The organism is Streptomyces calvus, assembly GCF_006782915.1.
Taxonomy (GTDB): Bacteria; Actinomycetota; Actinomycetes; order Streptomycetales; family Streptomycetaceae; genus Streptomyces; species Streptomyces calvus.
Genome location: NZ_VCNP01000057.1, coordinates 1 through 51,533, shown reverse-complemented (window position 1 = coordinate 51,533; position 51,533 = coordinate 1). Strand labels below are relative to the sequence as shown.

General features: G+C 73.2%; 37 protein-coding genes and 1 pseudogene. 16 read left to right on the top strand and 22 right to left on the bottom strand.

The window, feature by feature from the left end; all coding sequences use genetic code 11:
* The first annotated feature begins 97 nt into the window (after positions 1-97).
* Both FGW31_RS33420 and FGW31_RS33415 read left to right on the top strand, forming a co-directional pair.
* Positions 98-2,137 (top strand): RICIN domain-containing protein, encoded by a 2,040-nt coding sequence (locus FGW31_RS33420; protein ID WP_142197356.1) that lies wholly within the window; start codon positions 98-100, stop codon positions 2,135-2,137.
* A 78-nt stretch (positions 2,138-2,215) separates the two neighbouring features.
* Positions 2,216-2,851, top strand: a complete 636-nt coding sequence (locus FGW31_RS33415; RefSeq protein ID WP_373303417.1) for a sugar O-acetyltransferase — start codon at positions 2,216-2,218, stop codon at positions 2,849-2,851.
* A gap of 17 nt (positions 2,852-2,868) precedes the next feature.
* Here the strand turns inward: FGW31_RS33415 and FGW31_RS33410 are convergent, their stop codons facing one another.
* The 6 genes from FGW31_RS33410 to FGW31_RS33385 all read right to left on the bottom strand — a co-directional run bounded on the left by FGW31_RS33410 (position 2,869) and on the right by FGW31_RS33385 (position 12,761).
* The gene (locus FGW31_RS33410; RefSeq protein WP_142197355.1) at positions 2,869-4,146 is read right to left on the bottom strand and encodes a vWA domain-containing protein; all 1,278 of its coding nucleotides are present in this window, start codon (positions 4,144-4,146) and stop codon (positions 2,869-2,871) included.
* Positions 4,143-5,363: an AAA family ATPase gene (locus FGW31_RS33405; protein ID WP_142197354.1), complete on the bottom strand. Its 1,221-nt coding sequence runs from the start codon at positions 5,361-5,363 to the stop codon at positions 4,143-4,145. Before FGW31_RS33405 ends, FGW31_RS33410 begins: the two co-directional genes overlap by 4 nt.
* A gap of 70 nt (positions 5,364-5,433) precedes the next feature.
* Positions 5,434-6,819, bottom strand: a complete 1,386-nt coding sequence (locus tag FGW31_RS33400) for a hypothetical protein (RefSeq protein WP_142197353.1) — start codon at positions 6,817-6,819, stop codon at positions 5,434-5,436.
* Between the two features lie 198 nt (positions 6,820-7,017).
* Entirely contained in the window at positions 7,018-8,703 is a 1,686-nt protein-coding gene (locus FGW31_RS33395) for a DUF4185 domain-containing protein (protein ID WP_142197352.1), read from the bottom strand.
* 266 nt (positions 8,704-8,969) lie between these two features.
* Positions 8,970-10,604 (bottom strand): fucose isomerase, encoded by a 1,635-nt coding sequence (locus tag FGW31_RS33390; protein WP_142197351.1) that lies wholly within the window; start codon positions 10,602-10,604, stop codon positions 8,970-8,972.
* A 678-nt stretch (positions 10,605-11,282) separates the two neighbouring features.
* Positions 11,283-12,761: an FGGY-family carbohydrate kinase gene (locus FGW31_RS33385; protein ID WP_142197350.1), complete on the bottom strand. Its 1,479-nt coding sequence runs from the start codon at positions 12,759-12,761 to the stop codon at positions 11,283-11,285.
* Between the two features lie 272 nt (positions 12,762-13,033).
* On the opposite strand from FGW31_RS33385, the gene FGW31_RS33380 reads away from it, so the two are divergent.
* The 4 genes from FGW31_RS33380 (at position 13,034) to FGW31_RS33365 (ending at position 17,481) form a co-directional block, all read left to right on the top strand.
* Positions 13,034-14,125, top strand: a complete 1,092-nt coding sequence (locus FGW31_RS33380) for a glycoside hydrolase family 172 protein (RefSeq protein ID WP_142197349.1) — start codon at positions 13,034-13,036, stop codon at positions 14,123-14,125.
* Between the two features lie 167 nt (positions 14,126-14,292).
* Entirely contained in the window at positions 14,293-15,669 is a 1,377-nt protein-coding gene (locus FGW31_RS33375; protein WP_142197348.1) for an ABC transporter substrate-binding protein, read from the top strand.
* The gene (locus FGW31_RS33370) at positions 15,666-16,631 is read left to right on the top strand and encodes a carbohydrate ABC transporter permease (RefSeq protein ID WP_142197347.1); all 966 of its coding nucleotides are present in this window, start codon (positions 15,666-15,668) and stop codon (positions 16,629-16,631) included. The genes FGW31_RS33375 and FGW31_RS33370 overlap by 4 nt, the downstream gene beginning before the upstream one ends.
* The gene (locus FGW31_RS33365; RefSeq protein ID WP_233452621.1) at positions 16,621-17,481 is read left to right on the top strand and encodes a carbohydrate ABC transporter permease; all 861 of its coding nucleotides are present in this window, start codon (positions 16,621-16,623) and stop codon (positions 17,479-17,481) included. Before FGW31_RS33370 ends, FGW31_RS33365 begins: the two co-directional genes overlap by 11 nt.
* Before the next feature lie 336 nt (positions 17,482-17,817).
* On the opposite strand, the gene FGW31_RS33360 is transcribed toward FGW31_RS33365, so the two are convergent.
* Positions 17,818-18,840, bottom strand: coding sequence for a LacI family DNA-binding transcriptional regulator (locus tag FGW31_RS33360; protein WP_220511133.1), 1,023 nt, complete (start codon positions 18,838-18,840; stop codon positions 17,818-17,820).
* Positions 18,841-19,069: 229 nt separating this feature from the next.
* On the opposite strand from FGW31_RS33360, the gene FGW31_RS33355 reads away from it, so the two are divergent.
* The gene (locus FGW31_RS33355; RefSeq protein ID WP_142197346.1) at positions 19,070-19,522 is read left to right on the top strand and encodes a phospholipase; all 453 of its coding nucleotides are present in this window, start codon (positions 19,070-19,072) and stop codon (positions 19,520-19,522) included.
* 9 nt (positions 19,523-19,531) lie between these two features.
* Here FGW31_RS33355 and FGW31_RS33350 read toward each other — a convergent pair whose 3' ends face one another.
* Both FGW31_RS33350 and FGW31_RS35200 read right to left on the bottom strand, forming a co-directional pair.
* Positions 19,532-20,896 (bottom strand): MFS transporter, encoded by a 1,365-nt coding sequence (locus FGW31_RS33350; protein ID WP_182674983.1) that lies wholly within the window; start codon positions 20,894-20,896, stop codon positions 19,532-19,534.
* The gene (locus FGW31_RS35200; protein ID WP_182674985.1) at positions 20,893-22,272 is read right to left on the bottom strand and encodes a hypothetical protein; all 1,380 of its coding nucleotides are present in this window, start codon (positions 22,270-22,272) and stop codon (positions 20,893-20,895) included. The genes FGW31_RS33350 and FGW31_RS35200 overlap by 4 nt, the downstream gene beginning before the upstream one ends.
* A 190-nt stretch (positions 22,273-22,462) precedes the next feature.
* On the opposite strand from FGW31_RS35200, the gene FGW31_RS33345 reads away from it, so the two are divergent.
* A complete protein-coding gene (locus tag FGW31_RS33345; protein WP_182674987.1) occupies positions 22,463-22,855 on the top strand; it encodes an SsgA family sporulation/cell division regulator in 393 nt (130 codons plus the stop codon).
* Positions 22,856-23,094: 239 nt separating this feature from the next.
* Here the strand turns inward: FGW31_RS33345 and FGW31_RS33340 are convergent, their stop codons facing one another.
* Both FGW31_RS33340 and FGW31_RS33335 read right to left on the bottom strand, forming a co-directional pair.
* On the bottom strand, positions 23,095-24,276 hold the full coding sequence (locus tag FGW31_RS33340; RefSeq protein WP_142197343.1) for a spore photoproduct lyase family protein: 1,182 nt from the start codon (positions 24,274-24,276) through the stop codon (positions 23,095-23,097).
* A gap of 640 nt (positions 24,277-24,916) precedes the next feature.
* Positions 24,917-27,196 (bottom strand): catalase, encoded by a 2,280-nt coding sequence (locus FGW31_RS33335; protein WP_142197342.1) that lies wholly within the window; start codon positions 27,194-27,196, stop codon positions 24,917-24,919.
* Between the two features lie 515 nt (positions 27,197-27,711).
* Between FGW31_RS33335 and FGW31_RS33330 the strand changes: the two genes are divergently transcribed.
* The gene (locus tag FGW31_RS33330) at positions 27,712-30,285 is read left to right on the top strand and encodes a discoidin domain-containing protein (RefSeq protein ID WP_142197341.1); all 2,574 of its coding nucleotides are present in this window, start codon (positions 27,712-27,714) and stop codon (positions 30,283-30,285) included.
* A gap of 21 nt (positions 30,286-30,306) precedes the next feature.
* Here FGW31_RS33330 and FGW31_RS33325 read toward each other — a convergent pair whose 3' ends face one another.
* Positions 30,307-30,531 carry a hypothetical protein gene (locus FGW31_RS33325; RefSeq protein ID WP_142197340.1) on the bottom strand — a complete coding sequence of 75 codons (225 nt, stop codon included), beginning with the start codon at positions 30,529-30,531 and terminating at the stop codon, positions 30,307-30,309.
* A 175-nt stretch (positions 30,532-30,706) separates the two neighbouring features.
* Here FGW31_RS33325 and FGW31_RS33320 point away from each other — a divergent pair, with 175 nt between their 5' ends.
* Positions 30,707-31,180 carry a carboxymuconolactone decarboxylase family protein gene (locus FGW31_RS33320; RefSeq protein WP_142197339.1) on the top strand — a complete coding sequence of 158 codons (474 nt, stop codon included), beginning with the start codon at positions 30,707-30,709 and terminating at the stop codon, positions 31,178-31,180.
* Between the two features lie 72 nt (positions 31,181-31,252).
* Here the strand turns inward: FGW31_RS33320 and msrA are convergent, their stop codons facing one another.
* Complete coding sequence (gene msrA, locus FGW31_RS33315) at positions 31,253-31,765, bottom strand: peptide-methionine (S)-S-oxide reductase MsrA (protein ID WP_142197338.1); 513 nt, start codon at positions 31,763-31,765, stop codon at positions 31,253-31,255.
* A gap of 349 nt (positions 31,766-32,114) precedes the next feature.
* Between msrA and FGW31_RS33310 the strand changes: the two genes are divergently transcribed.
* Entirely contained in the window at positions 32,115-34,793 is a 2,679-nt protein-coding gene (locus FGW31_RS33310) for a SpoIIE family protein phosphatase (RefSeq protein ID WP_142197337.1), read from the top strand.
* A gap of 23 nt (positions 34,794-34,816) precedes the next feature.
* On the opposite strand, the gene FGW31_RS33305 is transcribed toward FGW31_RS33310, so the two are convergent.
* From FGW31_RS33305 to FGW31_RS33280, 6 genes and pseudogenes are all read right to left on the bottom strand, one after another.
* Positions 34,817-35,263, bottom strand: a complete 447-nt coding sequence (locus FGW31_RS33305) for an ATP-binding protein (RefSeq protein ID WP_142197336.1) — start codon at positions 35,261-35,263, stop codon at positions 34,817-34,819.
* A gap of 114 nt (positions 35,264-35,377) precedes the next feature.
* Positions 35,378-36,565 (bottom strand): carboxylate-amine ligase, encoded by a 1,188-nt coding sequence (locus tag FGW31_RS33300; RefSeq protein WP_142197335.1) that lies wholly within the window; start codon positions 36,563-36,565, stop codon positions 35,378-35,380.
* 164 nt (positions 36,566-36,729) lie between these two features.
* Positions 36,730-37,303: pseudogene (locus FGW31_RS33295) on the bottom strand (MFS transporter); the annotation flags it as partial.
* 42 nt (positions 37,304-37,345) lie between these two features.
* Positions 37,346-37,684 (bottom strand): STAS domain-containing protein, encoded by a 339-nt coding sequence (locus FGW31_RS33290; protein ID WP_142197334.1) that lies wholly within the window; start codon positions 37,682-37,684, stop codon positions 37,346-37,348.
* The gene (locus tag FGW31_RS33285) at positions 37,681-38,925 is read right to left on the bottom strand and encodes a PP2C family protein-serine/threonine phosphatase (protein ID WP_233288756.1); all 1,245 of its coding nucleotides are present in this window, start codon (positions 38,923-38,925) and stop codon (positions 37,681-37,683) included. Before FGW31_RS33285 ends, FGW31_RS33290 begins: the two co-directional genes overlap by 4 nt.
* A 32-nt stretch (positions 38,926-38,957) precedes the next feature.
* Positions 38,958-39,764 carry an alpha/beta fold hydrolase gene (locus tag FGW31_RS33280; RefSeq protein ID WP_142197332.1) on the bottom strand — a complete coding sequence of 269 codons (807 nt, stop codon included), beginning with the start codon at positions 39,762-39,764 and terminating at the stop codon, positions 38,958-38,960.
* Between the two features lie 380 nt (positions 39,765-40,144).
* Between FGW31_RS33280 and htpG the strand changes: the two genes are divergently transcribed.
* Positions 40,145-42,061, top strand: a complete 1,917-nt coding sequence (gene htpG, locus FGW31_RS33275; RefSeq protein ID WP_142197331.1) for a molecular chaperone HtpG — start codon at positions 40,145-40,147, stop codon at positions 42,059-42,061.
* 23 nt (positions 42,062-42,084) lie between these two features.
* Here htpG and FGW31_RS33270 read toward each other — a convergent pair whose 3' ends face one another.
* Complete coding sequence (locus FGW31_RS33270; protein WP_182674989.1) at positions 42,085-42,654, bottom strand: DUF2269 domain-containing protein; 570 nt, start codon at positions 42,652-42,654, stop codon at positions 42,085-42,087.
* Between the two features lie 50 nt (positions 42,655-42,704).
* The gene (locus FGW31_RS33265) at positions 42,705-43,790 is read right to left on the bottom strand and encodes a GNAT family N-acetyltransferase (RefSeq protein WP_142197359.1); all 1,086 of its coding nucleotides are present in this window, start codon (positions 43,788-43,790) and stop codon (positions 42,705-42,707) included.
* A gap of 1,011 nt (positions 43,791-44,801) precedes the next feature.
* Here FGW31_RS33265 and FGW31_RS33255 point away from each other — a divergent pair.
* Positions 44,802-46,112 carry a cation:proton antiporter gene (locus FGW31_RS33255; protein ID WP_142197329.1) on the top strand — a complete coding sequence of 437 codons (1,311 nt, stop codon included), beginning with the start codon at positions 44,802-44,804 and terminating at the stop codon, positions 46,110-46,112.
* Positions 46,113-46,133: 21 nt separating this feature from the next.
* Here FGW31_RS33255 and FGW31_RS33250 read toward each other — a convergent pair whose 3' ends face one another.
* Positions 46,134-47,960 (bottom strand): RICIN domain-containing protein, encoded by a 1,827-nt coding sequence (locus FGW31_RS33250; protein ID WP_185907440.1) that lies wholly within the window; start codon positions 47,958-47,960, stop codon positions 46,134-46,136.
* A gap of 355 nt (positions 47,961-48,315) precedes the next feature.
* Here FGW31_RS33250 and FGW31_RS33245 point away from each other — a divergent pair, with 355 nt between their 5' ends.
* The 3 genes from FGW31_RS33245 to FGW31_RS33235 all read left to right on the top strand — a co-directional run bounded on the left by FGW31_RS33245 (position 48,316) and on the right by FGW31_RS33235 (position 51,339).
* Entirely contained in the window at positions 48,316-48,978 is a 663-nt protein-coding gene (locus FGW31_RS33245; RefSeq protein ID WP_182674993.1) for a TetR/AcrR family transcriptional regulator, read from the top strand.
* 71 nt (positions 48,979-49,049) lie between these two features.
* Entirely contained in the window at positions 49,050-49,964 is a 915-nt protein-coding gene (locus FGW31_RS33240; RefSeq protein WP_142197328.1) for a hypothetical protein, read from the top strand.
* 199 nt (positions 49,965-50,163) lie between these two features.
* Positions 50,164-51,339: a S1 family peptidase gene (locus tag FGW31_RS33235; protein ID WP_142197327.1), complete on the top strand. Its 1,176-nt coding sequence runs from the start codon at positions 50,164-50,166 to the stop codon at positions 51,337-51,339.
* The last annotated feature ends 194 nt before the right edge of the window (positions 51,340-51,533 follow it).

Below are 51,533 nucleotides of genomic sequence, written 5' to 3'. Positions count from 1 at the left end.
CCCGCCCCCGCCCGGGGCCCCCCCCCCCCCGCCGGCGGCGACGCCGGCGGGAGGCCCCGCCCGAGCGCGACCACACCTCACCGCCTGGAGCACACCGATGGCACGCCGCACCCGCAACAGACGGCTGCTCACCGCCGCCGCCCTGACCGCCGCCCTGGCCACCGGGGCAGCCCTGGTCCCCGGTCCGACGTCCGCCGCACAGGCCGCGGACCTCCCCTCCGTCACCGTGCGCCCCGACCCCTCCTACCAGCAGGAGCGGTTCGAGGGCTGGGGCACCAGCCTCGTCTGGTTCGCCAACGCCACCGGCGACTACCCGCCGGAGATCCGCGAGAAGCTCGCACAGCTCCTCTTCGGCGACGACGGACTCGCCCTGAACATCGCCCGCTACAACATCGGCGGCGGCAACGCCCCCGACGTGAAGGACTACCTGCGCGCCGGCGGCGCCGTCGAGGGCTGGTGGAAGGCACCCGCGGGCACCACCCGCGAGGACACCGACTGGTGGGACCCCGAGGATCCCGCAGACTGGAACGAGCACGCCGACGCCACCCAGCGCTGGTGGGTGGACCGCATCAAGAAGGACATCACCCACTGGGAGACCTTCAGCAACTCCCCGCCCTGGTTCATGACGGTCAGCGGCTACGTCTCCGGCGGGTTCGACGCCGGAGCCGACCAGCTGAAGTCCGAGTCGGTCGAGGACTTCGCCGCCTACGTGGCGGGCGCCACCAAGCGGCTGGAGCAGGCGCACGGCATCGAGGTCGACACCGTCGACCCGTTCAATGAGCCGAACACCACCTACTGGAGCACCCGCCTGGGCCCGGACGGCGAACCCGTCGGCGGCCGCCAGGAGGGCGCCCACATGGGCCCCGAACTCCAGGAGAAGGTGCTGCACGCCCTCGCTCCCGCGCTGAAGGAGGCGAGGACCGGGGCGGACATCTCCGCGATGGACGAGACCAACCCGTCCACCTTCGCGCGGAACTGGAACGGCTACTCCCCCGAGGCCCGTGACCTCGTCGACCAGATGAACGTCCACACCTACGGCACCGGTCAGCGCACCACCGTGCGCGACCTGTCCAAGGCCGCGGACAAGCGGCTGTGGATGAGCGAGGTCGAGGGCGACTGGGGTGACGGGCAGAGCTTCACCGACATGCGTCCCGGTCTCGGCCTGGCCCAGCGCATCGTGGACGACCTGCGGGAACTGGAGCCCCGCGCCTGGGTGTTCTGGCAGCCCGTCGAGGACCTCGACAACATGAAGCCGGGCGGCGAGTCGGCCAAGGGCGGCAACTGGGGCGAGATCCAGCTGCCGTTCAGCTGCACCGCGCAGGACACCCTGGAAACCTGCCCGGTCCGCACCAACACCAAGTTCGACACGGCCCGCAACTTCACCCACTTCATCAAGCCCGGCGACCGGCTCATCAAGGTGGACGACACCTCCAGCGCGGCGGCCGTGACGGACAACGGCCGGGGTGCCTCCCTGGTCCACGTCAACAGCACCGCCTCGGCGCGCACCGTCACCCTCGACCTGTCCGGGTTCCGCCACATCGGCCGGGACGCCACCGTCACACCGGTCGTGACCAGCGCCGACGGCAAGCTGGAGCGGCACGGCGCGGTCAAGGTCAGCGACCGCGCGGCCACCTTCACCGTGCCCGCCCAGTCGGTGACGTCCTTCGTGATCAAGGGCGTCTCGGGTGTCGCGCAGGACGCGCCGCTGCTGCGCAAGGGCCGCACCTACACCCTGACCGGTGTGCAGAGCGGCAAGGCGGTCACCGTCGCGGACGACGGCACCGGCCTCGTCATCGGCGCGGGTGACGGCTCCGCCGCCCAGCGGTGGCGGCTGAGCGCGGTGCGCCCCGACGACGGGGTGCGCCAGCGCTACGAGTTCACCAACCCGGTGGACGGCAGGCGGCTGACCGTGCGGGACGACGTCCCGGTGGCCGAACCGCACACCGGCGAGCGGGACCCGGCCGCCGAATGGATCATGTCGACCACGGGTGACGGCACCTGGACGCTGGTCAACGCGGCCACCGGTCGCCTGCTGGAGGTCGGCGGACAGGCCACGCACGACGGCGCCGCGGTCACCACCTGGCAGCCCAACTCCGGTGCCAACCAGCGCTGGACGGTCACGGACGTGACGGACTGACCGGTCCGGCCCTCTCCGCCCGGCCGCACCGCCACCGGTGGTGCGGCCGGGCCGCTCCCACGACATCCTGGAGAACCAGTGCCCCACGACGACGCCGCGGAGCGCGAGGTGCGCCGCCGCATGGCCCACCACGAGCTGTACACCGACTCGGCGCCCGGCCTCGGACGGCTGGAGGAGGAACGGTTCCGCGGCAAGGAACTCGCCGCGCGGTACAACGCGACCGGCCCGCGCGACCAGGAGACCCGCAGCGCCCTCCTCGGCGAACTGCTCGGCTCGGTGGGCCGGGGTGTGTGGATCGAGCCCCCGCTCCACGTCGCCTACGGCCGTCATGTGCACCTCGGCGACGACGTGTACGTCAACTTCGGGCTCACGCTGGTCGACGACGTGGAGGTGTTCGTCGGCGACCGCGTGATGTTCGCACCGCACGTCACGATCAGCACCACCGGGCATCCCGTCCACCCCGAACTGCGCCGGGACGGCAGCCAGTTCTCGGCGCCGGTGCGCATCGAGGACGACGTGTGGATCGGTGCCGGCGCCGTTCTCCTGCCCGGTGTGACCGTGGGCCGGGGCTCGGTCGTCGGCGCGGGCGGTGTGGTGACCGCCGACGTGCCGCCGATGACCGTGGTCGCCGGGACCCCGGCCCGCGTCCTGCGGCCGATCACCGACGCGGACCGGGAATGGACGTACCGGCCACCGGGCACCGCGCGGGCCTGAGCGGGGCCCGTCGCCGCTCACCGAGCGCCCGGCCGTCCCGGGCCGATGGTCACCACGCGGGCCCAGTCGGGCGGGGTGTCCGGCACGTAGTCGGGATTGTTCTCGTCGTCCCCCGACGAGCCGGAGTGCTGCCGGGGGAACAGCCCCACGACCGTCCGGCACGGCGGCCGCGCGTCCGGCCAGGGTGTCTGTCCGTCGGTCAGGACGACGACGACGTCCGGCCGGGGCCGCGACGCCAGTGCCCGGGCGAAGCCGGTGCGCAGGTCCGTGCCGCCGCCGCCCGTCAGCGGGATCCCCTCGGCGCGGCACAGCCGGTGCACCTCGCCGGCGGCCGCGTCGCAGGGCACCACCGTGACCATGTCGCGCCGGCCGCCCACGGCGCGGGAGATCGCGGCCACTTCCAGCAGCGCGCTGCCCAACTCTCCGTCGCTGACCGAGCCGGAGGTGTCGACGACGACCGACACCCGGGGCGGCGTACGGCGCAGGCTCGGCAGGACGGCACCCGGTACGCCGGCCGACCGCCGGGCGGGCCGGCCGTAGCTGTAGTCGTCTCCCGCGCCGGATCCGGAGACCGCCGAGCGCAGCGCCGCGCCCAGCAACTCCCGCCAGGGCTGCGGAGGGTGGAAAGCCTCCTCCGCCCACCGTCGCCACCCCTTCGGCGCGCGGCCCGGCCGGGCGGTGATGCCCTGCGCCACCCGGAAGCGGACAGCGTCGCGTTCCTGCTCGCTGAGGCCGTGCGCGCCGTCCGGACCCAGGTCCCACTCGCGTTCGAGTCCGTCGGCGCCGCTGCCGCAGTCCAGCCAGACCATGCCCTGGGTGTACGGGCCCAGCCGGAACTGGCGCAGGTAGTCCTCCATCAGCTCCCCGGCGGGCAGTCCCAGCGTCTGGGGCAGGACCACGTCGGCGGGGCGCGGCAGCCCGTCGCCGTACACGTCGTCGTTGATCTCGCAGTCGGCGGCGATGTTCATCCGCAGCCGTTCGGCCGGGCCGTGCAGTTCGCGTACGCGGGCGACCCGGTCGCTGCGGCCGTGGTGGTCGCGCAGCAGGTGCGACACCTCGTGCACCCATACGCCTGCCAGTTCCACCACGGGCATGCGGTCCACGAAGGCAGGCGAGACATAGCACCGCCAGTGCCGGTCGACGGCCATGGTGGGGACGTGCCGGGACTCCACTACGTGCAGGGCGAACAGTGCCGTGGCGAGGTAGGGCCGGGCGCGGGCGGCGTGCAGCCGGGCGGCGAGGAGCTTGTCGAGGTCGAGTGCGGGGGCCGGTGTCTGCGGCGCGGGCGCGGTCATCGGCCGGCCCGCGCCGCGACGGCGGCCCGGTCGGCCCGCCGGGACAGGTCCACGGCCGAGGTGAGCCGGTCGATCGTCACCGGTACGTCCCAGTCCTCGCGGCGCAGGGTGGCGAGGGTGGTGGCGGGGACGACCACCACGTCGAGCGCGCCGGTGTCGACCGCGCGGGCCAGGAGCGCCCAGGCCGCGTCCCAGCGGGACTTCTCCGGGCGGGCGCGCACGGCCGCCACCACGGCGTCGAGCACGGCCTGGCGCAGATCGCCGCGTTCGGGCAGCTCTGCGCCGGCCGGGTCGGCGAGCAGCACCTCGGGGTCGGGAAGGTCCATGCGGTCCAGGCTCGCGAGCAGTTCGAGGCCCGGCCCGTCGCCGACGGTGCCGCGCACCAGCAGGGACAGGACGTCTCGGGAGGAGCCGGCGGCGGCCGCGAACGCGATCAGGTGCAGGGTCATCTCCCAGCTGCGCGGGGAGGGCCAGGGGCCGCCCCTCCGGGTCTCGCTGCTGGGCAGCCGGTGCACCAGCGGCGGCCGGGCGGTGAGGAACCGGCACACGGCACGACGGGCGAAGTCCACGGCGTCGCGGAGCTTCCCGGGGTCGAGCCCGGGCAGGGTGGCGTGCGGCCAGGTGCCGCCGAGGCCGCGGACGACGACCTCGTGGTCGTGGGCCCACCGGAGGTGCACGAAGCGGTTCGCGAGCGGCGGGCTGAGTTCCCACCCGTCGGCCGCCGAGGCCCGCGGATTGGCCGCGGCCACGATCCGCACGCCGGGCGGCAGCCGCAGGGCGCCGATCCGCCGTTCCAGCACCAGGCGCAGCAGGGCCGCCTGGACGGCGGGGGGCGCGGTGGACAGCTCGTCGAGGAAGAGCAGGCCCCGGCCGGCCCGTACCAGGCGAACGGCCCAGTCCGGCGGGGCCATGGGGACGCCCTGTTCGGCGGGGTCGTCGCCGACGATGGGCAGCCCCGAGAAGTCGGACGGTTCGTGGACGCTGGCGATCACGGTGGTCAGGGGCAGGTCGAGGGCGGTGGCCAACTGGGTGAGCGCGGCCGTCTTGCCGATGCCCGGCTCGCCCCAGAGCAGGACGGGCAGGTCGGCGGCGACGGCGAGGGTGAGGGCCTCCAGCTGGGTGTCGGGGCGGGGTTCGGTGGTGGTGTCGCGCAGGAGGGTCAGCAGGTCACCGGCGACGTCGAGCCGTGCGGCGGGGGAAGGGGTGTGCGTGGGCATGGGTGATCACCTGTGGGTGTGTCGGTGGTGCACGAGTGGGTGGGGCACGGGGACGGCGGTCCCCGGGGTGTCAGGTGAGGGTCGCGTGGCGCGTGCGGTCGCGCAGGCGGCGCGGTCGGGGAACGGCCGGGCGGAGGCGGTCGGGTGCGGGTCCGTGCAGACCGGTCCGGTACAGGCCGTAGGCGATCCGGCGTTCCGCGGCTGCCTGGAGCGCGTCCTTCAGGGGTCCGCCGCGCAGGCGCGCACGGGGTCCCAGCAGGTTTTCGACGACGGCGAGCGCACCGGCGGTGTCGCCGTGCGCCAGTCGTTCGCGTACCCCGGTGAGGCAGTCCGGGCGGCGGTGTGCCCGGTCGATGGCCTGGACGCAGGGCAGGGGCGGGCCGGTGAGCGCGGCCAGCAGTTCCTCGCGGCGGATCTCGTCCGGGTCGTGGTCCAGGGGGACGAGGACGCCGTCGACCAGGCCGATGCGGTGCCGTGCGCCGCGGCAGTCCACGAGGTGGGGTTGGCCCGGACGGTCCGGTGGCGGGGGTGGGCCGGTCGCCGTGCGGCCCGGTGCGAGGGCGGCGGCGACCAGCGGATGCAGCCGGCCGGCCTCGATCGCGCCGTTCCGGAGCAGTTCGAGGTCGGGCAGGACGTGGGTGGCCGCGTCGGGCAGGACCGGCAGCGCGGGGCCTCGGGCGGTGGAGTCCGGTGGGCGGATCCGCGCACCCGGGGGCACGGGTCCGTCGTCGTCGACGGTCAGCACCAGCCGGAGTCCGCCGCCTGCCCGTACCGCGACGGCACCGCTGGTGCGCCCGGCGTCGCGCAGCACGATCCGCGCCTCGTCGGCCCACCGGTCGACGGCGCAGTGGTGCCCGGGCGGCAGCAGCTCCGGCGGCTCGGCCGGTGCGTCGTCGTCCGGGCGGTCCGCGCCGCAACGGTGGCGCAGTTCGTCCGTGCGGCGGGCGTCCCACAGGTGGCGGTGGAGGTCGAGGCGGAAGCGCGGTCCGGGGCGCGGATGCGGGTGGGAGCAGGCCCTGTCGCGGAGCCGGGAGCCGTCCCACAGGGTGAGCTCGATGCGCTGGCCGCCGGCCGCCCAGGCGGGCGGTGTCCGGACGACCAGGTGCACCGGGCGCGGCCCGCCGGGGTCCGGGACGTCGTAGCGGGCCAGGGCGATGGTCAGGCCGGGGCGCAGGAGTCCGTCCGGGGCGATTCTCGGCATGTGCCAGCGCAGCAGGTCGGGTGCCAAGTGCCGTAGGTCGGCGCGGACCTGTGCCGCGAGGTCCCGGCCGTGGGTGCGGGCGATGCGGCGCAGGCAGAGGTCGGTGTCGATGCCCGCGGCGGCGCACGCCCCGGCCCAGTCGCCGACGCGGCGGCGGGCGGTCGCGGTCTCGATCATGGAGGGCGGCACGGCGTACGCACGCACGCGCTGCCAGAAGGAAAGGCGGGAGTCCCCGTCCGAAGGGTGTGTGCGCATCAGCACTCACCTTGCGTGGACGGGACCTCCAATCTGTGATCGGAGTGAGTGGTCATCGCGGCGAGCATAGCCCGCCGCGTCACGACCTGTCAGGTGCCTTTTGCCGCTCGGGTGCCGGCCGGGGGTGTCGCTCGGCTCGGCAAGATCCGGACGGCACCCCAGGGGTCCCGCGCCCCGGAAAGATCCGAAAGGCGCCCTCTAGCGGTGGTGGACCTCCAGTTCGGCGATCGAGGTGAAGGTCTGGGTGCCGCCGCTGCCGCCGACGATGCGCACGCCGTCGCCACTGGTGGTGTCGAAGTCGAAGACGTAGGTGCGGTTCGTGCCGGCGGCCGACGACGTCGGGTAGGACGGTGTCACGCTCTGGCCGGTGACGTCGGTCCAGACTCCGTCGCGCCGGACCTGGACGCGCGGGGCGCTGCTGAACCAGCCGCCGTCGCCGAACATCCGGCCGGTGGTGTAGGCGACCCGGTTGAGGTGGTACTGGCGCGGCCAGGTGTAGCCCCACCAACTGGTGGTCTTGCGTTCGTCGTTCCAGTCGTCCTCGTTCTGGGCCGTGTCGCCGTCGTTGTAGGCGGCGGTGCCGAAGTGGGTGGCGCGTTCGACGGGCACGGTGCCGTCCTCGCGTGCGAGGTTGCGGGTCGCGTCGGGGCCGTTGCCGGGGGTGGTGGGGACGGCGGGGGTGAGGGAGAGCCGGCGCAGGGAGTAGGTGTACGCCCAGAAGTCGCCGGCCGGGTAACCGCCGCCGCACGGGCAGACGTTGGACTGGAGCCACATGGACGTTCCGTCGGCGCTGATGTACTTGGACGGGATGGTGGTGGCGTAGCCGCCGTGCTTGGTGTGGGTCCAGGGGTAGCCGCCGAAGTCCTTCGGGGTGAAGTGCTTCCACGGGCCCCACGGTGTGGGCGCCTCGTAGAACTCGAAGGTGTACTCCGTCCAGGACGTGTAGAGGTAGCGATCGAGCGCCTTGTTGTAGACCACGCCGCCCTGGCTGAGCATGCTGAGGTCCCTGACCCGGCCGGGCGTGCCGACGTTCCGGTAGATGCGGCGGTCGTCGTGCAGGACCGGGACCCGCAGGTCGATGCTGGAGGTCCACCTGGCGGTGCCGCCGCTGTCACCGGCGTAGAACTGCCAGGTGGAGCGGTCCTGGATCGAGGTCGCGGGGACGCGGGCCAGGTAGAGGTCGACCGGGTCCGGGTCGGGGTCGAAGGTGTCGCGCCAGTTGTGGTCCAGGCCGTAGGCGTAGACGTATCCGTCGGGACTGTTCGCGTTGTCCTTGCCGTGGTCCAGGAACATCACCGTGGTGAACTTCTCGTCGGAGAACATCGGCGTGGTCCTGTCGGACGTCCAGGTGGCGCCCTTGTCCGTGGACTTGACGATCGTCGCGCTGGGCGCGTGGTCGAGGGTGCCGCGCTTGAGGTCCTGGACGGCGAGGTAGAGGTCGCCGTCCACACAGACCATGCCGGTGGGCTTGCGGTAGTACTGCGCGGGGTCGCCCCAGATCCGGCCGACCCGGTCGCCGGTGGCCTTCTGGGTGCCGGTCAGGTTGCCCGGCATGCCGCTGATGCGGGCCACGCCGATGTCGTGCCAGGTGTCTCCGAAGCCCACCCCGTCGCCGTACGCCGTGTAGACGTGGTCGTCGTCCGACCAGCAGGACGGCCACAGGTCGCCGTGTTCCTTGTTGTCGCCGATGGCGGGGGCGCCCACGGTGGCGCCTGGGTCCACGGCGGCGGTGGAGAAGAAGGTGCTCTGCTCGGGGTTGGCGAGTGCCGCGCGGGAGGGGGCGGGGCGGCCGTCCGCCGGGACGGCGGGCGCGGCCGGGGCGGACAGCGTGGTGACGGCGGCCAGCCCGGCCACCAGGGTGATCAGGACTCTGGATGTGCGCACGGGTGTACTCCTCGGCGGATTCCGGTGCATGCGGTGTTCCGGTACGCGGGTGTCCCGGTAGGTGAGTTGCGGGTGGTGTTGCGGCGGTCGTGGTCCGGTGGTCGTGGTCCGGTGGTCGTGGTCCGGAAGGTGTGCGTTCCGGAAGGTGTGCGGTCCGGTACGCGGGTGTTCCGGTGCGTGCGGTGGTGGTCCGCCCGCTGCCCGCACGGGGGCGGTGGGCGACGGGCGGACCACCGGCAGGTGGCGGCGTGATGCCGCTCGGGTGGTTACAGCGCCACGTCTCCGCACAGGTGCACCTCGACGCCGAGTTCGGCGAAGAGTGCCGCCTTGGCGCGCAGCGCCTTGTCGGCGGTCTCCGCGTCGGGCGCGTAGGCGACGTTGAGGTGGTTGGCGCGGTGGCGGGCCATGAACTGGTCGCGGGTGACGCCGTGCAGGACCGCGTGCATGATCGGCCACTGGTGGTTGGTGGCGTCGAGCCGGCGCCGCGTCTCCTCCTCCGGCAGTTCGACGGCGCTCGCGCGGCCGAGGTCGACGTGGAGCCGGCCGTCCATCAGGAACACGCGCGACCAGACGATCTCGCCCGGCTTGGAGACCCCGCTGAGGGTGCCGCCGCCGAGCGGGAAGAACATCGGGGGCTGACGCATGCTGTACGACTTGTCGTAGCCGCCGTGGTGGGAGGCCGGTACCGAGCCGGAGATCTCGAAGACCCAGACGAACCGGCCCTCGTACTCCTCGCCCCAGCGGATGTCGTGCAGGGTGGTGGCCGGGTCGAGGCCCATCGCCGTCCAGATGCGGTTGGTGACCAGGGAGTCCACGGCGACGCCCTCGTCGACCTCGTTGAAGTGCGGCAGCGGCGCGCCAGCGTACAGTTCGCGGGCGCCGTCGCGGCTGCGTACGGGCGGGCGCTGGACGTTGTTGAGCAGGCCCTCGGCGAGGTCACTGGCCGGGACGGTGTCCTTCAGGCCCTGCTGGTACTGGATGCCGACCGCGTCCAGTCCGAAGTCGTCGGAGATGCGCAGCGCGGCGATGTACATCTTGAACTGGCTGAGCAGTTGGGCGTCGGTGAGTTCGGTGGCCTCGTCGGTGCCGGTGTGGAAGGTCATGCCGGCGTCGTCCAGCCAGGCGCGGACGGCCTGCGCCTCCTCGTCGGCGACCGTGTTCATCTCGGCGACGAGGGCGCTCTGCGAGAGGCGTTCCTTGTAGATGCCGAGGGGGTTGAGGAACTCGTCGTCGATGATGGCGTTGTACATGCCCATGCAGCCCTCGTCGAAGACGCCGATGATCGCCTTCTCCTCGCGCAGCTGCCGGGCCAGCGCGACGCCGAGTGCGGTCTCGGGGTCCTCGGACAGGGGCGGCAGCGGCCGGACGTGGCTGGTGTCGTGGGTGAGGGTGCCGGTCTCCAGCCAGGTGCGCAGGCCGTCGCGCGCCCAGTCGTCGGTGAAGTCCGGGCTCCACAGGACCGAGTAGTCGCGGCCCGCCTTGGTGAGGCTGCCGGCGAGGTTCAGCAGACCCACCAGGCCCGGGAATTCGCCGCTCCAGTTGGCGACGACCAGGATCGGGCCCCGGTGGCTGCGCAGGCCGGCGAGGACGTGGTGGCTGTACTGCCAGACCGCCTCGACGACGATCAGCGGCGCGTCCTTCGGGATGCTCTTGAAGACCTCCATGCCGGCGCGCTGGCTGTCGATGAAGCCGTGGCCCTTGGCCGCGTCGACCGGGTGGCCGCGGCGGACGGTCCAGCCGAGGTCCGCGACCGCCGCGGCGAGATCGCTCTCCAGCTTCTCCTGTGTGGGCCAGCAGGTGGTGTTGGCGGCGGGGCGGAGGTCGCCGCTGGCCACGGTGTAGACGGTGTTCGGCTCGGCGGCCGGCGGCCGGCGGAGCTCGGGCAGGGTGTACGCGGTCATGCGCTCTCCGTTGGTAGTGCGTCCGGCCCGGGGTTGCGGGCGGAGGGTCGAGCGGGCGGTGGTCGGTGGGCGGGAGGTGGCGGGAGGGGGCGGTGCCGGGGGCGGTACGCCGGTGCGGCTGTACTCGCCGCGCGGTGCGGGACTCGGCGGCGGTGGACGGCCGGCCCGACGCGCCGGCCGGTGGCTAAGGCCCGGCGGCGGTGGCCGGTGGCGGTGGCCGGTGGCGGTGGCCGGTGGCGATGGCCGCCGCGTCGGGCCGGGCGCGGGCGGTGAACGGTGTGCGACCGGCACCGTCCGCGCCCCGGTCGGGCAGTCATGCAGTCGGTCGATCGGCCGCCGGTCACGCGGTCCGCCGGTCGGCAGCCGGTCACGCGGCCGGCCGGTCGGCAGCCGGTCACGCGGTCGGCCGGTCGGGTGGTCATTCGGTCGGGCGGTCGCCCGGCCGTCGGTCAGGCGGTCGAGCAGTCACGCGGTCGAGCAGTCGGGCGGTTATACGGTCGGACGGTTATACGGTCGGACGGTCGCAGCCGGACGGTCCGGGCGAAGTGGCCGGGGCGGACGGTTGGGGTAGGACGGTCGGGGTCGGCCGTTGCGAGGCCGGCACCGGTTGGGCGGACGCGCCGCCCGCGCCGCGCGACCCGCCGGCCGGCCGGGTCAGCAGGTCAGAAGGTCAGCAGGTCAGCGGTCCTGCACCGCCGCCAGGGCGTGCACGGTCGCCATGGTGTCCGGGTACAGCCGGCGGTACAGGGCGTACAGCTCGTCGTAGCGCGCGGCGGACTCCGTCCGGGGGCTGACCGTCTCGCGGACGGGGTTCCAGTCGTCGATCGAGACGTCCGCGACGAGTTGGGCCGCCAGCAGCGCGCCGCCGTAGCTCGCGCCGATGGTGACGGTGCGCAGTTCCTGCGGGCGGCCGGTGATGTCGGAGACGATCCGGGTCCACAGGGGGCCCTGGGTGCCGCCGCCGACGGCGACCACGCGGCGGATGCCGCCCCCGGCCGCCTCGATGGTCTCGATGTTGTGCCGGACGCCGAAGCCGGTGGCCTCCAGGGCGGCCCGGTAGAGGTCGCCGCGGGTGTGGGAGAGGGTCAGTCCGGCGATCACTCCCCGGGCGTGGGGATCCATGACCGGGGTGCGCTCGCCGGAGAAGTACGGCAGGAGCAGCAGGCCGTTGGCGCCGGGGCCCGACTCGGCGGCGAGGCGCGTGAGTTCGGTGTGGTCGGCGCCGGTGAACAGGTCGCGCAGCCAGTTGGTGACGGCGCCGGAGGTCGCCATGCCGCCGGCCAGGTTGCGGGTGCCGGGCAGCGCGCCGACCGTGCCCCACAGCGACGGGCTGGTGAGCGGCTCGGGCACGGTGTGGATCAGGAACATGGTCGTGCCGTACATGAGCATCAGGTCACCGGTGTGCTGCGCGCCGACGCTGAGGGCCTCGGCCCAGGCGTCGACGGTGCCGGTGGTGACGGGGATGCCGGCCGGCAGGCCGGTTTCGCGGGCCGCCTCCGCGGTGAGGACGCCGGCCGCCTCGCCGGACCAGCGCAGCGGCGGCAGGTCGATGCCGGGGGCCACCTGCTCGGCCCAGGGCGCGTACCAGTCGCCGGCGTGGGTGTCGTAGAGCGGGGTGCACTGGCTGGCCGAGTGGTGGTCCAGGACGTAGGCGCCGGTGAGCTTCCTGACCAGCCAGGAGCTCGGCATGTACAGACGGCGGGCCCGGGCGTAGAGACCGGGTTCCTCCTCGGCGATCCAGGCGATCTTGGGTCCGGCCGCCTGGGTGGTCAGCGCGGATCCGCCGCGGGCGATGATCGCGTCGGCGCCGAGTTCCTTCTCGATCCGGCGGATCTGGGCGACGGAGCGGGTGTCGACGCCGTAGAGGACGGCCGGGCGCAGCGGTGTGTCGTGCTCGTCGGTCAGCAGCACGCACGGGCCCATGCCGCTGACGCCCACGGCGACCACGGTGGTGTCACCGGCGGCCGTCAGCTCCCGGGAGAGCTCGCCGAACTCGCGCCACCACACCGAGGCGTCCATCTCGAAGCGGCCGGGTCCCGGTCTGTCGGGCGTGTGCTCCCGTACCGCGGAACGGATCAGCGTGCCGTCGAGGCCGACGAGGACGCCCTTGCTGCTCGAGGTGCCGATGTCCACACCGATGACTGCGTTGCGAGGCATGAGCGAACGCTTGCAGAAATCGATTTCAGCGTCAAGAGAGCGCGCAAGGACCGCAGTCGTTCCAGAGAAAAGGCACGTCAGACAGAGCTGACCGACCAGGAAGGCGCACCACCGTCTCACCTCTTGACACCCCCGGGCACCCGCTCTACGTTTCGGTGAAATGGATTTCAGAGGTGTCGGCGCCAGTCGGCCGACGGCGCCTCGCCAGAGCGCCGTCGCGGCCCCGGGGGGCCTCGGCGCACCGTAACCCCACCCACTGAAGGCAAGACACGATGACGACGTTTGGACTCGACGGCATCTCGCGCAGGTCGCGTGCCGTGAGCCGTTCCATCAGCGCCGAGAACTTCACCGGCGAGAAGGCGGGCGGCGGCCGCGCCACCGAGGGCACCGGAGCGGTGGCGGCGAGCCGACTGGGGCCGGGCTGGAAGATCTCCCCCAGCATCGACATCGCCGCCGGCGGGACGGCCGTGCTCGCGGACATCGACGGCCCCGGAACCATCCGCCACCTGTGGTGCACCACCGACCCGCACCGGGCCTGGCGCGGCACGCTGCTGCGGATGTACTGGGAGGGCGAGGAGACCCCGGCCGTCGAGGTCCCGCTCGGCGACTTCTTCTGCAACGGCTGGAACACCTTCAGCCAGGTCTCGTCCGTGCCCGTCGCGGCCAACCCCAACGGCGGCTTCAACGCCTACTGGCCGATGCCGTTCCGCCGCAGGGCGCGCATCACGCTGGAGAACCTCACCGCCGAGAAGGTCACCCTCTACTACCAGGTGGACTACGAGCTGGACGAGGTCGACGAGGACGCCTCGTACTTCCACGCCCAGTGGCGGCGCAGCCACCCGGTGCCCTTCGGTGAGGTGCACACCCTGCTCGACTGCGTCACCGGCGCCGGCAGTTACGTCGGCACGTACATGGCGTGGGGCGTCAACAGCCCGGGCTGGTGGGGCGAGGGCGAGCTGAAGTTCTACCTGGACGGCGACGGCGACTTCCCGACGATCTGCGGCACCGGCACCGAGGACTACTTCGGCGGCGCCTGGAACTTCGACGTCCCCGGGCAGGGCTACACCGCGTACACGACGCCGTACCTGGGCCTGAACCAGATCCTGCGCCCCGACGGGCTGTACCTCAGCCAGCAGCGCTTCGGGATGTACCGCTGGCACGTCCTGGACCCCATCCGCTTCTCCGAGGACCTCCGGGTGACGGTGCAGAGCCTCGGCATCGGCCCCGGCCAGGGCAACGGCCTGCCGCACCGCTACCGGCACACCGGCGACGACATCGCCAGCACCTCGCTGTTCTACCTGGACGCCCCGAGTTCGGCGTCCCTTCCGGCCACGCCGGACCTGCTCACCCTCGAAGTCGACTGACCGTCCCACGGCACGTCGTCCCCGGTCCGCCGGCGCCCGCGCCGGTCACCGCGGATCCGTCCGCCGGCCGGTGCGGCCCTCCGCACGCGAGGACCGCACCGCCCACGGCCCGCCCCCTCGATCCGCTTCCTCCCACGGCCCCATCCCACTCCGACAGGAGCGCACGCATGCTCCAGCACGGCAACGAAGCCGAGCACCCGGCCACTCCTCCCGGCGCCTCGCGCCGCCGCTTCCTCACCGCCGCGGCGGGCGCGGGAGCAGCGGCGGCGTCCCCGGCACTGCTCACCGGTTGCGGTACCGCCCGGGCGAAGGGGGGCAACCTCCAGTTCTGGAACTTCTACGGGCCCCAGCGCTCGCCCGACCCGGCCGTCAACGCGCAGTCCAAGTGGTTCGTCGACCTGGTCGACCGGTGGAACGCCACCCACAGGACGCAGATCGACCTGGTCTACCTGCCGCAGCCCACCTACCTCAACGGGTTCAAGCTGCCGTCCGCGTTCGCCACCGGCGAGGGCCCGGACATCTTCCTCTGCTCCCCCGGCGACTTCCTGCGCTACTACAACGGCGGCGTCCTGCAGGACCTCACCCCGCACATGGAGAAGGCGGCCGTCGACGACTTCGGCTCCGCCCTGGACAGCCGCACGGTCGACGGCAAGGTCCACGCCCTCCCCATGGAGATCGAGCCGCTGGCGATGTTCTACGCCGAGGACCTGTGGGAGAAGGCCGGCCTGTCCGAGGCCGACATCCCCGCCACCTGGGACCAGATGCTCGACATCGGTGACAAGCTGCGCTCGAGGACCACCGCGGGCCTCGTCTTCGAGACCGGCCCCGGCTACTACCAGAACTTCACCTGGTACCCGTGGATGTGGCAGGGCGGCGGCGACGTCCTCGACGCCGACGGCAACGTCGCCTTCGACTCCAGGGCGACCCGGCAGGCCCTGTCGTTCTGGCAGGACGCGGTGCGGCACGGCATCACGCCCCGCACCCTGCCCGCGGCCGGCGACGTGATCAGCGCGTTCAAGGCCGGCAACGTCGCCCTGTGGCAGCAGGGCATCTGGCAGGTCTCCAGCTTCAAGGCGTACGCGCCCGAGTTCCGTTACGGCGTGTTCAAGCTGCCCGTCCCCGCGGGCGGCGAGTACGTGACCACGCTCGGCGGCTGGTCGTTCTGCGCCAACGCGCAGGGCCGCGACCCCGAGGCCGCGGCCGAGTTCTGCGTGTGGGCCCTGGGGTCGATGGAGGACGACTCCGTCGACCGGATGGTCGACTGGTGCACCGGCGCCAAGTCCGACGTCGCACCCCGCACCACCGCCCTGGAGCGCGGTGCGGCCCGCGGCGGCTACGACTCCGCGGTCATGAAGCAGTTCAAGGACGACATCTTCCCGGGCGGCCGCGCCGAGCCGCGCTATCCCCCGGTCGTCTACAAGGCGATCTCCGACGCCATCCAGGGCACCATGCTCGCCGGCCAGGGCGTCGACGGCGCCGCCGAGCGGGCCGCCCGGTCCATCGAGGCCTACACCAAGAGCTACGAGGGGGCGAGCCTGATATGAGCAGCGTCGCCGCACAGGACCACCGGTCCGCCGCCACGGCCCCGGAGGAGGCACCCGCCTCCCCGTCCCGGCGGGGCATGAGCCGCAAGCACCGCGAGTGGCTGGCCGCCGGCCTGTTCCTCGCCCCCGACGTCCTCGGCCTGCTGGTCTTCGTCGCCGTTCCGATGGTGCTCTCCGTCGGTCTGAGCTTCTTCCAGGTCAGCGGCTTCGGCAGCTACGAGTGGATCGGGCTCGGCAACTACGAGCGGATGATGGACGATCCGCTGTTCTGGGACTCGATGCGGATCACCGGTCTGTACGTGGTGATCCTGGTGCCCGTGCTGTTCTGCGTGAGCCTGGCGCTCGGACTGCTGGTCAAGCAGAAGCTGCCGGGCATGGGCGTGTACCGCACCGTGCTCTTCATGCCGTACGTCATCAGCCTCGTGGTGGTCGGCGTGCTGTGGAAGTTCCTGCTCGACGAGCAGACCGGCGCGGTCAACCGCGCCATGCGGGCGGCCGGCCTGGACGGCGAGTCCTGGCTCGGCAGCCCGTCCCTCGCCCTCGCCTGCGTCATCGCCGTCATGGTGTGGGTGATGATGGGCTACTACATGATCATTTTCCTGGCGGGCCTCCAGGAGATCCCCAAGGAGTACTACGAGGCCGCCAAGCTCGACGGGTCGGGACCGTGGACCACGTTCCGCACCATCACCTGGCCGCTGCTGCGCCCCACCAGCTTCTTCGTGCTGCTGATGTCAACGGTCGCCGCCATCACCGGCGGCCTGGACCTGATCTTCGTCCTGACCGACGGCGGTCCCGCCAACGGCACTTCGCTCGCGATCTTCTACATCTACCAGCAGGCATTCGGATTCGGGGAGTACGGCTACGCCTCGGCCATGGGCTCCTTCCTGGTGCTGATCATGGTCGCCGTCTCCGCGGTGATCTTCAAGCTCACCCGAGGCGGGAGGTTCGACGATGGCGAGTGACACCATGGCGACCCGGGCCAGCACACCGGCCGGCCGCCGCCGGCCCCTCTCCCCGCGCGCCGGCCTGACGGTCCTGGCCGTCGTCGTCTCGGCGATCAGCGTCCTCCCGGTGCTGTGGATGCTCTCGTCGTCGTTCAAGACGCGGTCCACCGTCACCGACGGGAACCTGATCCCGCGGGAGTTCACCGTCGACAACTTCGTGTACGTCTTCACGGAGGTGCCGTTCGCCCGCTACCTGTGGAACAGCTTCTTCATCTCCGCGATGATCACCGCGGCGGCGCTGTTCTTCCACTCCATGGCCGCGTACGCGCTGGCCCGGCTGCGCTTCCCCGGCCGGGAGAAGCTGTTCGGCGCGATCTTCGCGACCCTGCTGGTCACGGCGCCGGTGGTGCTGATCCCGCTGTTCCTGGTCGCCCGTGAGCTGGGTCTGCTGGACAGCTACGCCGGCCTGATCATCCCGGCGATCTTCAACGCCTTCGGCATCTTCCTGCTGCGCCAGTTCTACCTGGGACTGCCCAGGGAACTGGAGGAGGCGGCGATCGTGGACGGGTGCGGCCACTGGCGGGTCTACTGGAACATCGTCCTGCCGATGTCCCGGCCGATCCTCTCGGCGCTGGCGATCTTCTTCTTCCTCGCCAACTGGAACGCCTTCGTCTGGCCGCTGGTCGCCACCAACGACCAGGACCTGACGGTGGTTCAGCTGGGCATCGCCTCGTTCACGACGCAGTACGCCTCGAACTGGAACTACATCCTCGCGGCGGCGACGGTCGCGGCGCTGCCGATGCTGCTGCTGTTCTTCGTCTTCCAGCGGCAGATCGTGGAGTCCGTCAAGACCTCGGGGCTCAAGTAGCCCCGAGCACCACCGCAGCGGCGCTGCACCGGCCGAGGGGGCCGGTGCAGCGCCGCTGCCTTGTGCACGCGAGGCGATGGGCGGCACCGGGGCACGCGAGGCAGTGGACGGCACCGGCGTGCGAGGCGGTGGCGGCACCGGTGCGCGGGAAGGGTGCGGGCGGGTGCCGGGGGGCGGGAAGGGTGCCTGCGGGCGCCTGCGGGCGGGAAGGGCGCGGGCAGGCGCCGGGCGGCGGGCCGCGTGACGGGACGTGTGACGGGACGCGTGGCCGCGCGCGAGGTCGGGACGACGGCATCGCGCGCGGGGCGGGAACGTCCGAGCGGCGCGGTCCGGTGGTCAGTCGGTGGCCGGGCCGGCGGTGCTCTCGCGGATCTGCAGGGTGGTGCGCAGGACCACCGTCTGGAGCGGGGACCCGCTGCCCTCCATCCGCTGGAGCAGCAGATCGGCGGCGGTGCGCCCGAGTTCGTACGAGGGGAGCTCGACGGCGGTGAGCGACGGGCGGACCAGCGACGCCCAGGGGACGTCGCCGAACGAGAGGACGCCGACGCCCGGCGGGGTGCGTCCGACCTCGCCGAGGGCGTCCAGCACACCGATGGTCATGAGGTTGTTGGCGACGAACACCGCGTCGGGCGGTTCCGGCAGGGCCAGCAGGTCGCGCATGGCGGCCCGGCCGCCCTCGACCCGGAAGTCGGCGTGCCGGACGTACGCGTCGTCGGCCGTCACGCCGTCGCGCCGGGCGGAGTGGAGGGCCGCCCGGTAGCCCGCCAGCCGCTCCTCGGAGGTCGAGGCGCCGGCCGGACCGGTGATGCAGGCGATCCTGCGGTAGCCGGCCTGGAGGAGATGGCGGGTGGCCACCTCGCCGCCGTGCCGGTCGTCCACCCGCACGGCGTCCACCTCGGCGTCGCGGGGACGCCGGTCGACCGCGACCACGGGTACGCCCCGGGCGGTCAGCGGCCCGAGGTCCGTCTCGTCCCGGGAGGCCGACGCCACGATCACGCCGGCCATCTGCTCGCCGAGCGCCACCTCGAGGTAGCGCCGCTCCTTGTCGGTGTCCTCGTCGGAGTTGCACAGGACGACCGACAGGCTGGTGCGCTGCGCGGCGTCCTCCACGCCCCGGGCGAGCGAGGTGAAGAACGGGTTCTCGATGTCGGGGATGATCAGGGCGATGACGCTGGACCGCTGCTTGCGCAGCGACCGGGCCAGCCGGTTGGGGGCGAAGCCGAGCGCTGCCGCGGCCTCCTGAACGGACTGGGCACGTGCCGGTGTGACATTGCCGCCGTTGAAGACGCGCGAGACCGTGGCCGGGGACACTCCGGCTGCTCGCGCCACGTCATGGATCGTCACCACCTGCGCACGCATCCTCTCTCCGTGGTCTCCCTTACCCTACCCTGCCGCTGAAAAGGATTTCATCCCTCAACCAGCGGGTTTCAGATAGCTCACACCCGAATCCGCCGCCGCGGCCGGAGGGACATCCGAGAGTTAACGGATCATTGGGCGGGCGGTGGTGTGAAGAGGCGTCCACATAGGGCAAGATCTTGTCATGTACCTGCGGTCCGGTGGTCGGGCCGCAGCCTCATGGAGGTGTGAGATGCACCGAAGGATCGCCACCGCGATCGCCGCCCCGGCCCTGGCCCTCGCCAGTGTGCTCGGCACCGCCACGGCCGCCGACGCCGTACCCGCCGACAAGGCGCAGGTTCTGGCGAGCTGGACGCAGACCAGCGCAACCAGCTACAACCAGTGGGCCGCCGCCCGGGCCAACCAGGCCGCCTGGTCCGCCTACGGCTTCAACTGGAGCACGGACTACTGCTCCACCTCCCCGGACAACCCGTTCGGCTTCCCCTTCTCGAACGCCTGCGCACGCCACGACTTCGGCTACCGCAACTACAAGGCCATGGGCGCCTTCGACGCCAACAAGGCCCGGGTGGACAGCGCGTTCTACGAAGACCTCAAGCGCGTCTGCGCCCGCTACAGCGGCGGCACCAAGTCCGCCTGCGACAGCACCGCGTGGACGTACTACCAGGCCGTCAAGGCCTTCGGCTGAGCGGCCCCTTCACCGAGCCCGGTGCCGCCGTCCCCCGGACGGGCCGGCGGCACCGGGCGGTGGGCCGAGCCGCTGCGCGGCGGGCAGCCGCAGCAGGCACACCGCGCCGACGGCGCACAGGAGCACCAGGTACACGGCGACCGCCCAGGGCAGCCCGCTCCCGGAGCGCACCGCCAGCCATGCGTTGAGCAGCGGCGTCAGCCCGCCGCCGAGCACCGCGCCCAGGTTGTAGGAGACGGCCGTTCCGGTGGTGCGCACCTCCGCCGGGAAGAGGGACGGGACGAAGGCGCCCTGGACCCCGAGCACGACGATCACGGCCAGCAGCAGCCCCGTCGACGCCACGGCGAACGCGGCCGGGCTGCGGGTCTGGAGCAGCCCGAGATAGACGGGAACGCCGACCGCCATGGCGAGGCAGCCGCGCAGGCTCTGCCGGCGCCGGCCGTACCGGTCGCCCAGCGAGGCAGCGAACGGGGTCGCCACCGCCATCACGGCCATCGCGACGGTGACGGCCAGCAGGGTGTCGGCCGGTTCGAGGCCGAGGGCGCGGTCGGCGTACGCCAGGGACCAGGTGGTGGCCGTGTAGTGCACGGCGTACACGCAGGTGACCGCGCCCGTGACGAGCAGCACGCGGCCGATGTGGTCGCGCAGCACCTGCCGGACCGGGCCGCGCGAGAGCCGCCGCTCCGCGTGCAGGGCGGTGAACACGGGGGACTCCACGGCGGCGGACCGCAGCAGGAAGGCCACGACGGTGAGGACTCCCGCGCCGAGGAACGGCAGGCGCCAGCCCCAGTCGCGGAACTCCTCCGGGCCGAGGGCCGCGGAGCAGCCCAGCAGGGCGCCGGTGGCGAGGAGGAAGCCGATGGCGGGGCCCGTCTGCGGCAGTGAGGTCCACAGTCCGCGCCGGGCCGGCGGCGCGTGCTCGGCGGCCAGCACCACCGCGGCCGTCCACTCCCCGCCGATGCCGATGCCCTGGATCAGCCGCAGGACGACCAGCAGCACCGTGGCGGTGACGCCGAGCCGGTCGTGGCCGGGGAGCAGGCCCATGGCGAAGGTGGCGCCGCCGGTGGTGAGGACGGTACCGAGCAGCACGGCCCGGCGGCCGGCCCGGTCGCCGATGTGGCCGAACAGCAGGGCGCCGAGCGGCCGCGCCAGGAAGCCGGTCGCGAGGGTGGCGAGGGAGGCCAGGACGGCCGTCTCGCGGTCGGCGGCCGGGAAGTACACCGGGCCGAGGACCAGCGCGGCGGCGGTGGCGAAGAGCGCGAAGTCGTAGAACTCGACGACGGTGCCGGCCAGTCCCGCGAGGGTGACCCGGTTGAGGGCCTGCCCGGCGGGCGGGACGTCGGGCGGCACGGGCGGCCGGGCGGTGGCCGTCACCGGGTCTCCTGGGCTTTCCAGCGGACGATACGTTCCTCCAGGGCGAGCGCTGCCGCGACCCGGCGGCCGCGGTACGGGGCGAGGTCCTCGCTCATCGCGGTCACGGCGCGCCGCACCCGGGCCGAGCGCACCCCCTCCATCAGGTCCAGGGCCTTCTCCCAGGTGGCGCAGGCCTGTTCGACCAGGCCCTGCCGGCACTGCATGCTGCCCACGTGGGCGACGCTCAGCGCCGCGATGCGCTGGTAGGCGGTGCCCGAGCAGTTCCACACCGCGTGGCTGAAGTGCTGCTCGGCGATGTCGTAGGAGCCCATCGCCTCGGCCGCCTTGGCGGTGTGGTTGCCCACGCATGCCTTCGCCGAGCCCCACAGCGCGGCCCAGTACGGCATGTCGCGCTCGTCGGCGTCCTCGACGAGCCGTGCGGCCCGGGCGGCCGCCGAGACGGCGTCGCGGCGTCTGCCCTCCATCGCCAGTGCCCGGGCGCGGGTGACGACGTAGAGCGCCTCGGTCGCCGGGTCCGTCCGGCCGCGCACCCGGTCCAGGGCGGCGTCGATGAGGGCCAGGGCGTTTTCGGCCCGGCCGGTCTCCATGCCGTGGTGGGCGAGGACGCGCAGGACGAACGCGCCGTGCAGTTCGTTGCCGGCTTCCTGCGTCAGCCGGTAGCTCTGCAGGTAGTAACGCTGTGCCAGTCCCTGTTCGCCGGCGTCGTACGCCTTCCAGCCGGCGAGGTACACCGCGCAGGCGGCGGCGGACAGCATCTGCTGCTCGGCCCGTTCCGTGCGGAAGCGGGCGCGGCACAGCGGGGCCACGTCACCGACCAGGTACTGCACGAGGGCGGAGCGGCCGTGCTGTCCGCCGTGGCGCTCGTCGACGGCGGTGAACAGCTCGGTCATCTCGCGGACCGCGCGCACCTCGCTGTCCCCGGCGGCTCCCGCGCGCCGCGCGCCTGCGCGTGCGGCCGACTGGGCGTCGAGGTCGAGGGGCAGGCGGGCCAGCGCGTCGCTGTACGGCGCCCGGCACATCTCGGGGCTGCGTCCGATGTCCGCCCTGCCCAGCAGGACCAGTTCCTCCAGCGGGTCGCCGAGTTCGTCCGGCGTGACGGGCAGGCCGGTCAGGCCGTCCGCCGCGGCGCGCAGGCCGAGGTGCAGGGCGGTGACGGGGCGGCCGAGGCGGCGGGAGAGGACCTCGGCGACGAGGTCGGCGGTGCGCTCTGCGGGGCGGGTGCCGGCCACCCAGTGGGCCACGGCCGAGGAGTTGGTGCGCACCGCGGGCCCGGTCTCCTCGGCCAACGCCCGGACGTGGCGGGCGAGTTCGGCGTAGCTGTACCCGGCCTCGCGGACCGTCCGGGCGAGCACCTCGTTCCTCACGCGTGCGGTCAACGATTCCGTCCCGGGGCAGCGGTAAGCGGTTTAAGCGGAGCCAGTCCGCGTGGAGGCTATCCCTGCCGTACGGCCCGCCGTTGAGTCGATGTCGGAATTCCCCTCGAGCGGGTGAGGAGCCCTAGATTTGTCTGCGTTACGTCGCCAGGAACGGCAGGATGGTGCGGTTGTCCGGACGGTGGAGCGCGAGTTGGAGTTCGAACTCGTGCAGCCCAGCCGTCCCGGGGCCCCGCATCCCGTCGGCGTACCCACGCGACTGCTGTACCGCACGGACGAGCCCGGCAGCGTCCGTCTGGCGTTCCACATCGAGTCGGGCGCCCCGGTGGAGTGGGTCGTCGAGCGCGACCTGCTGATCGAGGGGGTGTTCCGGCCGACCGGCGAGGGCGAGGTGCAGGTGTGGCCGTCCCGGGGCGACGGCGGCCGTCCGCTGGTCTGTCTGGCCCTGGACTCCCCGTTCGGGCGGGCCGTGCTGTGCGCGCCGATCGAGCCCGTCAAGGCGTGGCTGGAGCGCACGGTGATCCTCGTGCCGCCCGCGCAGGACCCGCTGCCGCCCCCGGCGTCCGACGGGGACGGGCCCGGCTGAGGGTCCTGCCGCGCGAGCTTCCGCAGTCGGCGGCGGAAGACACCGCGGGCCCCGCGCCGAGGCGTCCCTCTCCTCGCCCGCGCGGGGCCCGTGGTACGTCCCGCCCGCGGCCCGACGGCGGCTGCGCGCCAGCACGTACCGGACCGGCGACCGGCCCGCCCGCGCGCAGCCGCCCGGGCGGTGACCTGCGCCGATGCCGCCGGATGTCCGCCGATGCCGCCGGAGGTCCGCCTTGACCGTCAGAAGGCGTAGCGGATGCCCAGCCAGGGTGTGTGGCGGGCGACCAGCTCCCGCAGGTCCGCGAGGGCTCGCCGCTTGATGTCGGTGCGGTAGCGGAGGTTGAGGGCGCCGTTCTGTGAGCGCTTGGTCTCCTGGGTGGCGGGCTGCCACAGCACGTCCTCGCCGCGCGGGTGCCAGCGCAGGTTCACCTCGTGCAGGTCGGCGTTGTGGGTGAGCATGACGACCTCGGCCCGCGCCTGCCGCTTGACCCGCTGCGGCAGTACGTCGTCCAGGTGCCGCAGCAGTTCCGCCCAGGCGTCCTGCCAGCCGGGGCGGACCACGACGGGCGAGAGGTTGAAGTGCACCTCGTACCCGGCGTCGAGGAAGTCCGCGGCGGCCGCGATCCTGTCGTCGACCGGACTGGTGCGCAGGTCCAGCAGGCGCGAGTCGTCGGCGGGCATGAGGGAGAACCGGATGCGGGTGCGGCCGCGCGGGTCGAGCTCCAGCAGGTCGGGGTTGACGAACTTGGTCGCGAAGGACGCCTTCGCGGTGGGCCAGTCCCGGAAGGCGCGCACCAGGTCGGCGGTGTTGTCGCAGACCAGCGCGTCGACCGAGCAGTCGCCGTTCTCCCCGATGTCGTACACCCACGCCTCGGGGTCGCACTGGTTGGGCTCCCGCTTCGGCCCCTGGGCGGCGACATGGCGGCCGAGGTGGGCGACGATGCGGTCGATGTTGGTGAAGACGGTGATCGGGTTGGCGAAGCCCTTGCGGCGGGGGACGTAGCAGTACACGCAGGACAGGGCGCAGCCGTTGGAGGGGCCGGGGGCGATCCAGTCGGCGGAGCGGCCGTTCGGGCGCGTGGTGAGGGTCTTCTTCACGCCGAGCACCAGGGTCTCGCGCTTGACGCGCATCCAGCGCTCGGCGTTGCCCTCGTTGCCGTGCAGCTCCGGGATGCGCCAGTGGGACTCCACCTCGACCAGCCGGGCGTCGGGGAAGCGGGCGAGGATCTGCCGGCCTCGGGGCGAGGCGGCGGCGGCCGGTTCGGCGTGGATCTCACGGACGGCGAGGAGCCGGCGCGCCTGCGGGGAGTCCCGGAAGGCGCCGCCGGGCGGGCCCGGCTCGGCGGCCGGGTCCCGCGGCAGGTCGTCGAGGCCGAAGAGGGGCTCCTGGGAACCGTGGGGCGAGGAGGGATGGGAGTGCATGTACGCGTCGGCTTCTCGAACGGAGACGGTACGGCGCTCCCGCCGCCCGGAGACCGGGCCGACGGGACAGCCGTTTGTCCCCACTGTACGGCGCCGGGGTGGTATCGGTTGTTTTGGGTGGTGTGGACGTGAGGCGGGGCCCGATCGACGGGGCCTCTGCGCGCGGCCCGCTCGCCGGGACGGATGCCGGACGGTGGGGCCGAGGCCAAGGCGTGCGGGCGTGTCTCGGCGCGGAGCCCGGACCGACGCGACACCCGAAGGGACGCGGCACGGCGCGCGGGGCGGCGCGCGGCGCAGGGCGCGCGGCGGCCCGGCGCGCGGCGGGGTCCGCGCCGGGGCACACGGCTCGGCGCACGGGCGTCGTGCGGTGTGCCCCGGACCGTAGGGAGCGGCCCGCCGGAGGCCGGACCACCGGAGACCGGACCCCCGGAGACCGCACCGCCGGAGGCCGCACCACAGAAGCCGCACCACCAGAGGCCGCACTACCGGAGACCGGACCACCGGAGACCGGCCCGCCAGAGGCCGCACCACCGGAGACCGGCCCGCCAGAGGCCGCACTACCGGAGACCTGACCACCAGAGACCGGACCACCAAAGGCCGCACCGCCGGGTCCGAGCCCTTGCGGGCCCGGTCCGGTGGTTCAGGTGCCGGTCGTGAAGCGTTCCCAGACCCGGTGCGAGCCCAGCAGCTCGCGCACGTGTCCGAGGACGGCAGGACCCGAGTCGGCGACGACGACGCCCGGGGCGTCGGCGGGCACGCCGGCCGCGTCGAGGGCCGCCTCGCCGCCCGCCCACGCGCCGATCGCCTTGCCGTGCCGGAACGCCTCCGAGAGCAGCAGCGCGACCCTCGGGTCGGCCGCGGTCCGCCGCGCCGCGGAGGGCGCGCCCTTGGCGTCGCGCGCGCCGTACGCGTCGTCGCCGACCGCCGGCGCGCCCGCCAGCAGCACGGCGTCGAACTCGACCGAGCGTGCGGTGGCGTACGTGCGCTGTGCCACCGGTGCGCCGTTCCCCGTGCCGAGGGGGCCGCCGGTCGGTGCGACGACGAGCGGGACCATGCCGGCCTCCAGCACCGCCTCGCGCACCGCCCGTACGCCGTCGACGTCGCCGCCCGGGCTCGCCACGATCCCGATGATGCGGCCGTCCACGGGCCAGGTCCCGCCGAGCTGGGAGAGGGCCGGGCTCGGCTCGACGTCGGCGAGCGGCACGGTGGGCTCGGGTGCGGGCAGGCCGAGCCCTTCGGCGACCTGGGAGCACAGCTCGGGGTCGATGTTGGCGAGGACCGCCAGGGCGCGTTCCTTGACGGCCTGCTCGTAGCACTTGCCGAGTTCGAAGGTGTAGGCGCCGATGATGTGCTCGCGCTCCACGGGGCTCATGCTCAGCCAGAACCGGCGGGGCTGGCTGAAGTGGTCGGCGAACGACTCGGGCGCCTCGCGCACCTTCGTCGCCTCGGGGACCCGTACCGGTGTCTCGATGTAGGCGCCCGTGTCGGCCCCGGCGGTGAACGGGCAGCCGCCGTCGAGGGAGTTGGGCCGGTACGGGGCCACTCCACGGTGCACGGCGGTCTGGTGCATGCCGTCGCGGAGCATGTCGTTGACCGGGGCGTGGGGCCGGTTGACGGGCAGTTGGGGGAAGTTGGGGCCGCCGAGGCGGGTGATCTGGGTGTCCAGGTAGGAGAAGAGGCGTCCGGCGAGCAGCGGGTCGTCGGTGATGTCGATACCGGGGACGAGGTGGCCGACGTGGAAGGCGACCTGCTCGGTCTCGGCGAAGAAGTTCGAGGGGTTGCGGTTGAGGGTGAGCAGGCCCACCGGCTGAACGGGGGCGAGTTCCTCGGGGACGATGTTCGTCGGGTCGAGCAGGTCGATGCCCTCGAAGGTCTGGTCGGGGGTGTCGGGGAAGGTCTGGATGCCCAGTTCCCACTCCGGGTACGCGCCGCACTCGATGGCGTCGGCGAGGTCCCGGCGGTGGAAGTCCGGGTCGACGCCGTTGATGAGCTGCGCCTCCTCCCACACCAGGGAGTGCACGCCCAGTTTGGGCTTCCAGTGGAACTTCACCAGCGTCGTGCCGCCGTCGGCGGCGACCAGCCGGAAGGTGTGGACGCCGAAGCCCTCCATCATCCGGTACGACCGCGGAATGCCCCGGTCGGAGATGTGCCACAGGGTGTGGTGGGTGGCCTCGGTGTGCAGGCTGACGAAGTCCCAGAACGTGTCGTGGGCGCTCTGCGCCTGCGGGATCTCCCGGTCCGGCTGCGGCTTCACCGCGTGGATGATGTCGGGGAACTTGATGGCGTCCTGGATGAAGAACACCGGGATGTTGTTGCCGACCAGGTCGAAGACGCCCTCGCTGGTGTAGAACTTCGTCGCGAATCCCCGGGTGTCGCGCACGGTGTCGGCCGACCCGCGCGAACCCACCACTGTGGAGAAGCGCACGAACACCGGCGTCTCCACGTCCTCGGCCAGGAAGGCCGCCTGGGTCACGGACGCCGCGGTGCCGTAGCTGCGGAACACTCCGTGGGCGGCCGCGCCACGGGCGTGGACCACCCGCTCGGGGATGCGCTCGTGGTCGAAGTGCATGACCTTCTCGCGCAGGTGGTGGTCCTGGAGCAGGACGGGACCGCGCGGGCCGGCCTTGAGCGAGTGGTCGGTGTCGGGCAGCCGCGTTCCCTGCGCGTTGGTCAGATAGCTGCCGGACTGCGCCATCCTGGCCTGGTCGGCCCCGGTCGGCTGGCCGGTGGGGGAAACGGTGGCCGGCCCGCTCTGGTCGGGCTTCGGCGGCAGCGGATCACGCGGCTCGGTCGGCTCCGCCAGGCTCGGCGACTCGGAGGCCGGCCTGCCCGGAATCCCGTCCGCCGGCGACGAACCGTCTCCCAGCAGGCTGTCGGTGATCTTCTTCGCTGCCCGCTTGACGGGATGAGCCTCGCTCATGGGGTGACACTCCTCCGCTTCGGACCGGCCACGTGCGGTGGCCTGTGTGTTCGGTTGCCGACTGCGGGCGATCCGGCAGGACGAAAGGCGTGAAATTGGGCGTCGATCGCTGCCAACGTCTCACGGCGCGACGGGCGTCGCAGCGGCGCGCACCCCGATGGAGTGAACCCCGCACGGCCCGCCCCGCTCCGCCCCACACACCCTCCCTCTCCCCCTCCGGATCCGACCGCCCGGCCCGCGTACCCGCGGCCGGGGAGTCAAGGCATGCGGTTTTCGGTCCGACGGGGCCGGCCGCCGTCGGCACCTGTGCACCAATTCGCGTCCGAGGTCTTGCCCGCCCAATGTCTCACCACTTAAATCAAACCCTGAACTAAGCGGCTCCGCAGCCGTGTTCGTCATCCGGCACGCCCTCGCACCGGAGGAGCCGTGCCGTCGCACCACCCGCCGCGCGAGCACTCCCGCCCGCGCGCCCGCGGGTTCACCCGCATCCCGTCGCACCGGCAGAAAGCTGACCCATGAGACACATCAAGCAGTTGAGCCGCCTCAGACGAAGAGCCCTCGGGGCGGCGCTCGTCGCCACGGCGGCGCTCGTCACCCTGCCCGCGTCCCCGACCCCGGCCGCAGCGGCCGACACCCTGCTGTCCCAGGGCCGGACGGCCACCGCCTCCTCGACCGAGAACGCGGCGACGCCCGCGAGCGGCGCCGTGGACGGCGACAGGGGCACCCGCTGGTCGTCGGCCCCGAGCGACGACCAGTGGCTCCAGGTCGACCTCGGCGTCACCGCGTCCGTCTCCCGGGTCGTCCTCGACTGGGAGTCCGCCTTCGGCAAGGACTACAGGATCCAGCTCTCGCAGGACGGCGGCAGCTGGACCGACGCCGGCACCGTGCAAGGAAGCGACGGCGGCGTCGACACGGTGGACGTGACGGGGCAGGCCCGCTACGTCCGGATGCAGGGCCTGGACCGGGCCACCGCATGGGGCTACTCCCTGTGGGAGTTCCAGGTCTACGGCACCGCCGGCACCACCCCGCCGGCCTCCTGCGGCACCGCCAACTCCGCCCAGGGCAGGCCCGCTTCCGCGTCCTCCACGGAGAACGCGGGCACCCCCGCCTCCGCCGCCTTCGACGGGGACACCGGCACCCGCTGGTCGAGCCAGGCCTCGGACCCGCAATGGGTTCAGGTCGACCTCGGCTCCGTGCGGGACCTGTGCAAGGTGGACCTGAACTGGGAGGCCGCCCACGCCAAGGACTTCCGGATCGAGGCCTCGGCCGACGGCCGGAACTGGACCACGCTCACCTCCGTGACCGGCGCGACCGGCGGCCGGACCGCGTACGAGGTGAGCGGCTCGGGCCGGTACGTCCGCGTCCTCGGCACCGCCCGCGCCACTCCCTACGGCTACTCGCTGTGGGAGGTCGCCGTGCACACCGCCTCCGGCGGCACCGGCCCGATCGAGGGCGGCGGCGACCTGGGGCCGAACGTCATCGTCGTGGACCCCTCGACGCCGAACCTCCAGCAGAAGTTCGACCAGGTCTTCGCCCAGCAGGAGGCCGCCCAGTTCGGCAGCGGCCGCTACCAGTTCCTGCTGAAGCCGGGCACGTACCACGGCATCAACGCCCAACTCGGCTTCTACACCTCCGTCTCCGGGCTCGGCCTCAACCCCGACGACGTCCAGATCAACGGGGACATCACCGTGGACGCCGGCTGGTTCAACGGCAACGCCACCCAGAACTTCTGGCGTTCGGCGGAGAACCTCGCCCTCACCCCGGCCAACGGCACCAACCGGTGGGCGGTCGCGCAGGCCGCGCCGTTCCGCCGGATCCACGTCAAGGGCGGCCTCAACCTCGCCCCGAACGGCTACGGCTGGGCCTCCGGCGGCTTCATCGCCGACTCGAAGATCGACGGCACCGTCGGCCCGTACTCCCAGCAGCAGTGGTACACCCGTGACAGTTCGGTCGGCGGCTGGACCAACGGCGTGTGGAACATGACGTTCACGGGCGTGCAGGGCGCTCCGGCGTCCAACTTCGAGACCGGCCCGTACACGACGTTCGACACCACGCCGATCTCCCGCGAGAAGCCGTTCCTCCACCTCGACGGCAGCGAGTACAAGGTGTTCGTGCCGGCCAAGCGCACCAACGCGCGCGGAGTGTCCTGGCCCGCCAACACGGGCGGCACCTCGCTGCCCCTCGACCGGTTCTACGTGGTCAAGCCCGGCGCCACCGCCGCGACCATCAACGCGGCGCTCGACCAGGGCCTCAACCTGCTGTTCACACCCGGCGTCTACCACATCGACCGGACCATCGAGGTGAAGCGGGCCGACACGGTGGTGCTCGGCCTCGGCCTGGCGACGATCGTCCCGGACGGCGGCGTGGACGCCATGCACGTGGCGGACGTCGACGGAGTCCGGCTCGCCGGGTTCCTGATCGACGCGGGACCGCAGAGATCGGACACACTGCTGCGCGTCGGTCCGGCCGACGCGTCCGCCGACCACTCCGCCAACCCGACCACCGTGCAGGACGTGTTCGTCCGCATCGGCGGTGCGGGCCCCGGTCTGGCCACCGACTCCGTCGTGATCAACAGCGACGACGTGATCGTCGACCACACCTGGATCTGGCGCGCCGACCACGGCGAGGGCGTCGGCTGGGAGACCAACCGCGCCGACTACGGGCTGCGCGTCAACGGCGACGACGTCCTCACCACGGGCCTGTTCGTCGAGCACTTCAACAAGTACGACGTGGTCTGGAGCGGAGAGCGCGGCCGCACGATCTTCTTCCAGAACGAGAAGGCCTACGACGCCCCGAACGAGGCCGCCATCACCCATGACGGCATCGTCGGGTACGCGGCCTACAAGGTCGCCGACTCGGTGGACGAGCACGAGGCGTGGGCGCTCGGCAGCTACTGCAACTACACCTCCGACGACACCATCGTGCAGCACCACGGGTTCCAGGTGCCGGTGAAGCCCGGCATCAGGATGCGGCACCTGCAGGTGATCTCGCTCGGCGGCAAGGGACAGTACCGGCACGTCATCAACGACACGGGCGCGCCCACGTCGGGCACGGACACCGTCCCGTCCAAGGTCGTCCGGTTCCCCTGAGCCCGACGCCCGTGCCGGTCCTCAGAACAGCCGCCCCTGCTCCGCGGGGGCGGTCCGGCGCGGGGCGCGGGGCGGGCCCGGGCGGCGCGCCGCGGTCTCCTGCCCGAACAGCGGAGCCGTGCCGAACTCGTCCGGCTCGGCCGGCACCACGACGGGGCCGGTGCCCACGTTGAGACACAGCGGGGCGTCGCGGTCGAAATCACCGGGCGTCATGTCCGTCCAGTCGCGTTCCCGACGCTCACTCACCGACGCTCCGCTCCCCGTTCACCCGGCCAGGTTATCGGTCGGACGGTGCCCCGGGGACGACCCTCCGCACGGCACCGTCCGACAGTGAGACGTACGTCACACCCGCGGTCCTGTCACATCGTCCCGACCCGGTCCGTCAGTGCTGCGTAACCAACCGACGCACCAAGGAGATCCCATGACCGCGCGTGTCGACCTCTTCACCCACCCCCTCGGCGCCAAGGTGCTGAAGCACATCAACTCGGCGGGCAAGGCGGTGTCGGACTCCGGACTGCCCGCCGCCACCCAGGAACTGGTGAAGATCCGCGCCAGCCAGATCAACGGCTGCGGTTTCTGCACCGACATGCACACCAAGGACGCCGCTGCCGCCGGGGAGACCTCGCTGCGCCTCAACCTGGTGGCCGTCTGGCGCGAGGCCACCGTCTTCACCGAGGCGGAGCGCGCCGCGCTGGAGCTGACCGAGCAGGGCACCCGGATCGCGGACGCGGCCGGCGGCGTCACCGACGAGGCGTGGGCGAACGCCGCGAAGCACTACGACGAGGACCAGCTCATCGCCCTGATGTCGCTGATCGCCATCATCAACGCCTACAACCGCATCAACGTCATCAACCAGCAGCCGGCCGGCGACTACCGGCCGGGCCAGTTCGGCTGACGTGACGGCGGCCCGGTCCCGGCCTCCGTGGCCGGGACCGGGCCGCCGCCCTGTGCCCGTGGGGGCCGCCGCTCAGGCCTCCGCGCGCTTCGGCAGACGCCAGCCGGGGCGCACGAAGTGGCAGGTGTACCCGTCCGGGTAGCGCTGGAGGTAGTCCTGGTGCTCCGGCTCGGCCTCCCAGAAGTCCCCGGCCGGCGCGACCTCGGTCACCACCTCGCCCGGCCACAGCCCCGAGGCGTTGACGTCGGCGATCGTGTCCTCGGCGACGCGCTTCTGCTCGTCGTCCAGGTAGAAGATGGCGGAGCGGTAGCTCAGGCCGATGTCGTTGCCCTGCCGGTTCTTCGTGGTCGGGTCGTGGATCTGGAAGAAGTACTCCAGGATCGTGCGGTAGTCGGTCACGGCGGGGTCGTAGGTGATCTCGATCGACTCGGCGTGGGTGCCGTGGTTGCGGTAGGTCGCGTTGGGCACGTCACCGCCGCTGTACCCCACCCGCGTGCTCAGCACGCCGGGGAACGTCCGGATCAGCTCCTGCATGCCCCAGAAGCAGCCGCCCGCGAGCAGCGCCTTCTCCTCGGTCCTCGTCATCTCGTCTCTCGCCCTTCTCCCACACGACTGCGGCGTCCACCGGTGAGAACCCCGCCGGGGACACCATTGTTCCGGCCGCGCCGGCGGCACCGGACAGCGGGCCGGACAGGCTGCCGCGACGCGGACCTCCCGGGCGCCGGCCGGGCCGTGGGCGGCGCGCCGGGCGGCCGTGCCGGAGCCGCCGGGCCGAGCGCCGGCGGGCCCGTGGGTGACACGCCGCTCGGCCGTGCCGGAGCCGCCGGGGCGGGGGTTGTAGGCCCTTTCCGGAGCGCACGGCCGCCCGCCGGTGCCGCGGCCCGCCCCGGCCGACCGTTCGCGCCCGTCCGAGCGGCGGTGCTAGAAAAGTGTCATGGCCGGATTCCTCGGCCGCCTCCGCCCGGTGGTGAGCGCACGTCCCGTCGCCCACCAGGTGTTCGCCCTGCAAGTGGTGATCGTGCTGTTCCTCGCTCTCGCCGCGGCGGCGTCCCTGGTGCTCCAGGCGCGCGCCGACGGCGAGAAGGAGGCCCGGGACCGTGCCCTCGCCGTGGCGCGGACGTTCTCCCACGCCCCCGGAGTGCGGAGCGCGCTGGCCGCCGAGGACCCCAGTGCGGTGCTGCAGCCGCGGGCGGAGGCGGCGCGCCGGGCGGCGGGGGTCGACTTCATCGTCGTGATGACCCCGCAGGGCGTACGCCACACCCACCCCAATCCCGCTCAGATCGGCCGCCACTACATCGGCACCATCGGGCCCGCCGCCCAGGGCGGCACGGTCCGGGAGACCGTCACCGGCACGCTCGGCCCGTCCACACGGGCGGTGGTGCCGGTCACCGAAGCCGACGGCAGGGTGGTCGGACTGGTCTCCGCCGGCATCACCCTCGAGCGCGTCAGCGAGACGGCGAACCACCAGCTGCCGCTGCTGCTCAGCGCGACCGGCGTCGCCCTCGGCCTGTCCGTCCTCGGGACGGGCCTGGTCAGCAGGCGGCTGCGGCAGCAGACGCACGGCCTGGAACCCGCCGAGATGACCCGGATGTACGAACACCACGACGCCGTGCTGCACGCGGTGCGCGAGGGTGTGCTGATCGTCGACGACGACGGCCGGGTGGCCCTGGCCAACGACGAGGCGCGCCGGCTGCTCGACCTGCCCGCGGACGCGGAGGGGCGCACCCCGTCCGCCGCCGGCGTCGACCCCGACCTGGCCGGGCTGCTCGCCGAGGGCCGCACCGCCACCGACGAGGTGTACGTGGCCCGGGGCCGGCTGCTGGCCGTGAGCCAGCGTCCGACCGACCGGGACGGCGGGCCGTGCGGCAGCGTCGTGACCCTGCGGGACACCACCGAGCTCCGGTCCCTCGCGGGCCGGGCCGACGCGGCCCGGCAGCGGCTGCGCCTGCTGTACGACGCCGGCCTGCGCATCGGCAGCCGCCTGGACGTCGAGTACACCTCGCAGGAACTGGCGGACTTCGCGGTGCCGCGGTTCGCCGACTACGTCGCCGTCGACCTGGCGGAGCCCGTGCTGCGCGGGGAGGAGCCCGCACACAGCGATCCGGGGCTGCGCCGGGTGGCGTTCCGCGGAGTGCGGGACGACGTGCCGTTCCTGCCGCTCGGCGAGCTGGTCCGCTTCTCCCCCGCCACGCCCCAGGGCGCGGGGTTCCGCACGGGCCGGTCGGTCCTGGAGCCCGACATGGCGGCGTTCGCCGGCTGGCAGGAGCCGGACCCCGGGCGGGCCCTGGAGGTCGTGGCGGCCGGTGTCCATTCGCTGATCGCGGTGCCGCTGCGCGCCCGCGGGGTCGTCCTGGGTGTGGCCACGTTCTGGCGCTCCCGCCAGCCCGAGCCGTTCGACCAGGACGACGTGGCGCTCGGCGAGGAACTGGTGGCCCGCGCCGCGGTGAGCATCGACAACGCCCGCCGCTACACCCGCGAACACGCCATGGCGGCCACGCTGCAACGCAGTCTCCTGCCCCGCGCGCTGCCGGAGCAGAACGCCCTGGACGTCGCCCGCCGCTATCTGCCCGCGCTGGCGGGACGCGGCGGCGTCGGCGGCGACTGGTTCGACGTGATCCCGCTGCCCGGCGCCCGGGTGGGGCTCGTGGTGGGCGACGTGGTCGGCCACGGGCTGCACGCCGCGGCCACCATGGGGCGGCTGCGCACGGCGGTGCACAACTTCTCCACCCTGGACCTGCCGCCGGACGAGCTGCTGTGGCACCTGGACGAGCTCGTCACCAGGATCGACCAGGACGAGAGCGGGGACGGCGAGGTGGCGCCGGTCACCGGCGCCACCTGCCTGTACGTCGTCTACGACCCGTCGACCCGCTGGTGCACGCTGGCCCGGGCCGGGCACCTCCAGCCGGCCCTGCTCCAGCCGGACGGACGGGCCGGGTACATCGACGTGCCCGCGGGGCCGCCGCTCGGTCTGGGCGGTCTGCCGTTCGAGTCCGCCGCGCTCAGGCTGCCGCCCGGCAGCAGTCTGGTGCTGTACACCGACGGGCTGGTGGAGGACCGCCACCGGGACATCGACGAAGGGCTGGAACTGCTGCGGCGGGCGCTGGCCGACTCGGCGGGTGGCCCGGAGGAGACGTGCGACAGGGTGCTGGAGTCGCTGCTGCCGGAGCGGCCGCACGACGACGTGGCACTGCTGGTGGCCCGTACGCGGACGCTGGGCGACGACCGCACCGCCGCCTGGGACGTCCCCTGCGACCCGTCCGCCGTGGGTGCGGTGCGCGCTGAGGCCGCCCGGACGCTGGCCGCCTGGGGCCTGGAGGAGGAGTCGTTCGTGACGGAGCTGATCGTCAGCGAACTGGTCACCAACGCCGTCCGGCACGCCTCGCCGCCGATCCGGTTGCGGCTCATCCGCGACCGGGCCCTGATCTGCGAGGTGTCCGACGGCAGCAGCACCTCACCGCACCTGCGGCGGGCCGCCACCACGGACGAGGGCGGGCGCGGGCTGTTCCTGGTGGCGCAGTTCGCCGACCGGTGGGGCACCCGCTACACGGCGGACGGCAAGGTCATCTGGACGGAGCAGCCGCTGCCCGAGGGGCGGCGGACCGACGGCGGCTGAGCGCGCGGCGGCGGGCCGGACGCTCAGGCGAACAGGGAGATGCGGGCGGTGATGCTCTTGCCGGCCGGCTCCTGCCGTACGTCCAGGGCCTGGGCGACGGCCATCACGATCTCCAGTCCGTGCTGGCCCACCCGGCCGGGGTCCGCGCTGCGGGCCACCGGCGCCTGGGGGTTGCCGTCGCGGACGACCACCTCGACGGTGCCGTCGGCGACGCGCAGGTCGAGTCGGACGGGGCCCGGCGCGTACTTGCGGGCGTTGGTGACCAGCTCGCTCACCACGAGCTGGGTGATCTCCATGGCGCGGGTCGACACCGGCAGGCCGTCCTCCGAGCGCACCCGGGCCAAAAATGCGGCGGCGAGGTGGCGGGCCTGCGCTATCCACGCCCCGTCGCCGTCCAGGGCGTACGAAGCCCGCAGCCGCGGTGCGCCCTGCACCGTGGCCCCCTCGTCGTCGACAGGATCTGATTCCATCCGGTCCGCCTCTACTCAACGATCACACCGCGCGACTACCCGCGTCGCTCCCCCGCACGCCACAGAAGTGTGACAGGTGGTACCGACATCGCGGGACGGGCGTCGGCAACCGGTTCAGGCCGGCCCGCCGGGGCCGGCCTGCGTGTGGATCCGCGCGGTGCCCGGCGGGGTGGCGGGCCGCCGCCCGGGACCGGGTCCGTAAGCGGGGGTCGGGGGGCGGTCGCCCCGGGTCTCGGCGGCCAGCATGCGGGTGCCGGCGCGCAGGTCCTCCCGTTCGGCCGTCCGCCGCAGCCGGTGCGCCGCGCTGCCGGTCAGGAGGGCCTCGTCGAGCAGCGCGCGCACGGTGGCGACGTCACCGTGGGCCTCCAGGGCGGGGACCAGCCTCAGCAGCATCCGGCGCAGCACGTCGGCGGCCGGTGCCGGGCGGCGGGTCAGCGGGTCGACCAGCGGCCCTTCGAGGCCGGAGCGCGCGGCCCGCCAGGCGGCGGCGCGCAGCCACTCGTGGTGCCCGTCGCACCGGGGTGCCGCGCCCCGCGCCAGCCGGTCGAGGGCGTCGTGCACCAGGGCGCGGAACAGTCCGGCGATCAGCACCACGGTCTCGGCGCGCGGGCAGGCGTCGCAGATGCGCAGTTCCAGGGTGTCCTGGTGGGCGGAGGGCCGTACGTCCTGGTAGAGCATGCCGGTGTCGGTGATGACGCCCGAGCCGATCAGCGCGTCGGCGGCGGCCTCGTACTCGGCGGCGTCGCGGTAGCAGCCGGCGGGGCCCGCGGTCGGCCAGCGCTGCCACAGCATGGTGCGCCAGCTGGCGTACCCGGTGTCGGTCCCGAGCCAGAACGGCGAACTGGCCGACAGTGCCAGCAGCGGCGGCAGCCAGGGCGACAGTGGGCACATGGCGCGTACCGCGGTGTCCCGGTCGGGTACGTCGACGTGGATCTGGGCGCTGCACACGAGCTGTTCGTCGGCGATCCGCCGGTAGTCGTCGGCCATGCCCAGGTAGCGGGGTTCCGGGGTGATGTCGTGGGCGGCGGCGGGGGCCAGCGGGACGGTGCCGGCGGCCACGGGGGCCAGGCCGAGGAGGGCGGCGGCCTCGTCCAGGCGGCGGCGGGCGGCGGTCAGGTCCGCGTGGAGCCCGTCGAGGCTGTCGTGCACGCGGCTGTTGTGCTCCACGACGGACTGTTGCAGTTCGCGGGTGAACCCGGGGCGCGGGAGCCGCGCGAGGAGCGTGTCGGCGCGGGGCACGAGACGGCCGCTCACCTCGTCCACCAGGTGGAACTCTTCCTCTGCCCCGATCCGCAGCGTCATCGTCGGCCCCTTGCCCGTCGTCACGCTCGTGTCCGCGCCCGGCCGGGTGCCCAGCCTCGCGTCCGGCATCCCTCCGGGTGCCCGGACCCGGACGGGGCACGCCCGGAGGATGCACGGGGTGGGTGGCGGGCGGCCGGGTGGCCGGGGCGCCCGCCGTCTGCGGGTCAGTGCGCCGCCGGCTCCCGCGCGGGGCGGGCGAGAGCCACGGCGGCCAGGACCGCGCCCGCGAGGCACAGCAGACCGGCGAGGACGAAGGCGGTGTGGACGCCGTTGAGGAAGGCCTCGCCGCTGCCCCGGGCGACGGCCGCCCGGAGGCCGGCCGGCATGTCGGCGGAGACGGGGGCGACGCCCATGGCGACCGCGTCCCTGGCCTCGTGGAGCCGTCCGGCCAGGTCGGCGGGCACGCCCGCGGCGGTCAGTTCCCCGGTGAGGGTGGCGCCGACCCTGCCGCTGATGAGGGAGACCAGCACGGAGGTGCCCAGCGCTCCGCCGATCTGCAGCGTGGTGGCCTGGAGCCCGCCGGCCACGCCGCCGTCGCGGACGGGCGTTGCCGACGACGGCCTCGGAGGAGGCGGCCATCACCATGCCGACGCCGAGACCGAGCGCGATGAACGGCGGCGACATCGTGGCGTACGACGAGTCGGTCCGCCAGGTGAGCATGCCGAAGCAGGCGGCGGCCTGGAGCAGCATGCCGAGCGGCATGGTGAACCGGGCGCCCAGGCGCTGGGTGAGGGCCGCGAAAGAGGCATCGCCGGGTCGGGCACGGGCCGCGCCTCGCGCTCAGTGGTCGGTGAGCAGCGGCACGGCGTCCCGGACGTCGAGCACCTGGTCGAGTCCGGTCAGGTTCAGCAGGCGCCGGAGAGCGGCCGACACGACCACCAGGACCAGCGCGCCGCCGGCCGCCTCGGCGCGGTTGCGCACGGCGATCAGCGCGGTGATGCCGCTCGAGTCGCAGAACTCGAGCCTGCTCAGGTCCACCACCAGGAGCCCGCCGGGCGGGAGCTCCGCCTCCTGCGCGGCGTGGCGCAGGCGCTGCGCGTTGGTGTGGTCGAGGTCGCCGACGGCCTCGAGGACGAGGCCGCCGGGCGCGTGCGACGCGGTGATCGTCAAGGGGTTCATGCCTGGTTTTCCGATTCGGTGTCGGTGCGGGCGGGGAGGCCGATCGCGAGCAGGGCCGTGTCGTCGTCGAGCCCGTCGCCGAAGCCGCGCAGCAGCCCCGTCAGCGCGTCGACCAGCCGGCGGGGGCCGGCGGGGGCGAGGCCGGCGGCGAAGGCCTCCAGGGCCTCGTATCCGTACAGCTCCCGGTCGGGCCCGGTACGGGCCTCGGTGATGCCGTCGGTGTACAGCAGCAGCGTGTCCCCCGGCCGCAGCCTGACGTGGACGTCGACGAACTGGGCGTCGGGAAGGGCGCCGACGAGCATGCCGCCCCGGGTCGAGAGGTACTCCGCGCCGCCGTCGCCGCGCACCACCAGGGCGGGGGGATGGCCGCCGGAGGCCAGGTGGACGTCCACGGTGTTCCCCGAGCGTTCCATCAGGCCGACCACGGCGGTGCAGTACCGCGGATCGTCACCGGTGTAGCGGTCCAGCAGCACCGTGTTGAGGATGCGCAGGTTGGCGACGGGATCGGAGGCGTGCAGGGCGGCGGCGCGCAGGGTGTAGCGGGTGAGGGAGGTCAGCGCGGCGGCCTGCGGTCCCTTGCCGCACACGTCGCCGAGGAAGAAGGCGAACCGCTTGTCGTCGTCCACCGGGAACAGGTCGTAGAAGTCGCCGCCCAGCTCGATCGGTGAGGCCGTGTGGTAGTGGCAGGCGGTCTCCACGCCGGGGATGTGGGGCAGGGCCGCGGGCAGCAGGCTCTGCTGGAGGACGGCCAGCGCCTCGCGCAGCCGCTCGCGGTCGGCCTCCGCCTGGGCGCGCGCCTCCTCGGCCACGCGCCGGGCGCGCAGCAGTTCCCGCTCGTAGGCGCGCCGGTCGGTGGCGTCGAAGACGGTGGTCCTGATCAGCAGGGGCTCGCCGTCGTCGCTGGTCTTGACCGTGGAGGTGACCAGCACCGGCAGCTTGGCGCCCTGTGCGGTGCGCATGTCCAGGGCGATCCCGCCGAGGTGTCCCTGCATGCGCAGCAGCGGGGCGAAGTGCGTCTCGTGGTACAGCTTGCCGCCGACCGTGAGCAGGTCGCTGAAGTGCATGCGGCCGACGACCTCGTCGCGGGTCAGCCCGAGCCAGCCCAGCAGGGTCGCGTTGACCTTGGCGATGGTGCCGTCCATCAGGGTGGACAGGTAGCCGCACGGCGCCGACTCGTACAGGTCCTCCGCGGAGTCCTCCAGCAGGGCGCTGAAGGCCGCGCGGGTGCTGGGCAGGCCCATGCCCGATCCGTCGGAGCCGCCTGCCGCCGGATTCATCGCTCCAGGTCCGCGACGAACGAGGAGATCGCGGAGGCGGTGGCCTCCGGGGCGCTCAGCTGGGGGCAGTGGCCGGTGGCGGCCAGGGTGACCAGTTCGCTTCCGGGGATCGCGGAGTGGACGTACGCGCCGACCTCCCGGGGGGCGATGGCGTCCTGCTCGCACTCCAGGATCAGCGTGGGCGCGGTCACGTCCGCCAGCTCCTTGCGGCTGTCGGACAGGAACGTGGTGCGCGCGAAGACCCGGGCGATGTCCGGGTCGGTGGCGCAGAAGCTGTTGGCCAGCTCCTCGCCCAGCTCGGGCCGGTCCGGGTTGCCCATGATCACCGGGGCCATGGCCGCCGACCAGCCCAGGTAGTTCGACTCCAGCGACTCCAGGAGTTCGTCGATGTCCTCCGCGGTGAATCCGCCGCGGTAGCCGTCCTCGTCGATGTAGTACGGCGAGGGGCACACCATGACCAGCGAGCCGATGCGTTCCGGCGCCGCGGCACGGGCCAGCACGCCGACCATCGCGCTCACGGAGTGGCCGACCAGCACCGCGTCCCGGAGGTCGAGTTCCTCGCAGACCTCGACCACGTCGCGGGCGTAGCCCTCGAGGGAGGAGTAGCGCTCCTCCTGCCAGGCGGACAGATCGGAGCGGCCGGCGCCCACGTAGTCGAAGAGCACCACCCGATGGTCCTTGGCCAGAGCCGGCTCGACCAGACGCCACATGTTCTGGTCACAGCCGAATCCGTGCGCCAGGACGACCGTGCGTCCGGACGTGCGACCGGACACACGGATGTTGTTCCTGCGTTGGATGCTCATCCACCCATGCTCGCACGCCGGAGAAAAAACCAGCCGGACGACCTGATTCCGCCCGAATGCGGTCGGCGCACCTCACGGCCCGGCGGCCCGCCCCGCGACCCGCACCCTCCGTCCCGGCCTCCGGCACGCGCCGCACGGCCACCCCGTCCTCGCCCCCGTGGCGCGCGGCGCGTCCGCCGCCCCCGCCCGGCGTCGCCGACCGGCGGACACGGACGGTGGCCCGGGCCTGCCGGACACGGCCGTGGCCGCCGGACGCGGCGGTCCGCTCGCCACCCTCATGATCGGCTCCCCGCAAACCGGCCAGGAGTGCGAGGCCGTGTTGACTAAAGTGAACGCGCCAGCATCCGGTACTTCATGGACCAGTGAGGTAATCGCGCACCATGCCGACCGAAACGTTTGAGTTCCAGGTAGAGGCCCGTCAGCTGCTCCAGCTGATGATCCACTCGGTCTACTCGAACAAGGACGTCTTCCTGCGTGAGCTCGTCTCCAACGCCTCCGACGCGCTGGACAAGCTGCGTCTGGCGGCGCTGCGGGACGACACGCTCGACGCCGACGTCTCCGACCTGCACATCGAGCTCGAGACCGACCAGGACGCCCGTACGCTGACCGTGCGGGACAACGGCATCGGGATGTCGTACGACGAGGTCGGCCGGCTGATCGGCACGATCGCCAACTCGGGCACCGCCGCGTTCCTGCGCGAGCTGCGCGAGGCCCAGGACGGGGCCGGGACGGAGGGGCTGATCGGCCAGTTCGGCGTCGGCTTCTACTCGGGCTTCATGGTCGCGGACGAGGTCACCCTGCTCACCCGGCGGGCCGGTGAGCGGCAGGGCACGCGGTGGACGTCGCGCGGCGAGGGCACGTACACGCTGGAGAAGGTCGACGACGCTCCGCAGGGCACCTCGGTGACGCTGCACCTCAAGCCGGCCGACCCCGACAACCAGCTGCACGACTACACCTCGGTGTGGAAGATCAAGGAGATCGTCAAGCGGTACTCGGACTTCATCACCTGGCCCATCAGGCTCGTCGGCCAGAACGGCCAGAACGGCGAGAAGGGCGACGACGGCGAGGCGTCCGCGCCCGAGACGCTGAACTCGATGAAGGCGCTGTGGGCGCGCTCGCGCGAGGAGGTGTCCGAGGAGGAGTACCACGAGCTGTACAAGCACATCGGCCACGACTGGCGCGAGCCCCTGGAGACCATCCAGCTGCAGGCCGAGGGCACCTTCGAGTACCAGGCCCTGCTGTTCGTGCCGTCGCACGCCCCGCACGACCTGTTCAACCAGAACTTCCGGCGCGGGCTGCAGCTGTACGTCAAGCGCGTCTTCATCATGGACGACTGCGAGGAACTGCTGCCGCCGTACCTGCGGTTCGTCAAGGGCGTCGTGGACGCGCAGGACCTCTCGCTGAACGTGTCCCGCGAGATCCTCCAGCAGGACCGGCACATCCGGATGATGCAGCGCCGGCTCACCAAGAAGGTCCTGTCGTCGGTCAAGAGCATGATGACCGACGACGCCGAGCGCTACGCCACGTTCTGGCGGGAGTTCGGGGCCGTGGTCAAGGAGGGTCTGATCACCGACCCCGACAACCGTGACGCGCTCCTCGCGGTGACGTCGTTCGCCACCACGCACGGCGACGACGGCACGGTCACGCTGAAGCAGTACGTGGAGCGGATGCCGGACGGCCAGGACGACATCTACTACATCACCGGCGAGTCCCGGGAGAGCATCGACAACTCCCCGCACATGGAGGCGTTCAGGGAGCGCGGCATCGAGGTGCTGCTGCTCACCGACCCCGTCGACGAGGTGTGGGTCGACGCCGTGGGCGAGTTCGAGGGCAAGGCGTTGCGGTCGATCGCCAAGGGCGAGATCGACCTCGGCGCGCGGGAGGACGAGCAGAGCGAGGGCGAGCGGGAGAAGCAGGCCGAGGACTACGCGGGTCTGCTCGGCTGGATGCGGGAGCAGCTGTCGGAGGACGTCAAGGAGGTGCGTCTGTCGACGCGTCTGACGGTGTCCCCGGCCTGTCTCGTCGCCGACTCCAGCGATCTGACGCCGGCGCTGGAGAACATGTACCGGGCCATGGGCCAGGAGGTGCCGCGCACCAGGCGCATCCTCGAACTCAACCCGGATCACGCGCTGGTGAAGGGGCTGAACGAGGCGTACGGCGAGCGCGAGGACCGCTCGGACCTCTCCGACACCGCCGAACTGCTGTACGCGCTGGCCGTGTTGGCGGAGGGCGGCCGGCCGAAGGACCCGGCGCGCTTCGTGCGGCTGATGGCCGACCGGATGGAGCGCACCCTGTGAGGTGACGGCGTGCCCGGCCGGTGTCAGGGGCGGGCCGGTCCGGCGGGCTCCGGCCGCCGGGCCGCCGCCGCCCGCAGACGCCGGCCGCGGCGTGTCAGGCCCCACGGCTTGAGGATCGAGACTGCCGTCATGAACAGGTAGGCGCTCAGGGAGACGACCGGCCCCGCCAGGACGTCTCCCCCGTCGGGCAGCGGATGCCCGGCGGCCGCGGCCGCCACGGCGGCGTCCACTCCGGGCCGCAGCGCAAAGGCCGTCGCGGCGGTGGTGGCCAGGGTCAGCCAGAACTTCGTGACGACCCATCGGTGCCTGGCCAGTCCCCACGGGGTGCCCAGGGACAGCACGAGGCCGCTGCCGAGCGTGAGCAGGGCGAGCGGCAGCAGGAGCCAGTCGGCGAACAGCTTCATGGCCCGGACGGACGCCTCCACCGCGGCCGGTGAGCCGGTGGTGGTCGCGGTGACGCCGAGGGCAAGCAGCCCGACGGTGAGTCCGAGCCAGCCGGCGGAGGCGGTGACGTGGATGACGAGGTGGGCCCGGCGTGCGGGGCGGCTGAGTTTCACGCACCCCACGGTGCCGGGCCCGGACGCCGGGAACATCTGACGGCGGGAGTAATCCCGCGTACCGACGTCGGCGTACGCGGCGCGGGTCAGCGCTCGCGGAGCCGCGCCAGCCGCGTCAGGGTGTGCCGGGCCGCGGCGGCGACCCGGGGGTGGCCGCGCACGAAGCGGCGGGCCGCCCTGGCGGGCTCCCGGCCCAGCCGGTACGCGGCCCCGCCCGCTCCCCCACGCACCACGGCGCCCTCGTAAACCGGCAGTTCGCGGGTCTTGAGGGAGTCCTTGTAGCGGGCGGGCCCGCTGCCCAGGTCGACCATGCGGATCCCGTCGGCGGCGGCCGCCTCCAGCATCCGCAGGTGCAGCACCAGGCCCGGTGAGTACCGTCCCAGGTCACGGTCGTACGCCGGGAACCACCAGGACAGGACCGTGGCCGAGCGCAGTCCGAAGTGGGCGGCCACGGGGCGGCCGGCGGCGTACAGCACGGAGAGTACTCCGCGGCACTCGGGGTCGTCGCCGTGTGCCAGCAGGTCCACCAGCCCGGTGATCCACTGCTGCGCGAACCGGTCCCGCCGGCCCGTCCGACGGTACTGGGCCGACTTCCAGCGCATCAGCGCCCGCAGCGCCTCCGGGTCCCGGGCGTCGTACACGAACCGCACCTCGCCGACCTGCCGGGCGAGCCTGCGCTCCTTGGCCAGGGTCTGCTTGAGGAAGCCGGGGGAACGGGTGCGCAGCCCGTCGAGGTACGGCCCGTACCCGGCGTCGAGGTCGACGACGGGCGCGGCGAGCCGTTCGGCGGCGTACGGCAGGAAGAGGTCCTGGCCGGCCTCCAGGTTGTCGAACTCCCAGGAGGAGAGCCGGCAGGCGGCGAGCAGGGTGCGCGGGTCGACGCGGACGCCGGGGCGCAGCACGGCCCCCTGGCTGTCCGACACGCCCAGCCCGATGGCCCGGCCCTGCCCCAGCGGCCCCTTCTCGTACGGGAAGAATCCGACGGGTGTGCCGTCGTCCTGTAAGACGGCCACCCGGGCGGCTGGGCTGACCTGGCCGACGGCCGTGGTGAACGCCGGGTCGAGGAAGGGGTTGCCGGGTGCTCCGGACTCCGCGCGCAGCTCTCTCCAGGTCTTCAGCTCGCCGGGTCCCAGCTCGTCCGGCCGGACCACGAGAATGCGCTTTCTGTCCATGGGTTTCCTGTCCATGTGTGCCTCCTGCGTCGTCACGGTTTCCGGGACACGAGAAGGCCTGCTGGTCACCGTGGGCGGGAGGTCGGGGCGCACGTACCGGGCGGTGCCCGGTCGGCCGCACGGCGCAGGCCTCGGGTGGTACGGGCGTCGCTCAGCAGCGGACCGTCCGCAGTTCGCCCGCGGCGAGGGGCGGGGCGTCCGGTGGCGGGCCGGACGGGTGGGTGGGCTGAGCCGACCGGTTCGGTGCGGTCGTCGTGGCCGGGGTGCCGGCCGTCGGGTGCTGCACGCCGGCCGGGCCGAAGGCCCTCGGCGCGCGGGCCAGGGGGTGGCGGAGGGAGGCGTCGGGCGCACCGGGCGCGGGCGTACCCAGGTGCGGGTGCGCCGGTTCGGCAGGTCCGGCCGGTTCGGCAGGTCCGCCCAGTTCGGTAGGTCCGGCCGGTTCGGCCGGTTCGGCAGGTCCGGCCGGTTCGGCAGGTCCGGCCGGTTCGGCAGGTCCGGCCGGTTCGGCAGGCTGAACCGGGGCGACCGGTTGGACCCGGGGGACCGGGGCGTCGTGCGGGGCCGTCACGGCCGAGGGTTCTCCCGCTGTGGTGACGTCCGCCGTCGTCATGTCCGCCGGGGCGGCCTCCGCCGTGGTCACGACGGAGGGGGTCACGTCCGTGGGCGGGCCTGCCGCGCGGGCCGGCGAGCACAGGTGCAGGAGCAGCACCGAGGCGAGCAGGACGACTGCCGCTGCCCATCGAGACCGCACCGGTCACCCTTTCGACGTGCGTCCGCAAGGGGGTGGGAACACCGGGTCGGCACCGGGCGGTCCCCCCACGCACGTGCGCCCGGCACGCCTTCCAGTAGCGCCGAGGGCCACCCGTGCCGTCAAGCCCTCCGGGCCGCAACGCCGCGCACTCGGCGCGCACCGGCCGCAGTGCTCCACCGGAGCCCCGTCCTTCACGCGGGAGGGTGCCCTCGGGCCGGACGGACGGCGTGCCGGGCGGCCGTACCGGGCACACGTGATCGGTGACCTCCGCCGATTTTCTCTTCACCCTGCTCGGGGCCGGCGCACTCGCGGCGGCCGTGCTGCCCCGCGTGGTGGCCCGCAGACCGCTGTCACTGCCGCTGGTGTTCCTCCTGTGCGGCATCGGCCTCCAACTGCTGCCGCTGCCGTTGCCGGACCTCGACCCGGTGGCCGACCGGGCGTGGGTGGAGCACGTCACCGAGATCTGTGTGCTCGTCTCGCTCATGGGCGCCGGTCTCGCCCTGAACCGTCCCTTCGGCCGGCGCCACTGGCAGGGCACCTGGCGGCAGCTGGGCGTCACCATGCCGCTCACCATCGCGGCGGTGGCCGGTCTCGCCTGGGGTGTGCTGGGCTGGCCGCCGGCCGCCGCGCTGCTGCTGGCGGCCGTGCTCGCGCCGACCGATCCGGTGCTCGCCTCGGAGGTGCGGGTGGGCGCGCCCACCGACTCCGAGCACGACGAGGACGAGGTGCGCTTCACGCTGACCAGCGAGGCCGGCCTGAACGACGGCCTCGCCTTCCCGTTCGTGCTGGCCGCCGTCGCGCTCGCCGCAGCCGCGGGCGGCCGGGCGACCGCCGGCGGGATCGGGCACTGGCTCCTGGTCGACGTGGTGTACAAGTGCGCGGTGGGCGTGGGCGCGGGTCTCGCCGTCGGCGCGCTGCTCGGCTGGATGTTCTTCCGGGCCGAGTGGCGGACGATGCGGCTGTCGGAGCACCGGGAGGGTTTCGTCGCCATCGGTGCCACGTTCCTCGCCTACGGGGTGACGGAACTGGCGCACGGCTACGGCTTCGTGGCGGTGTTCGTCACCGCCTGCCGGATCCGCTCGGCGGAGCGCGCCCACGGCTTCCACGGGGTGCTGCACGACTTCGTGGAGCAGGTGGAACGGCTGCTGACCGCCGCGCTGCTGTTCCTGCTCGGGGTGTTCGTCGCCCAGGGCGGTCTGGCGCCGCTGACCTGGCAGGACGCTCTGGTGTGCCTGTTGCTGCTGGTCGCGGTCCGGCCGCTGGCCGGGTGGATCGCGCAGCTGCGCACGCCCGCCGGACCCCGGGAGCGCCTGGTGATCGCGTTCTTCGGGATCCGCGGCATCGGCTCGCTGTTCTACCTGGCCCACGCGCTCGGCCACCCCGGTTTCGGCGTCCGGGCCGAGCGGCTGTGGGCGGTGGTGACCTTCACGGTGCTGGCGTCCGTGGTCCTGCACGGGGTGAGCGCCACCCCGGTGATCTCGCGCCTCGACCGGCTGCGGCTGCACCGGGCCCGCAAGGACGGCGCCGGGCCGGAGCCGGACGAGGACGAGGTGGCGGGCAAGCGGCTGTGAACCGCGCCCGGCGGCCGTGCCTCAGCCGGTGAGGGTGAAGGTCTGGGCGGCCGAGCCGGTGCAGGACTGCTGGGACAGGCGCGCCCCGTCGGCGGTGGAGGCGTTGTCGACGGTCAGGCCCCTGCCGCTGTGGCGGGCGACGAACCGGTACCGGCCGGCGGTGCCGGTGCTCTCCGCACGCCACTGCTGGTTGGTGCCGCCCACGTACTCCCACAGGTGCACCCGGGTGCCGTCGGCGGTGGCGCCGGGGCCGCCGTCGACGTCCCAGACCCGGCCGTTGTGGCGGTTGACGACCTGGTGGTGGCCGTCGCCGGTGGGCCGGAACTGCCAGTACTGGTTGGCTCCGGTGCCGCAGGCCCACTGCTGCAGGGCGGTGCCGTTGGCGGTGCCCCAGTCGGCGGCGTCGAGGCAGGCACCGCTGCCCGCGTTGACGACCCGGTACCAGGCGGCGGGGTCGATCGGGCCGGCCGGGCTGTCGGTGCCGCTCCAGGTGAAGGTGGCGACGGCTCCGGCCGGCAGGGTGTACGTGAGGGACGCCCCGTTGTCGGTGAGGGAGAACCGCTGGGCGCTGCCGGCGGTGTTGACGACGTAGGCGGCGCGGGTGCCGTCGGGGTTCTGGAAGGCGACGTTCTGCACGCCTCCGGCGCCCTGGCTGGTGGAGCCGATGCGGGTGGCGCCGGGCTTGACGAACTTGCTGACGTGGCCGAGCACGTAGTACTCGGCGTTACGGGTGACGTTGCCTCCGGCGATCTCGACGACGCCGTTGCAGCGGTTGGTGCAGTGGCCCTGGTGAGGGCCGCCGTTCCGGTCCAGGGCGAGGTTCCAGTTGATCACGGTCTCGCCGCCGTTGCGCATGTTCTGCACGACCAGGTTCTCCGCGTGCCAGCGCAGGGTGTCGCCGAAGGTGGCGGCGGGGTCCGCGCTGTCGGTGCCGGAGCACTCGGTGAAGAAGACCCGCTTGCCGGCGTTCACGATCTGCTGCTGGGCGCCGACCTGGCCGCCGTAGCAGTGGAAGGCGGCGCCAATGACCCGGCTGATGCCCGAGGTGCGGGAGAACACGTCGAGCGGGTAGTTCGGGTGGTCCCAGTTGTGGTCGTAGGCCAGGATGTTGGTCGGCAGTCCGGCCGCGGTCAGCTTGGGGTCGAGGACCTTGAGAAAGTCCGCCTGCTGGGCGGAGGTCATCGACATGGACGGGTAACTGGTGGCGAACTCCGGCTCGTTCTGCACCGTGAGGTCGGTGAGGGTGATCCCCTCCTGCGCGTACGCCTTGATCGCCTTGACCAGGTAGTCGGCGTACGCCCCGTAGTGCTCGGGGTTGAGGCTGCCGCCGTCGAGGGAGTTGCCGGACTTCATCCACGCGGGCGGCGACCAGGGCGAGCCCATGAAGCGGATGGCCGGGTTCACGGCGGTGGCCTGCTTGAGCACGGGGAGGATCTCGGCCCGGTCCCGGTCGATGGAGAACTGGCCGGGGGTGTCCTCGTAGGAGTGGTGGTCGTCGGTGGCGTCGAAGTCGGTGCTGCCGAGCGGCTGCCGCAGGTAGTTGAGCCCGATGCCGTCCGGGCCGGTGGAGAACAGCGACCTCATCAGCGACTCGCGCGCGCTCTGCGGCAGGCTCTGGACGAGACGGGCGGAGGCGCCGGTGACGGACGCGCCGGCGCCGGTGAAGCGCTGGCCCTTGCTCGCCGCGTCGATGCGGATGTCGACGGGCTGCGGGGTGCCGTCGAACGGGACGCTGCCCTCGGCGGAGAGCTTCTTGGCGCCGTCGGCGGTGGTGACCCACACCTGGGCGGTGGGGGCGGCGGCCCGGGCGGTGCCGGCGCCGGTGACGCCGAGGCCGGCGGCGGCCAGGGCGAGGGCCGCGGCGGCGGCGCGGACCCGGCGGGGACGGGACGGGGTGGTTCTCCGGGGCGACCCGGAGGACGACCCGGATGACAGGGATGACACGGTGCGGCTCTCCTTCGTCGGGTGACGCGTGGGGTACGCCGTCCGGCCGTCGGTCGGACGCCGGGCGGGGCAAGGAGGGTGCGGTGCGCTGAAGCCCCGGGGCGGGTGTCCTTCGGCCGTGACGGCGGCGTTCCGTCGGAGTGACGGCGGCCATGAAAGCACACCCACTAAGTGGTTAGTAAGTGGTCTGCGTCACACATCCGGGGTGGCGCTCGCGGATCTGCGGCGACGCGAACGGGCCGGCCGTAAGCTGTCGCGGATGAGCGATCAGTCGGTGGGCCGACCCGCCCGCAGGGCGAAGGCGGAACCCCGCACGCCGCGCAGCCCCCAGGCCCGGCGGCGGCAGCAGGACATCCTGGACATCGCCATGGACACCTTCGCCGCCCGCGGCTACAACAACGCCTCCCTCGCGGAGATCGCCGAGCGCGCGGGAGTCACCCAGGCCGGGGTCCTGCACTACTTCCGGTCCAAGGCGCTGCTGCTCACCAGCGTCCTCGAACTGCGCGACCGCACCGACATCGAGCAGCTCGGCGCCGAACGGCCGCGAGGGCTCGCCTTCCTCCGCCACCTGGTCGACACCGCCCGCCGCAACGCCGAACGCGAGGGCATCGTGCGGCTCTACGCCGTCCTGTCCGCGGAGTCCGTCACCGACGACCACCCGGCACAGCCGTACTTCCGCGACCGGTACACGGGGCTGCGCGCCTTCGTGACCGACGCGCTGATCGAGGCGTGCGGGCTGCCGGAGACCGACCGGGCGCGGGCGCACGACGCGGCGAACGCGATCATCGCCGTCATGGACGGTCTGCAGGTCCAGTGGCTGCTCGATCCCGGATCCGTCGACATGGCCGCCTCGACGGACCTGGCCGTCACCTCGCTGCTCGCCACCCTGGCACCCGACCGGTTCGGCCGTCCCGGCGCCTGAGGGCCCGCGGCGGCCCCTGGGCGCGCCCCGCCGATGTGCGCGGTGGCCGCCTTCGGTGGACGCTGGGGACCATGCGGCGCAAAGAGGTGCGGGACGAAGGGGAGGTGGAGGCGGCCCTGGACGAGCTGTACGCGCTGCCGCCGTCCGACTTCGTCGCCCGCCGGGAGGAACGGGCGGCGGCCGCCCGGACCGCCGGGCGGACCGAGGACGCCCGCCGTATCCGTGCCGCCCGCCGGCCCACCCTCGCCGCCTGGGCGGCGAACCTGCTCCGCCGGTCCCGGCCGGACGAGGCGGAGCGGTTCCTGGAACTGGGACGCGCGCTGCGCGAGGCGTACGCGACCCTGGACCCCGAGGGGTTGAAGGAGCTGTCGGCCCAACGGCGGCGCATCGTCTCGGAGTTGTCCCGGCAGGCGGCGGCGCTGGCGCGGGAGGCCGGCCACCCGCTGTCGGACGCGGTGCAGCGGGACGTGGAGACGACGCTGCGGGCCGTGCTGGCCGACCCGGAGGCGGCCGAGGTGTGGGCCGGCGGCCGGCTGGAGAGCACCCTCACCCCGCCGTCGGAGTTCGCGGCCACCGCGCCGGGCCCGGCACGGAAGGAGCCCCGCGCGCCGGCCCATGCGCCGTCGGCCCCGCCGCGCGGGAAGGACGAGCTCGCGCAGCGCAGGGCCGAACGGCAGAAGCGGCTCGCCCTCGCCCAGGAGGCGGCCCGGGAGGCCGAGGAGCGGCTCTGCGGCCGGCGCACCGAGCAGGAGCGGGCCGACGCCGACCTGGAGGCGGCGCGCGAGCGGCACCGGGAGGCGCAGGAGCAGGTGACGGCCGTGGAGGACCGGCTCCGGCAGGCGCGTGCGGAACTCGAACGGGCGGATCGGGAGCGGACGGAGGCGCAGGAGCGCGGCCGTGCGGCGGCGGACGCCCGCGCCCGTGCAGAACGCGAGGCCCGGGAAGCCGCCCGGCAGGCGGAACGGGCGGCGAAGGCGGCGCGGTGAAGCACGCGGTGCAGGGTGCGGTGACCGATCGGGTCTCACCCCGTGGGCCGGACTCCCCCACCGCGCACCGCAATTGAGCCGCACATTGGCATAGACCTGACACCGACGGCTCGCTAAGCTCTGCTCGATCCGGTGAGAGCGCTCTCACCTGTGGTTGTTCCACCCCCACCTTGCTGGAACGACGAAGGGCACACCTTCCATGAGACGCACCAGACTCACGCGTGCCTGTGTGGCCGCCCTGCTCATGCTCGGCGGCTGGGCCGCGGCCGGCACCCTGCCGGCCTCCGCGCAGGACGCCCCCGACTCCGCCACGGCCCCGGCGGCCGAATCCGCCCCCGCCTCCGACGGCCTGCTGCAGGCGATGCAGCGGGACTTCGGCCTGACCCGCGCCGAGGCGGAGGACCGGCTGGCCGCCGAGCGCAAGGCCACCGACCTCGCGCCCGAGGCCCGCAGGACCGCCGGACCCGCCTACGGCGGCGCCTGGTTCGACGCCGAGAGCGAGAAGCTGACCGTCGCCGTCACCGCGGACGCCGACGCCGCCACGGTCCGCACCCTGCGTGCCTCCGGCGCGGCCGTGCGCACCGTCGAGCACAGCGCCCGGCAGCTCGACGCGGCCAAGTCCCGTATCGACCGCCTCGACGCCCCTGCCGGGGTCAGCAGCTGGTCCGTGGACCCGACCGCCAACACGGTCGTCGTGAACGTCGTCCGCGAGCAGCGGACTGACAACGATGTCCGGGCCTTCGTCGCCAAGGCCCGCGAGGCCGGCCCGGTCACCGTGCGGACCGTGCGCGCCCCGGCGGAGACGTTCGCCGCCGGAACCGTGGGCGGAGACCCCTACTACACGGGCAACGTCCGCTGCTCCATAGGCTTCTCGGTGCACGGCGGCTTCGTCACCGCCGGACACTGCGGCGGAGTCGGCTCGCAGGTCAGGGGCTGGGACGGCTCGTACATCGGCAACTTCCAGGGCTCCTCGTTCCCGGACAACGACTACGCCTGGGTGAACGTGGGCAGCGGCTGGTGGACGGTGCCCGTGGTGCTCGGCTGGGGCACGGTCCCGGACCAGTTGGTGCGCGGCTCGGCGGAGGCTCCGATCGGCGCCTCGATCTGCCGCTCCGGCTCCACCACCCACTGGCACTGCGGCAGCGTGCTGGCCAAGAACGAGACGGTCAACTACAGCCAGGGCGCGGTGCACCAGATGACCAAGACGAGCGTCTGCGCCGAACCCGGTGACTCGGGCGGCTCGTTCATCAGCGGCGACCAGGCACAGGGTGTCACCTCCGGCGGCTGGGGCAACTGCTCCAGCGGGGGCGAGACCTGGCACCAGCCCATCAACGAGATCCTCAACCGCTACGGGCTGACCCTGCACACGGCCTGACCGGACACACCGACACACCGACACACCGACACACCGACAGCGAACGGGCCCCGCCGGACGACCGGCGGGGGCCGGTCCGTCGCGTTGCGGCGCACGCGCACCGATCACCTCACGAAATAGTTACCGGTACGTAACTTACCGGAGAGTTACCAGCGGTAAGTGAGCGCTGCTAGTTTCCGGTTCCACCTTCCTGC

What these genes read in the sequence shown, in the direction of transcription:
- FGW31_RS33410 (WP_142197355.1), bottom strand. Translation starts at nt 4,146, where the DNA reads ATGACCGCGCCCGCGCCGCAGACACCGGCCCCCGCACTCGACCTCGAC.
- FGW31_RS33310 (WP_142197337.1), top strand. Translation starts at nt 32,115, where the DNA reads ATGGCCGGATTCCTCGGCCGCCTCCGCCCGGTGGTGAGCGCACGTCCC.
- FGW31_RS33365 (WP_233452621.1), top strand. Translation starts at nt 16,621, where the DNA reads ATGGCGAGTGACACCATGGCGACCCGGGCCAGCACACCGGCCGGCCGC.
- FGW31_RS33330 (WP_142197341.1), top strand. Translation starts at nt 27,712, where the DNA reads ATGAGACACATCAAGCAGTTGAGCCGCCTCAGACGAAGAGCCCTCGGG.
- msrA (WP_142197338.1), bottom strand. Translation starts at nt 31,765, where the DNA reads ATGACGAGGACCGAGGAGAAGGCGCTGCTCGCGGGCGGCTGCTTCTGG.
- FGW31_RS33280 (WP_142197332.1), bottom strand. Translation starts at nt 39,764, where the DNA reads ATGAGCATCCAACGCAGGAACAACATCCGTGTGTCCGGTCGCACGTCC.
- FGW31_RS33305 (WP_142197336.1), bottom strand. Translation starts at nt 35,263, where the DNA reads ATGGAATCAGATCCTGTCGACGACGAGGGGGCCACGGTGCAGGGCGCA.
- FGW31_RS33245 (WP_182674993.1), top strand. Translation starts at nt 48,316, where the DNA reads ATGAGCGATCAGTCGGTGGGCCGACCCGCCCGCAGGGCGAAGGCGGAA.
- FGW31_RS33240 (WP_142197328.1), top strand. Translation starts at nt 49,050, where the DNA reads ATGCGGCGCAAAGAGGTGCGGGACGAAGGGGAGGTGGAGGCGGCCCTG.
- FGW31_RS33405 (WP_142197354.1), bottom strand. Translation starts at nt 5,363, where the DNA reads ATGCCCACGCACACCCCTTCCCCCGCCGCACGGCTCGACGTCGCCGGT.
- FGW31_RS33380 (WP_142197349.1), top strand. Translation starts at nt 13,034, where the DNA reads ATGACGACGTTTGGACTCGACGGCATCTCGCGCAGGTCGCGTGCCGTG.
- htpG (WP_142197331.1), top strand. Translation starts at nt 40,145, where the DNA reads ATGCCGACCGAAACGTTTGAGTTCCAGGTAGAGGCCCGTCAGCTGCTC.
- FGW31_RS33270 (WP_182674989.1), bottom strand. Translation starts at nt 42,654, where the DNA reads ATGTTCCCGGCGTCCGGGCCCGGCACCGTGGGGTGCGTGAAACTCAGC.
- FGW31_RS33290 (WP_142197334.1), bottom strand. Translation starts at nt 37,684, where the DNA reads ATGAACCCCTTGACGATCACCGCGTCGCACGCGCCCGGCGGCCTCGTC.
- FGW31_RS33385 (WP_142197350.1), bottom strand. Translation starts at nt 12,761, where the DNA reads ATGCCTCGCAACGCAGTCATCGGTGTGGACATCGGCACCTCGAGCAGC.
- FGW31_RS33420 (WP_142197356.1), top strand. Translation starts at nt 98, where the DNA reads ATGGCACGCCGCACCCGCAACAGACGGCTGCTCACCGCCGCCGCCCTG.
- FGW31_RS33300 (WP_142197335.1), bottom strand. Translation starts at nt 36,565, where the DNA reads ATGACGCTGCGGATCGGGGCAGAGGAAGAGTTCCACCTGGTGGACGAG.
- FGW31_RS33335 (WP_142197342.1), bottom strand. Translation starts at nt 27,196, where the DNA reads ATGAGCGAGGCTCATCCCGTCAAGCGGGCAGCGAAGAAGATCACCGAC.
- FGW31_RS33360 (WP_220511133.1), bottom strand. Translation starts at nt 18,840, where the DNA reads ATGCGTGCGCAGGTGGTGACGATCCATGACGTGGCGCGAGCAGCCGGA.
- FGW31_RS33320 (WP_142197339.1), top strand. Translation starts at nt 30,707, where the DNA reads ATGACCGCGCGTGTCGACCTCTTCACCCACCCCCTCGGCGCCAAGGTG.
- FGW31_RS33340 (WP_142197343.1), bottom strand. Translation starts at nt 24,276, where the DNA reads ATGCACTCCCATCCCTCCTCGCCCCACGGTTCCCAGGAGCCCCTCTTC.
- FGW31_RS33400 (WP_142197353.1), bottom strand. Translation starts at nt 6,819, where the DNA reads ATGCGCACACACCCTTCGGACGGGGACTCCCGCCTTTCCTTCTGGCAG.
- FGW31_RS33370 (WP_142197347.1), top strand. Translation starts at nt 15,666, where the DNA reads ATGAGCAGCGTCGCCGCACAGGACCACCGGTCCGCCGCCACGGCCCCG.
- FGW31_RS33390 (WP_142197351.1), bottom strand. Translation starts at nt 10,604, where the DNA reads ATGACCGCGTACACCCTGCCCGAGCTCCGCCGGCCGCCGGCCGCCGAG.
- FGW31_RS33285 (WP_233288756.1), bottom strand. Translation starts at nt 38,925, where the DNA reads ATGGGCCTGCCCAGCACCCGCGCGGCCTTCAGCGCCCTGCTGGAGGAC.
- FGW31_RS33355 (WP_142197346.1), top strand. Translation starts at nt 19,070, where the DNA reads ATGCACCGAAGGATCGCCACCGCGATCGCCGCCCCGGCCCTGGCCCTC.
- FGW31_RS33235 (WP_142197327.1), top strand. Translation starts at nt 50,164, where the DNA reads ATGAGACGCACCAGACTCACGCGTGCCTGTGTGGCCGCCCTGCTCATG.
- FGW31_RS33265 (WP_142197359.1), bottom strand. Translation starts at nt 43,790, where the DNA reads ATGGACAGAAAGCGCATTCTCGTGGTCCGGCCGGACGAGCTGGGACCC.
- FGW31_RS33375 (WP_142197348.1), top strand. Translation starts at nt 14,293, where the DNA reads ATGCTCCAGCACGGCAACGAAGCCGAGCACCCGGCCACTCCTCCCGGC.